This is a genomic window from Rhodococcus sp. H-CA8f (assembly GCF_002501585.1).
Lineage (GTDB): Bacteria > Actinomycetota > Actinomycetes > Mycobacteriales > Mycobacteriaceae > Rhodococcus_F > Rhodococcus_F erythropolis.
Window position 1 is genome coordinate 1 of the sequence record NZ_CP023720.1, and the last position, 57,671, is coordinate 57,671.

Here is a 57,671-nt window from a genome sequence, read left to right on the forward strand (position 1 = left end):
CCAGCGATTATCTGATTCGGCTCGGATCGTGACCGTCTCTCAATTACATGGGTGTCATTCATCCCCATTGTGGATAACTCCTGTGGACAACCTAGGAAGTTATCCACATGCTCGAGGATGAATTTCATCCACAGCCTCGTGACAACGCCACCGAGGTCGTCTCGTGGGCCACTCCGCTGGGTGTTGTCTACGCGATGTTCGGCGGCGGAATTGCCCTCGCGATCGCCTCGATAATCGCGCCCACGGAGCCTGCCGGACGCTTCCTGCTCGCCCTCGCGGTGATCGGGCTGTTCGTGATGGGCGGCCTCGCCCTGCGTCAGCGCCCCCGCCTGGCGGTGATCGACAACGCAGGAACCAAGTCGATCGCGGTGCAGCGATTGCGCGCCCGCCACACGTTCACCCGCGAACAGATCGACCGCGTGCGTCTCGTCCGCTACCCGCGTCTGGGTCGACGCGTGCCGATGCTCGAGATCGACATCGTCGACCGGCCCACCGACACGGACAAGCTGTTGATCTTCGGACGCTGGGATCTCGGTACGACGCCGGAGGACGTCCTGGACGTGCTTACCGTCCACGGTTTGGTACCGCCCGAGAAGTAAGCCGGGTTACATGGCCAGTGCCGCGAGGTCCGGCTGCACGATGTCGAGTGCCTGCTGCGGCACCGCGACGGCGTCGCTCGACCATCCCCAGATCGAGTACAGCTCGCGGCCGGGGTCGGTGTACCCGTCGCGGCCGTGAAGCACCCGGTAGTTGTCGATGCAGATCATCTCGCCGGCTTCGGCACGGAACATCGGCCCGCTGTCGCGCACGTGAATCACGGCCTCACTCCACTGCTTCACCAGCGGCCACTGCGCTTCTTCCGATTCACCGGCGATCGGCGCGAGGTACGGGTGATAGCGAACCTGGTTGCGTCCACTCGGCACCGTCCGGCCGATCGGCGCAAATGTGTTCTGCGAGAAGTTCGGTTCCGAATGGTCGATGTCTGTGCTCCAACAGAATTCGGCCAGCTCCGCTGTTGCGGGATCGAAGGCGAGCAATCGCGTCAGTTTGACCGCGTCGATGAGAAACGAGTCGCCGCCACTCGGGTACGCCGGGCGCTTGCACCACAGAAACAGGTAATCGGGAGCGTAATCGCCGAAAGCAAAACCGTCGTTGTGGGCAGTCATCCGCTCGCCGGAGATACCGAACGAGCGCTTGCGGCCGCGTTCGTCCACCGGTTGGGTGTCGACGACAGCGGCTTCGGCATCCTGACTTCTGGCGCTCGCCTCGAACTGGCGGCCGACGCGAATGCACTTCTCACCGAGCAACTTCGACGCGAAAGCAATGGCATCTTCCTCGGTGTGCAGCCCACCGAAGACCGCGGCGCCGTCCAGAGCGATTGCCGCCCGGACGGCCTCGAACGTGTCCACGCGCCGCGGAACAACACTTGCCAGCGTCAAATCGGAAGAGAACATTCATCACTCCATACGTCGAGTTCGCCAAACGGTTCAACTCGAGCGTAGGAACTCGTCATTTCGACGGCGTAACTCCGGAAACCGATTCGGTTACGGAGCCAGCCTTAAGATCACCCGGCATTTCAAATCACCTTGCCCGGGTTCATGATTCCGTGAGGGTCGAGTGCGCCCTTGATTGCATGATGCATCGCGACGACGGCCGGTGACAGTTCCTGTGCCAGGCCACCCATCTTCAGTAGGCCGACGCCGTGTTCACCGGTGACGGTTCCGCCCAACTCGAGGGCGTTGTCGATGATCTCGGAAAAAGCTGCCTGAGCACGCCTCCGCGCCGCTTCGTCGTCGTGTGGCGTGATCAGCAGCGGATGCAGGTTGCCGTCACCCGCGTGCGCGATGTTCGCGATGTGCGTGTCGTGACGGGCCGAAATGGCCTCGATCCGTGCCAACATCTCCGGGACCGCTGCCTTGGGGACACAGATGTCCTCGGTGAGCACCGGGCCGAGCCGCTCGAGGGCGGGGTACGCCAGACGCCGGGCGGAGAACAGGGCGTCGGCTTCCTCCTGGTCGGTGGATCTGGCACTCCAGGTTGCCCCGGAACGGTTGAAACAGGCCAACATTCGCTCGGCTTCGGCGTCGCCGATCTCACCAGGTGTGTCGATGCGGCCGAGCAGGACCACCTCGGCGTCGGCCGAGAGGCCCATGTTCTTCCAGGCGTCGACGGCAAGCAGGCACTGTCGATCGATCAACTCGAGGGCCGACGGTGTGAGACCGTCCGCGGCGACGGCTTCGACTGCCTTGCCCGCAGCAACGATGGAGTCGAAGTATCCGACGATGGTGCGCTCGGGATCGCGCTGAGGACGAAGCTTGACCGTCACCTCGGTGATCACCCCGAGAGTGCCTTCGGAGCCGACCATGAGCGCCGAGAGATCAAACCCAGCCACTCCCTTGGCAGTTCGACGCCCGAGCCGAACCAGCTCACCGGTTCCGGTAACCACCTGCATGCCCAGCACGTAGTCCTTGGTGACGCCGTACTTGACGCAACACAGGCCCCCGGCATTGGTCGCGACGTTGCCACCGATCGTCGACCAGGGTGCGCTCGCCGGATCGGGTGGATACCAGAGGCCGTGCTCGGCGCACGCGTCGCGGAGGTGATCGTTGACCACTCCGGGTTCGACCACGGCCAAACGCTCGAGGGTGTTGATCTCCTTGATGGCGTTCATCGCGTCGAAGGCGATCACGACGCCGCCGGCGACTGCGTTGGCTCCACCCGACAGACCGGTGCCTGCGCCGCGCGTGACGACGGGCGCACCGTGGGCGATGCACGCCTGCACAACTGTCTGTACCTGCTCGGCTGTGCGCGGACGGACCACGGCGACGGGCATCTCGTAGGGAGCCCACTCGGCGTCGTCGTGGATGTAGCTCGCCATGATGTCGGGGTCGGTGATCAGTCGATCCGCATCGATCTGCGAGCCGAGCGCCTCGAGGAGTGTCATGCCTCCACGATAGTGACGGCGGCTACACCACCCCATGTAGATTTACTCCGAGAAACCGGAAACCGTATGGACATTCTCTCCATACTCATCGTTGGCCTGACAAGTTGGCCTGACAAGGGAGTGCGGATGCACGAGAACTGGCTACAGCTTCTCCTGGCCGAGGCATCCACCGAGGAACTGATCGAACACCGCGATCAGTTGGCCGCCGGGTCAGGCCCCGAGGTCGCAGCCGAGATCGAGCGAGAAGCCCGATCCGCACTCCAACTGCGTAGTCTCCTGGCTCAGCGCCGACAACGCGCCACCGAGCTGGGCGCACTCAACGACATCGCGTCGCTGCTGACCACGATGCACGATCATCACGCCCTTCTGCAGGAGATCGTGGATCAGGCCAAACGGCTACTCGGCGTAGACCTTTCGTACCTTGCTCTCATTCACGACGACATCTTGATCATCGAAGTCACGAGCGGGGCGTATACGTCGCAACTGCTCGGCCTGACGGTTCCGTTCCGAGAAGGCCTCATCGGTCGCGTGGTCGAGAACTCCTCTCCTGCTTGGTCTCCCGATTACCGCAACGATCCCTCGTTTGCACACATCGGGCCCGCCGACGACGCAGCACGAGCCGAGAACATGCGCGGCCTGTTGGCCGTTCCGCTGACTTTGAACGGCAAGATCCTGGGTGCCCTCTGCGCGTGCAAGCGCCAGGAGCGTCGATTCGGCAACGAGGAAGTTGCGTTGCTGTCCGCCCTCGCAGCTCATGCCTCGGTAGCCATCGAGAATGCCCGCTCTCTCGAACGCTATCGCGCGACGGTTGCAGAAGTGAATGCAGCGAACACCGAACTTGCCGAGCGCACAGCACTTCTCGAACAGACACTGACCTGGGACCGCTCGCTCACACAAGTTGTCCTGCGCGGCGGCGGTGTTCGCGAACTCGTGGAAGAAACCTCCGCGTCGACGGGTTCACCGGTGTTTTTCGTGACCGGAACGTCGGAGATCCCACCGGGACTGCAACGGGTGAGCGAGAGCGTGCATCGGGTCTTCGACATCTTTGCCGCTGACCGACGCGAGCAGGAGGTGACGCTCATCGTCGGTGAGCAGTTCCTGTTCGCCACCGAAGTACGCAGTGCCGGTGACCAACTCGGAGTTCTGTTCCTCCTCTCGCGTCATGAACCCACCGCCGCCATGAGGTTGGCACTCGAAAGGTCAGCCCCGGCCATTGCGCTTGCCCTGGTAGGCGAACGGGCGGCCAGGGAAGCCACTCGCCGAGCACGCGACGCATTTCTGGTCGATCTGATCACCAGGCCAGCGCCGACGCCGGCCGAAGTCACCGGTCAGTTCCGCCTTGCTGGACTCAACCCCGACCGCTCCTACACGGTCGTGGTGGCCCGCCCGGCCGACGCCGTAGACCGTACACGCCGCAGTATCGAGGAAATTGCATTCCCCTCGGGAACTGTTGTTGCCGAACATGGTTCACGGGTCATCGCTTTGATTCCGGGAATGTCACCGGCAGAGGTCGCGGCGGCGTGGGTGCAGCCGGCGGAGAACCCGACAGTGGGAATCGCCGATCCTGCGGTGGGAGCGGAAGGTCTGGCGCGAGCCTATGTCGAGGCACAACACACCGTCGACGTCCTCGAGACTCTCGGGCGGGCCTCCCACGTGGAACCGGCAAGTTCCCTCGGCATTTACCGAATTCTCCTCAGCCGCACCGGCCGCGAAGAACTCGAAGCGCTGACGCTGCGGTCCCTCGGTCCTCTCCTCGAGGAGGAGCAACGACGCGGCGTTCCGCTCTTGGACACCCTCGCGTCGTACCTGTCACACAATTGCAAGCATTCTGCGACCGCCGCCGCGCTCGCGATTCACGCCAACACTCTGTATCAACGCCTCGAATCGATCGACCGGTTGATCGGCACCCAGTGGCGTCAGCCGGACCAGGCGCTCGATCTTGCGCTCCTGATCCGGCTGCGTGCCAGTGCGGGGAAACTCGGTCAGATCTGAGCGGGCTTGCTCGATCGCTTGGCCAGTGCCACCACAAGAACTGCGGCACAGAGCATCACGGCGCCCACCACCCACAGGCCTGCCTTGGCATTTCCGGTCACATCGGTGAGCCAGCCGGTGATGTACGGAGCACCGAAGCCCGACGCATTGCCGATCGAGTTGATCATGGCGATACCCGCGGCCGCGCTGGCACCCGTCAGGAACGTGGTGGGCAGGTACCAGAAGACGGGGAGCGCACAGAGGACACCGACAGCGGTGAGCGAGACCGCGATCATGACGGTGAACGGCGAATCCAGATACAGCGCAATCGGAATGGATACCGCACCCAGGAGCGTCGGGGCAGCAACGTGCCACATTCGTTCACCGGTCTTGTCGGAATGGCGGCTCCACAGCACCATCGCGACAGCGCCGATCGCGTAGGGGACGGCCACGATCAGGCCGGTCTCGACGAGCGAGAAATCGGTGTTGAACGTCTGCTTGAATCCTGCGACGATGCTGGGCAGGAAGAAGCTCAAAGCGTAAAGGCCGTACGTGATTCCGAAGTAGACCAGACCGAAACCGATGACGCGGGGATCGCGCAGGGTCTTGCCGGCGGACTGGTGACCGGCGTCGCCGAGTTCTTTCTCCTCGTCGGCCATGGACTTCATCAGCCAGGTGCGCTCCTCGAGGGTCAACCACTTCGCGTCGGCGGGACGGTCGGTGAGGTAGAACCAGACGACAAACGCCAAGATCACGGCGGGCAGACCCTCGATCAGGTACATCACGCGCCATCCGGCCAACCCGAACAGGCCGTCGCCGTACTGGATGATGGCAGCCGAGAGCGGGGCACCGAGCGCCGACGAGAGCGGAAGTGTCAGCAGGAACAAGCCCATCAGGCGTACGCGGTACTTCTTCGGGAACCAGAAGGTCAGGTAGAGAAGAACTCCGGGGAAGAAGCCTGCCTCGGCGATGCCCAGCAGAATGCGGAGGAAATAGAGGCTGCCCACGTTGGGCACGAATGCCAGCGCAGCGGCGAGGATTCCCCAGGTGAGCATGATCCGCGCGATCCACAGCCGGGCGCCGAAGCGGTGCAGGGCCAGGTTGCTCGGCACCTCGAACAGCAGATAGCCGACGAAGAAGAGACCGGATGCGAGCCCGAACATCGTCTCGGTCATCCCGAGGTCGGCGCTCATGGTGAGCTTCGCGAAGGCGATGTTCGTACGATCCAGATAGTTCACGAAATAGAGCAGGATCAGGAAGGGAATCAGCCGGCGCGCTACCTTCTTCACCACGCGAGATTCGATCTCGCTCGGCGCAACCCCACCGTCAGTGGTGGTGCTATCGGTGGAGGTCATGGCAGGGGTACTCCTCGGAAAAGGTCAGCGTTGCTATCTACGAAGTGACTCAAGCCACAGTAGAAGTACCGATGTCCTCAACCTATGTGGACAATCTCTACAGAAGCCGTCCCTGCATGTGCATTTACTCCCAACGATCCGGTAAATGACCCTCGGCAGCCTGACAAACGTCCCTGAACAGTCGAAGGCGACAAACCCGCCTGAGCTGGGGATTTAGAGCGACGAACACCGAGTCACTGGTTAGTGTTGTCGGCGAAACAGCCAGAGCAAGTGCGGATGCACCGCGTGACTTGAAGGACAGAACATGACGAAGATGGTTCGGACCACGATGACCCGCCGGTCCTCCACCGCAGTCGCTGCCACCATCGCTGCGGTCGCACTATTCGCCTCCGCCTGCGGCAGCGACTCCGACAAGACCGACTCCGACAAGAGCGCTGCCGGCGCCTCGTCCGCTACATCCTCGGCCACCGTCGGCGGGAAGACGCTAGACGCCAAATTCGAGACGAAGTGCGCAAAGGACGGCGGCACGACAGTTATGACACTGCTCGACGCGGAAAATGCCACCTACGGCATGTTGACCGTCACAGCCATCATCGATGAATCCGGCACGGTTCAGACTGCTGGAATCGCCGGAAGCGAGGGTGGATCGAACGGTCTGCCGTACACCGCCGGATTCGCACCGGGACTGCCTGGCGGATCTGCCAGTGCCAAGCAGGACGGCAATACCTTCGTGGTGACGGGCGAGGGAATCGGCGCCCGGGACAAGGGCAACCCGACGGAGACGTCGAGCTTCGAGATCACGTTCGCCTGCGAGTCCATCATCGGCGGCTGATCCAACGGCTGGGCCCTAGGATTCTTGCTAGCTGATTCCCAGCTGTTCGCGCAGTTGGACGACGCGGAGCACGATGACTCCGATTGTCACCACAGTGACGGCACCAAAAGCGATCCAGCCGATCCGCACCGCCTTCACGCGGTTCTCACCGGCGCCCAACCACTGTGGGGCGTACAGGAAGGCAGCGGCCGTTGCGGCACCTGCCACCAGACCTCCCGCGTGACCCCAGAACGAGATCCCGGGCAGCGAAATGCTGATGATCACATTGATCGCGATCACCGAGATGATCGGGACCGGGCTTCGACGCAAACGCAGTAGAAGGACGGCCTGTGCGCCCATGATGCCGAAGATTGCACCCGACGCTCCAGCGGTCCAGGACAGGGCCGTGAGCGAGGAGAACACCGGCTGGAACGCCATCACCGAGGCGGAACCGCCGAGGAGCGAAACCAGGTAGATGCCGATGTACCGGGAGCGGCCCATCACGATTTCGGTGTCGCGCCCCAGGATGTAGAGGGCGTACATGTTGACCGCGAGGTGCAAGATGCCGAAGTGCAAGAACCCGGAGCCGATGAGCCGGAACCAGTCACCGCTGGCGACCAGACCTGGATTGAGTGCCCAGTTCGCGAAGATCGACGAACCGACCTGATTGTTCATGATGCTTCGCGACTGCGCGAAGGTGGCGAGGAACGCCAGGACGTTGAGCCCCATCAAGATGTACGTCACGACCGGGACCGCGCGGGTGGGGCTCACGGTGTTTCCGGCGACGCCCCGAACGGGGCGGACATCGCGTTGGCCGGCAGCTACACAGTCAACACATTGGTATCCCACCGCCGCCTCGCGGAGGCAGTCCGGGCACGCCGGACGTCCACAACGATTGCAGGAAAGTGCGGTGGGTCGATCTGGATGGCGGACGCACCGCGGTTGGGGCGGGATGCCCTCACTCGCACCGCCGCCCCAACCGGGGTTCGTCATCTGCTTGTTTTACCTGTTCAGGAGATGGTGATGCTGTTGATCACGACGGGCTCGACCGGACGATCGCCACGATCGACGGCGGTGGAGGAGATAGCGTCGACAACCTTCTTGGAATCGTCGTCGAGAACCTCACCGAAGATGGTGTGGCGACGGTTCAGGTGCGGCGTCGGGCCGGTGGTGATGAAGAACTGCGAGCCGTTGGTTCCCGGGCCTGCGTTGGCCATGGCCAGCAGGTAGGAGCGGTCGAACTGCAGTTCCGGGTGGAACTCGTCACCGAACTTGTAGCCCGGGCCGCCGGTGCCGGTTCCGGTGGGGTCGCCACCCTGGATCATGAAGCCGTCGATGACGCGGTGGAAGATGGCACCGTCGTAGAACGGGCCGGTCTTGGTGCCGGCGGCGTTTGCGGTGGTGTACTCCTTCGAGCCGTCGGCGAGGCCGACGAAGTTCTCGACGGTCTTCGGCGCATGGTTGCCGAACAGAGCGATCTTGATGTCGCCGCGGTTCGTGTGCAGCGTTGCGGTTGCGGTCTGATGAGTTGAAGTCACACCACCATCGTGCCATTGCCGGCGTTCTCGCGGATGTCGCCCCGCAAAACTCTCCCTGTCCCCGCCTCACTGTTATGGCACAGTGAAGTCATGACACGAGTGACCGAGTCCCTCAGCACGCAGTTGCCCGACACCTTCGATCACGCGCGCGCCCGCGTCGAGGACACCTTCGACGAGACTGCCGCCTACCTCGAAGAGACAGCGGCTCGTATCAAGGAGTCCGAGGCAGCCGACAACGCTCGCCGCATCGCCGCGGTGGTCGCGACGTCGGTCGCTCGCGGTGCCGGGCAGGTCGGGTTGTTCCTGGGTCGTCAGGGCAAGGTCCTCGCCAAGAAGGGCGTCGAGCGCGCAAAGGCTATCCCCACGAAGTCCGCGGAACGCACCGAGAAGCCTCGCGGCCGCAAGCGCGTCGCCGTGTTCGTCATCGCCGGTGTTGCGGTGATCGGTGGCGCGGTGTTCTTCAAGAGCCGCCGACGCGAGCATCCGCCGGTCGCTTCCGCACCCCCTCGGCTCGAAGAGAACTCGGCCGAGAAGACCGCTTAGTCGACACACGAAAAGCCCCGGAACAGATTGTGTTCCGGGGCTTTTCGATGTTCACGTTCAGCAGTTGGACGGTGCCGGGACGTTGTTGAAGCGATCGATCATGTACCCGACGGATTCGGGTGTACCCACCAGGTACGGCGTCGCATGATTGATTGCCATGCCCGGAATGATCGGGGGCAGTTCGTTGACGGAGAACTGCACCGTCGCGCCCTTGCCGCACCAGTCACGGGCCAGTTGCTGTCCCTGACCGAACGGAACGATGTCATCGGAGCGGCCATGCTGAATGAGCACGGGCGACTCCGGCGTCAGCTTGCCGATCTTCTGCTCGTCGAGGATCGCCTGCGCCATGGGTAGACGCGCCAGAACTGCGGAGAGTGATTCACCGGAATTGGTGAAGCTCGACGACTGCTGGAAGCCGAACTGCAATCCACTTTCGGCGACGCACTGGTTCTTGGTGGCGGCCAACATCTGTCGGCCGCGATCGTTGATCTCGGCGTCGAGCAGCGGCTGAACCTCGGGGTACTGCGCAAGGATCCCGTTGAGCGCGTAGCCGATCACTCCGGTGAGGAACGTGCCGTCGACCTGCTGCAGCGTCGCCGCCAGATCGGCGGGCGGAGCGCCTGCATACGTGCCCTTGAGATCAAGCTCGGGAGCATACGACGGCTTCAATTCCGTTGCGGCAGCGGCAGCTCCACCACCTTGCGAGTAACCCCACAGTCCGACGGGGCCGTCGGCGGGAATGCCCGTGTTCGGGAGCTGCTGAGCGGCACGCACCGAGTCCAGAACCGCATGCGCTTCGGCTTCGCGGTTGACGTAGGTGTGATCGCCAGGAGTTCCGAGGCCTTCGTAATCGGTGACTACGACGGCGATGCCGTTGAGCAGCAACGTGTTCACCCAGATGGACTCGTAGCCGACCATGACGTCCGTCGGGAACTGGTACTCGATACCGGTGTTGAACAGTTTGGACGGAGCGCATTGATCGCCCTGCCCATGCGTTCCTACCGCTGCGGCAACCAGTGGACGCGCCCCCTGCCCGGTCCACGGGTTCGACGGTTCGAGGTAGGTCCCCGTCACGGCAACGGGAGCACCCTTGGCGTCCTCGCTTCGGTACATGATCTTGGTGGCGGTTGCCGGCCACGCACCGTTCGATCCGGGCACGCTCAGCAGCAGTGGTGACGGCTCACTCTTGATGAGATCTCCGTTGGCACCTGCCGGAAGCTCCGACGGCGGCGTGTAGAAATCCGCCGGGTCCGCCATTGCGGCAGGGGCCGTCACAGCACCCATGACCAGTGCCGCGACGGAAACCCCGGCCGCCCACCATGCTCTGCTCTTCACGTTTCGATCTCCCCACGCTCGCCTGCGCTGTGGCTTGGCACACAGCGAACGCAGAGTAACACATACCTCACGTAACACTTTTTCGTGAGGTTTTCGCCTTAACAGGCTGACTTACAACCGTTTACGACTACTTCGTGGGCTCCAGATTGGAGGTCAGCAGCGAACGAAGCTTGTCGGTATCAGCCGAGGTCCACGCCTCGGGGTGCAGGATCTTGGCCCACATGTCCGCTGCATCCTCGCCGTAATTGTGACCGTGCCCGGACGGGACGTCAGCCGAGAAGACCATGTCGAGGGTTACCTGCCAGAAGGTCACGAGAGGTACCCACGTCATTCCCGGATCCACGTCGCGACCCAGCGGTTCCTTGAGCCAATCCGGCTTGTTGAGCAGCAGGTCGAAGGACCACCATGTGATCGGGTCGCTGGCGTGCTGCCAGTACACGATGCGATCGTCGTCCCAGTCGGACTTCAGCTCCAGATCTTCCGGATCGCCGGCAAACCGAATTGCCTGGCCACCATCGATCACCGGCAGGATCTCCGGTGAGCCCGAGTCGCGGCTGTCCGTGATTTCCTGCCACTGAGCAGTGAAGTTGGGGGTTCCGACCCACAGCGCGCCGTCGACGCGCGTCATCATGTCCTGAGCGCCGGCAAATGCGGCCTGGCCACCGTAGGAGCCGAGGCTCTCACCGAAGACAACCAGTTCGGGTCGCGTCTCCACGGGCAGGTCGATCCACTTGGCGTACACCGCGTTGAACAGTGCGCGACCCGCAATCATCGGCGTCTCACGATCGGCGATGAAGGCCAACGGACTCGGAAGGAACGAGTACTGCATCGACGCGATCGCCGTGTCCCCGCCCTCGACGTACTCGAACGCCGACGCGACGTCCTCGTTCACCCAACCGCGGCCGGTGGTCGTGACAACTGCGAGGGTTCCGCGGTCGAATCCGCCGGTGCGCTCCAACTCGTCGACGACCCGCTGTGCGACACCGTTGATCGAGTCCGAGGATTCACGTCCGGCGTACACCCGGATCGGTTGCTTCGCTTCACGTCCGGTCAATGCGGTGATCTCGGCCGCGGTGGGACCGCTGCCCATGAAGGTGCGCCCCTCCTGGCCGAGCGAATCCCAGGCTTCGGCGGACATCGGTGAACCACTGCGCTCAGCGATCAAGGGTTGTTCGATGCCGTCCGGTGTTTCGTGATCCGCACCGGAGAAACTCCAGTTCGCGAAGGCAATCAACCCGTTGTACAGCGCACCGTTCACGATGAAGATGCCGAGGGCGAAGATGACGATCAAGCTGCCGACCTTCGCCGCTTCGAGGGGAACGAACCGAAGTGCGACGGCGGTGAGCTTGTTGGTGGTGAAACGAAGACCACGGCCCGCCTCGAGCAGGATGAACCAGATTCCGAGCGAAATGAGCAGCACCAGAAGGTAATTCGCCTGATTGGTGCGAGGAGCTTCGACAAGGTCACGCACGATCTGCTGCCACCACGAACCGAGGACCAAGAACGTCGGAACCAGAATGACGGCCGCGACCAACAGGATTCGCCAGCCGATCTTCTTGGTGCGATCCGACCACTGCGGTTCGACGCCGCACTTGCGGATCATCCAGGCAACCGTCACGCCGACGCCGTATCCCATCGCGAGCGAGATGCCCGTCGCAACGCCTTGCAAGTACCACGCGCGCGGCAACAGGGAAGGACTCATCGACCAGGTGAAGAAGACCAGAGCAAAGGCAAGCCCGACCGGGTGCAGCGTCTTGCAGTAGAGGCGCAGCCGTTCCCACACACGTTTCATGCCGGAATCGTATGCGCCCCGTGCCCGAATCAGGTCACGAAGCGCACACGCGTCCAGTCTGTTTACGGGGCGAAGCGCAAAATCGCGGCAACTGCGCCGCCGCCCGGAATGTCCTCGGCGCGAACAGCGAGGACCCGAGCACCCGTCAGGAGCGCACGACGAGCGATCTCGTCGACGACCCCGTATGTACTTCCGTTGGTCGACTCACCGGTCGTGAGAGCGCCCGTCTGGGGATCGAGACTTCCAGGTACGACGGAATCGATGTCGATGAAAACGGTGTCGACCTGTCCGTACGTCGCGGCCGTTGCCACGTCGGCGACGTCGGTTTGAGTACGTCCCTGTTCGGTGCGCACATTGAAGGTGTCCCGTACCGCCGCCAACTGCTCGGCGTGGAAATCGTCGAGCGCCGGTCGCGAACCGTCCGCCACCTCCTGCGTCGACAAGGCTTCCGGATTTCCCTCGACGGTTTTGTCGACCAGGTGGCGGTACGAATTCACGGAGCGATACACCGACGCGATGGGTTCCGCGGCAGCCAGGATCAAGGGGACGTCGCGGCCGGCGAGGACACCACGGACCTCGTGATCGACTGCGCGGGCGTACTGATTGACGCGCAACTTTCGGCTGTCCGAACCCGAGAGCCGACCGGCCTCGGTGCGACTGTTGATCGACGACTTGCCAGCGTGATCGGCAGCGTTCTTCGGCATTCCCTGAACACGAACCTCGTCGGCCGGCTGATCGGCGGCGATCTCGATCAATCGCACCGAACCTTCGGCGAGAGCGAGAACAAACGCCGTCTGGGGGAAGGTCACCGAACGGAGCAGTGGCTTGAGATGAAACCGATCGCTGACCGTTTCGAGCGCCTGCAGACGGTTGGGGAGGCGGAAGGTCACCAGACGCTCCGGCGTCGCGTACGTGACCAATGAGCGCGACTGGAAGCGCCAGAAATCGTCGTCGTCGTCGAGCTCTGCGTATTCGGCCTCGAACAGCTTGCGCTCGGCCGGATCCTCCACCGATGCGAGTGCCGAGCGGACCTGGTCCTTGAAGGCGATGCGCGCTTTGTCATGATCCTGCGGCGCATCTTCAGTCGGAGTCACGATGGTGATGCAGGTGGGCCCTTCCACCTCCGCGAGTGCGGCAATTTCACCGTGGCTGGGAATGTCGTTGTGAAGCACTACGAACCTCCTGAAATTGGGTTCTCCTCACGCTACGCCCGGCTGGTTATGACCACTAGACTTTCCGGAGAATTCGGGACGAACGGTCCATAGTGGGCGCTGTTCTGGCCACCCCACTCCGAGCGAACGGCATGTTCATCGCCTTCAGTGCGCCGAAAGTACCGTTCGCTCAAAAGGGGAGGGCCACGAGTCGGGCACCGGCCGGCCGGACATCGGCATACAAAAACACCCTCCCGGATCCCGGGAGGGTGTTTTCTTACTGTGGAGCCTAGGAGATTCGAACTCCTGACATCTGCCTTGCAAAGGCAGCGCTCTACCAACTGAGCTAAGGCCCCGTTCGGTTTTCTGACCGGAGTCAGAGTACCTAGGTTCTATCCTGTTTCCAAATCGTGCCAAACCTTGTCTCCGCGCTGACTTTTGATCAGCTTGGTGACCCCGAGAGCTACCAGAATTCCGGCCCCGACAAGCAGGAAAACCTTCATTCCAGCAACCCTTCTTCGGCACATGGGAGTGGGCCTAGGAGGACTTGAACCTCCGACCTCTTCATTATCAGTAAAGCGCTCTAACCACCTGAGCTATAGGCCCCTGAACCGATTCCAAAGATTACCCCACCGGGCCGCTGACACCAAAACGGGCCCGGCGGAGCAATGTTTTCGCAGGTCAGTCGCGGTCGGCGAGAGTTACCTCGACGCCACCAACCAGGTCGCTGCAGAGGTTGTAGATGAACGATCCGATCGTGACGAGTGCCGTGAAAAGCACCATGTTCGCGATACCGATCAGCGCGGCGTAGCCGAACACCTGGCCGGCCGTCACCAGACCGTCGGAGCCGCCGTCGGCAACGATGTCGGTGAACGCGTTGTTCAGGCGATCCCAGACGCCCATGCCGTCGAGAACGACGTAGAGCAGTCCGACGGCCACCATCCACACGAAGAACAGCGATACCGAGATCACGGACGTGATCTTGAGCGTGGACCACGGGTCGATACGACGGATCTGGACCGTTGCGCGCAGTGGCGCACCGTCCACGACCGAGGCCGATACGGCGTGAGTTTTCTCACCCTTCACCGCAGCAGGCAACGGATGCTTGGCCTCGGAGAGGTCAGGCATGTCCTTCGGCAGATCCTTGCGATCGATGTGCCGAGTCGGCCCGTCGATCGCGGCGGCTTTTGCTTTCGGATTAGCGACGGTGGGATTGGCGACCGTGGCATTTGCAGCCTTGGGATTTGCGCCCGAGGGTGCAACAGCCTTGGCTGCCGCTGCGCCGGCGACGCCACCGGTAGCTGCGGCAGCCGCCGTGCCCGTCACGACAGGTCGCGCCGACGGGTTGCCGGCAGGACGACCTGTCTGTGCACCGGCAGCGGGGCGACCCGCCTGCGGCTGCCCCTTCGGCGCACCACCCTGCGCGGGGTTTTTGGCCGGACCACCCTGTGCCGGACCACCCTGTGCCGGGCCGGCCGCAGCAGGACGCTGCGGACCCGCAGGCGGCTTACCCCCAGCAGGAGCTGCCTGTCGACCTGCAGGAGCACCAGCGCCGGCCGGGCGCGTGATGTTGGTCTGCGGCTGACTTTGCGGAGCCTGATTCTGCGGTGCCGGAGCCTTGCCCGGGTTCTGAACAGCGGGGTTCTGAGCACTCGGGTTCTGAGCAGGAGCCTTCGGCGCCTGAGATGTCTGCCCCTGAGGCTGGCCTGACGGCTGGGGTCCCCGCTGCCACGGCGGTGCCTGGCTGCCACGAGCCTGATTGGCGACCGGTTGCGGCGGAGCCTGACCATCACCCTTCGCCGGGGTTACCGGCGCAGCCGGAGCCACAGAAGGAACGGAAGGAGCCTGACCCTTGGCCGCACCCGCGGCGTCGGGAGCCGCAGCCGCCGGTTTCTGGGCCGAATCCGACGGGCCGCGAGGCGGCTCCGGTGCCTTGGGCGCCGGAGCTGCCTCGGAAGCTTTGGGTCCGCCGTCCGCTGGAGCTGCAGGTTTCGAGGTCTGCGGCCCCGCCGGAGCAGTTGCCTGCTCCGGCTTCGGTGGCGTCGAACCTGAAGTGCTTTCACTCTTCTGGTCACTGCCCGGCTGGTTGGGAGTGCTCACTAGGACTCCTTAGCTCCATCGGCATTGTCTGCGTTGTCGGTGGTCTCTGCAGCGAGCTCTTCGGGCTCGTCGGCGTTGCGCGCAATCGCGAGCAGTGTGTCGCCTTCGCCGAGGTTCATCAGACGCACGCCCTTGGTCTGGCGTCCCGCCTTACGAACCTGCTTGGCAGCCGTCCTGATGACGCCGCCGCCCGAGGTGATCGCGTACAGCTCGTCGTCGTCGTCGACGATGAGCGCACCGACCAGAGTGCCACGTTTCTTGTCGTACTGAATCGTGAGCACGCCCTTGCCGCCGCGACCCTGCACCGGGTAATCCTCCATGCCGGTTCGCTTGGAGTATCCGCCCGACGTGGCGACCAGGAGGAACGTTCCTTCACGAACGACGTTGAGCGAGAGCAGCTCGTCGTCCCCGTTGAAACGCATGCCCTGGACACCGGACGTGGCGCGGCCCATCGGACGCAGTGCCTCGTCGGTGGCCGAGAAGCGGATCGACTGGCCCTGTGCCGAGACCAGGAGCAGGTCGTCGTCGGCGGAGCAGAGAACAGCGCCGACCAGTTCGTCTTCACCGCGCAGGTTGATGGCGACGATGCCACCGCTGCGGTTGGAGTCGAAGTCGGTGAGCTTGGACTTCTTGACCAGACCGTTGCGTGTGGCGAGCACCAGGTATGGCGCGTCTTCGTACGTCTTGATCTGGATGACGGACTGGATGCGCTCGTCCGGCTGGAAGGCCAGGAGGTTGGCAACGTGCTGACCGCGAGCGGTACGGCTCGCCTCGGGCAGCTCGTAAGCCTTCGCGCGGTAGACGCGGCCCTTCGTGGTGAAGAACAGCAGCCAGTCGTGCGTCGAGGTGACGAAGAAGTGCGAGACGATGTCGTCCTGCTTGAGGCCGGCACCCTGAACACCCTTGCCGCCGCGCTTCTGCGATCGGTAGAGATCAGTCTTGGTGCGCTTGGCGTAACCGGTCTCGGTGATCGTGACGACGACGTCTTCACGGGCGATCAGATCCTCGTCGTTGACGTCTCCGTCGGCGGCGATGATGCGGGTACGACGGTCGTCGCCGTACTTGTCGACGATTTCCTTGAGCTCGTCACGAACGATCGCGCGCTGACGCTCCGGGCGAGCCAGAATGTCTTCGAGGTCCGCGATTTCGAGTTCGATCTCGGCCAACTCGTCGACGATCTTCTGACGCTCGAGGGCGGCCAGACGACGCAGCTGCATGCCGAGGATGGCGTCGGCCTGGATCTCGTCGACGTCGAGGAGTTCCATCAATCCGGCGCGAGCGATGTCGACGGTCTGCGACGCACGGATCAAGGCGATGACCTCGTCCAGAGCGTCGAGGGCCTTGACCAGACCGCGCAGGATGTGGGCGCGCTCCTGTGCCTTGCGAAGCAGGTACCTGGTACGACGAACGATGACCTCGAGCTGATGCGTCGTGTACAGACGGATCATCTGGTCGAGGCGCAGCGTGCGCGGCACTCCGTCGACGATGGAGAGCATGTTGCAGCCGAAGCTGGTCTGCAGCTGGGTGTGCTTGTAGAGGTTGTTCAGCACGACCTTGGCAACGGCGTCACGCTTGACGGTGACGACGATGCGCATGCCGACGCGGTCCGAGGACTCGTCGTGGATGTCGGAGATGCCACCGATCTTGGCGTCACGAACCTGCTCCGCGATGGAAGTGATCAGGTTGTCCGGGTTGACCTGGTAGGGCAGCTCGGTGATGACGATCGTGGTGCGGCCCTTGGCATCTTCTTCGATCTCGACGACGCCGCGCATACGAACTGAGCCACGGCCGGTGGTGTAGGCATCCTGGATGCCCTGTCCACCGACGATGAGCCCGTGCGTCGGGAAGTCGGGTCCCTTGATGCGCTCCATGACGGCCGCGAGGGTGGCTTCCTCGTCCGCCTCGAAGTTCTCGAGCGCCCAGTAGATCGCCTCGGCAACTTCACGCAGGTTGTGCGGCGGAATGTTGGTGGCCATACCGACGGCGATGCCGTTGGAACCGTTGATCAGAAGGTTCGGGATACGGCTGGGCAGAACCGTCGGTTCCTGCGTCTTGCCGTCGTAGTTCGGGGTGAAATCGACTGTCTCGTGGTCGATTTCGCGCAGCATTTCCATCGCGAGCGGCGTGAGCCTGCACTCGGTGTAACGCATGGCGGCTGCGCCGTCGTTGCCGCGGGATCCGAAGTTTCCCTGACCGTCGACGAGCGGGTAACGCAGCGACCACGGCTGGGCCATACGGACCAACGTGTCGTAGATCGAGGAGTCGCCGTGGGGGTGGTAGTTACCCATGGTCTCGGCGACCGGTCGGGCAGACTTCACGTATCCGCGGTCTGGGCGATATCCGTTGTCGTACATCGCGTAGAGCACGCGGCGGTGCACCGGCTTGAGTCCGTCGCGGACATCCGGCAGAGCGCGACCGACGATGACGCTCATGGCGTAGTCGATGTAGCTGTTCTGCATTTCCTGCTGGATGTCGACCGGTTCGATCCGGTCGTGTTGCGGACCGTCCGGTGGCAACGTGGTGTCGGTCATGAGCTCACTTTCTTAAAAGAGGGGGCAAGCCCCTGTGCGCGGAAAAGGAGTCCGGGGACTCCGCAACCGCTCACAGGGCCGCAGGCCTACACGTCGAGGAAACGAACGTCCCGGGCATTGCGGGTGATGAAGCTGCGTCGTGCTTCGACGTCTTCGCCCATCAGCACGCTGAACAGCTCGTCGGCAGCAGCCGCGTCGTCGAGCGTGACGAGACGCAGAACGCGCACCGTCGGGTCCATCGTGGTTTCCCACAGCTCCTTGGCGTTCATCTCGCCGAGGCCTTTGTAGCGCTGGATGCCGTCGTCCTTGTTGATCTTCTTGCCGGACTCGAGGCCTGCCTTGACCATCGCGTCGCGCTCGCGGTCGGAGTACGCGAATTCCGGCTGCGCACCCTTCTGCCACTTGAGCTTGTACAGCGGCGGCTGCGCGAGGTAGACCTTGCCGTGCTCGACGAGCGGCCGCATGAAGCGGAACAGCAGCGTGAGCAGCAGCGTTGCGATGTGCTGACCGTCGACGTCGGCGTCGGCCATGAGCACGATCTTGTGATAGCGCAGCTTGGCGATGTCGAACTCGTCGTGGATGCCCGTGCCGAACGCGGTGATGATCGACTGGACTTCGGTGTTCTTGAGGACGCGATCGATACGCGCCTTCTCGACGTTGATGATCTTTCCGCGAAGCGGGAGGATCGCCTGGTACATCGAGTCTCGGCCGGACTTGGCCGAGCCGCCTGCGGAGTCGCCCTCCACGATGTAGATCTCGGACTTCTCCGGATCGTTGGAGCGGCAATCGGCGAGCTTGCCTGGCAGGCCACCGAGGTCGGTCGCACTCTTGCGACGGACCAGCTCACGCGCCTTACGTGCGGCGACGCGGGCCTGCGCCGACGAAACAGCCTTGTTCACAATGGTTTTCGCGTCGGCGGGGTTCGCCTCGAACCAGTGCGCGAGGTGCTCGTTGCACGCCTTCTGTACGAAGGACTTGACCTCGGTGTTGCCGAGCTTGGTCTTGGTCTGACCCTCGAACTGGGGTTCACCGACCTTCACCGAGATGATGGCCGCAAGTCCTTCACGGATGTCGTCACCGGTGAGCTTGGGATCCTTGTCCTTGAGCAGCTTCTTTTCGAGCGCGTACTTGTTGACCGTTGCGGTCAGTGCGGCGCGGAAGCCCTCTTCGTGGGTACCACCCTCGTGGGTGTTGATCGTGTTGGCGAAGGTGTGCACGGACTCCGAGTAGCCGGAGTTCCACTGCATTGCGACCTCGAGCTCGTGGCCGGTGCCCTTGGCGGTGAATCCCACGACCGAGTTGTGGATCGGGGTCTTGCTCTTGTTGATGTGCCGGACGTAGTCCTCGAGTCCACCGGGGTAGTGGTAGATACGGGTCTTGGACTTACGCGGCGCTGCCTGAGCAGCTTCTTCGGCTTCTTCGGCAGCAGACTTGGGAGCCTCGGCTACCTCGGCGGCTTCGTCGTCGATGACCTCGGCGCGCTCGTCGGTCAGCGTGATGGTCAGGCCCTTGTTGAGGAAGGCCATTTCCTGCAGACGACGCGCAACGGTCTCGAAGTTGTAGCGGGTGGTCTCGAAGATCTCGGGATCAGCCCAGAAACTGACGGTGGTGCCGGTCTCCTTCGTCGGGTCGCCCTGTACGAGCTCTCCCGGCTTGGAATCGGTGTACGTCTGCTGCCACCGGTAGCCGTCGACCTTGATGTCGACGTCGAGCCGGGTGGAGAGCGCGTTGACCACCGAGATACCGACGCCGTGCAGACCACCGGAGACGGCGTAGGAGTCGGAGTCGAACTTGCCGCCGGCGTGCAGCTGGGTCAGCACGACCTCGACGGTGGGAACTCCGGAGGCGTGCATGCCGACCGGGATGCCACGGCCGTCGTCGATGACGCGGATTCCGCCGTCTTCGAGGAGGGTGACCTCGACCTTGGTGGCGTGTCCGGCCATCGCCTCGTCGACCGAGTTGTCGACGACCTCCCAAATGAGGTGGTGCAAGCCGCGTTCACCGGTGGAACCGATGTACATGCCTGGACGCTTACGTACCGCCTCGAGTCCTTCGAGGACGGTGATGGACGACGCGTTGTAGTCCTTGCTGGAAGTGCTTGTATCTGACTTCTGGGCAGCCACGGGTGGGTAGCTCTCCTTCTCCGTCAATACTCGAGCGCAGCCGTCAGCAAGCCCTTGCGGGTGTCGTCGGAGCGGGTTCGAGAATGTTGCCGCTAGTTACCGTTGACCATCTTACTGGTAAGCACCGACTAGAAGCGGCCAATGACACCCCTGGCTGCGCCGCAGACGAATTTTTACGATCCCCGGAAGGTGAAACGCTAGGAACTTTGCTTCTCCGAGCGACGCTCTCTCAGGCTCGCGATAAATGCCCGCGCATGTTCGGCAACCTCGCCCGGATGTGAAAACGGCGACCAGTGTCCCGCGGCAATTTCACGTCGCTGCAGGTCGGAGACCCATTTTTCGGTGTCCTCGTATCCCACCGGACGAACGGCTTTGTCGTACTTGTTCAGAATGAGCTGAACAGGCACGTCCGTGTACCGATCCCGCGGCTTGCCGAGAGACGGCCGGATGTTCGCGCGATAAAGCTTGAGTCCGTTCACCATGTCGTCGGCGATGGTGGGCGCGGTGTTGACCACACGGGGGTCCAGACCGTCGAAGAAGCCCAGAAATGCCGGCCAATGCTTGGAGAACCACAGACGCAACGGGAGGGTGCACAGCCCGGGAATCTGGAACAGAACGGTGTAGGCCGACGCAATTCCCTGCGCCGCTGGGCCGAGGAAACGACGCTTGGACACGCTCGCCCGGATCCACTTGCCGAGATGATCGAGATTGGGGCCCGAGATGGACGAGAACGACGCTATCTTCTCTTCGGCACCCGGCTCGCAGACCGCTTCCCACGTTTCCACGGATCCCCAGTCATGTGCCAGGACGTGCACCGGCTTGCCCGGGCTGACCGCGTCGATGACGGCAAAAAGATCGCCGGCCAGTGCGCTCAGTTGGTAGTCCTGCACCCTCGAGGGGATCGTGCTCTCACCGGCCCCGCGGCTGTCGTAGCTGACGACGCGGAAGTCGTCTGCCAGCAAAGGCACGATGCGGTTCCACAATTCATGGGTGTCGGGCCAACCATGCACCAGGACGATGGTCTCGCCGTCTGCCTTGCCCTGCTCGAACACTGCCAGGCTGACGGAACCGTTGGTCACGCGACGCGCGGTCACGGCGTGGACAGGAGAGTGCTTCGACATTGTCGAACCCTTCGGAGTCGGGAATATCTAGAGATCGAGAACGAGACGTCCACCGTCGGAACGGGATACGCAGATGAGCATCTCCGTTTCCTGTTCGGTGTCGGTCAGACGCCTTTCGCGGTGATCGGGCTTGCCCGCGAGCACCTTCACACGACAGGTTCCGCAGAAACCCTGCTGACACGAGTACCCGACACCGGGCAATGTCTTCTTGATGACGTCGAGCGCGGACTCGTCGGCGGGCACGGTGAGCACCTGACCCGAATTGACCAGCTGCACTTCGAATTCCTTGCCGTCGATCACCGGCGGAGCCCCGAACCGCTCGAAATGCAAAGCGGTGGAGGGTGTATCGCGGAATCCGCGGCGGACGGCGTCGAGCATCGGCGTCGGGCCGCAGCAGTACACGGCACCGCCGGCCGGCGCTCGTCCGAGAAGGTCTGCGGTGGTGGGTAATCCGAACTCGTCGTCCGGGCGCACGAAGACACGCTCGGGTTCCCAGCTCGCGATCTCGTCGAGGAACGGCATGGATTCACGAGAGCGGCCCGAGTACACGAAGTACCAATCCATTCCCAATTCTCTTGCCGCACGGACCATTGCGATGATCGGCGTGATACCGATGCCGCCGGCAACAAACAGTGCACTGCCTTCACCCACAAAGGGAAATCCGTTGCGAGGGCCGCGTACCGTGACGTGCTCACCCGGCTGGAGAGCGTGCATCTCGATGGAACCGCCACCGCCGTCGGGGATCCGACGAACCGCGACGCTGTATCCCGTGCGATCGGCAGGGTCGCCGCACAGCGAATACTGACGCCGCAGACCCGAAGGTAGATGGAAGTCCAGGTGCGAACCCGGATGCCACGGCGGAATCGGTGAACCGTCGGCGGATTCGAAGCGCAGGCGAACGACGTTCTCGTCGGTCGCCACCACCTCACGCGTACTGACCACCATGTTCATGGCCGTGTCGGGGTTGTGGCCAGCGATCTCGGGGTTGTAGTCGTAGGCCGTCAACACCCGAAGGTACTTGTCCGCCAATAACTCCGTGATGCGCATGGCACGGTCGGGACGGTTCTTTCCGGACAAATCGGGTGGCGCCGGAAAACGCGGCAACCCGTCGTGCCCGGAGATGACGTCCTTGACCCTCGAGAGTGAAATCACCGTGCAGCCGCCTGAGCTGCGGGTGACGACGCCAGGTACTGCACCGCCTGGGCGGTCGAGCCCTCGTTACTGGGGTGATAGGACTTGCTGAAGTACGTCGACATCCGCTTGACCAGCTCGAACGACGTGGGAACTGTGCCACGCTTTCCGGCCGCGATGAAATCGGACAGGTGGGGCCGTCGACGGCTGGGAGCCTGAGCGGCAAGCTCGGGATCGTTGCGCATCAAGAACCGGGTTCCACGAATCCACAGCCACACGATTGCGGGCGTGACGAGGATCTGGGTACGGATCCGGCGGGTCTCACGCTTGTCGAAGTAGCGCATCACGTCGTACGCGACGGCGCGGTGTTCGACTTCTTCTGCGCCGTGCCAGCGAAGAAGATCAAGCATGGTCGGGTGCATGCCGGCTTTGTCGAGCCCCTTGGCGTTGAGCACCCAGTCGCCGAGGAAAGCAGTGATGTGTTCGATGGCCGCGATGATCGCCAAGCGCTCCACCAGGTGATTCTCGGCGCGCAGACCTGTCATCGGGCGCGGTCCGAGCAGTTTCGAGAATGCCCACTCCATCTGCTGGGTGTACGGCGTCGGATCGAGGCCGTTTTCCTTGAGATGGACGAGGACACCCGAGTGCGCGTTGGAGTGCATCGCCTCTTGGCCGATGAATCCGACGACGTCTTCACGGAGTTTCTCGTCCTCGATCAGAGGAAGAGCTTCCTTGAAAGTCTCGACAAACCATTCCTCACCGGCGGGGAGGAGAAGGTGAAGCACGTTGAGAACGTGTGTGCTGAACGGATCGCCCGGAATCCAGTGCATGGGCAGATCGGACCAGTCGAACTCGACATTGCGAGCCTGCAACAGGATGTGATCCGGCTCGGCGAACGACGAAGCGGGTGTCGATATCTTCTGCGACATCTAGCTACTCCTTCATGCCTGCCGATCGGTAGGGAACGACAGCCTTGTGACACAGTTCACTCACTAGCGAGTTTTAACTGTAACACGAAGTAATAGGTAGAACCAGGTCCTGGTTGAGTTTTCCTCAGCCGTACGTATCGCGAGGTCCGCGGCCTTTCACATGCCTTTCACCCTTGCGCCAGCTAGGCGCACTCGGACCGGTGATGCGCAGTGTCTTCACGACGCCGTCACCGACGGCAGCAGCGATCTTGGCCAGAATCTGGGACTGCATCATGCGCAACTGGGTAGCCCACGCCGTCGACTCGGCGGAGATGCTGAGAACACCTTCTTTCAGAGAGATCGGCTCGGCGTGCGCGGAGATGTCTTCACCGACGACCTGCGGCCACCGACCGAGGACCGTGCCCTCGGACACCTTGGGGGACCACCCACGCGATTTGGAGATAGCGCTGGTGAGAGCGCCGAACCGCTGAGGGTCCCGCGCATCCGGGCCGGGGCCGGACCAACCGCTGCGTCGACGCGGGCGGCCACTTCCGTATTTGGGCGACGAGCGCCCCTGCCCGACGGCCTTGCCGTTGGCTTTGGCTGTCGCGCGTGCCTCCTCGAGGGCACGGCGCGCCAGATCGATCCCCTTGAGCTCGGGCTCCGGGGCCGCGCTGCTGTCTTCAGTCATCGAACTCGACCTCCTGATCCGTCGAGCCTACGGGCACTATCCGGGATATCCGACCGTCTCCGGTATCGGAGGCTTCGACGCCGAACTTGGCCGCCTCGAGTTCGTCCGGTACGTCCTCGGGAACGGCGGCCGTGATCAGCACCTGTTCTGCGGTAGCCGCAACGGTGGCGAGCGCACGACGCCGACGACGGTCCAATTCCGCGAATACGTCGTCGAGCATCAGGACCGGGTCGCTGCCGTCCGCACGCAACAGGGCAAAACCTGCCAGTCTCAGCGAAAGCGCGAACGACCACGATTCACCATGACTGGCAAAACCTTTCGCCGGACTGTCGCCGAGAACCAGCTCCAGGTCGTCCCGATGCGGACCGACCAGACACACTCCGCGATCGATTTCCTTCGACCTCATCTGTGCCAACTCGAGATGGAATCTCTCCTCGAGGTATGCAACGTCGTCGATACCGGAAATCCTTGCAGGATCGGTGAATTCGGGATCCAACGACGAACCCAGGCTGCTCTTGTATCGAATCGACGCCGGCCGGGATTCGGGTGCGATGGAACGATACGACTCCGCCAGGTGGGGTGCCAGATCATGGACCAACTCGAGGCGCCCGGCCAACAATTGTGCGCCGTGAGCGGCCAGATGCCCGTCCCACACCTCGAGGGTGGAGAGGACGTTGTCGGACTCGCCACCACGAGAACCGCGACGCAAAGCCGCACCAGCAGTTTTGAGTAGGGCTGAGCGCTGACGCAGCACTTTGTCGTAATCCGCACGGACGGCAGCCATTCGGGGAATCCGCGACGTCAACAACTCGTCGAGATAGCGTCGACGATCGCCAGGATCTCCGCGAACCAACGACAGGTCTTCCGGCGCGAACATCACCGACTGCAGAATTCCCAGTACTTCCCGCGGACGACGCGTCGGCGACTGATTTATCCTGGCGCGGTTGGACTTTCCCTCGATCAGTTCGACGTCGATGGTCAGTTCGCGCCCATTGTTGACCACAGTTGCACCCGCAAAAGCACTGGCGGAACCGCTGCGGATCATCGGTGCATCCGTGGACACTCGATGAGAGGACAGCGTGGACAGATACCCCAGTGACTCGAGGACGTTGGTTTTACCGTGCCCGTTGGAACCGAGGAAGACAGTTGTTCCCGGCGTGAGGTCCAGCGTCAGCGAATCCCAGGATCGGAAGTCCCGCAGCGAAAATCTACGAACGAACACTTAGCTTCCAGAAGCCGAATTCTTGGGCGAAGCGCTCTTGACCGCGTGACCACCGAACTGATTACGCAAGGCCGACACCGCCTTCATGGCCGGTGAATCATCCTGTCGTGAAGCAAATCTCGCGAACAGAGCAGCGGAGATGACGGGAGCAGGGACAGCGTGCTTGATAGCTTCCTCTACCGTCCAGCGGCCCTCACCGGAATCCTCGGTATAGCCCGTGATCTGCGCAAGCTCCGGATCCTCCTCGAGAGCGTCGACAAGCAGATCGAGCAACCACGAACGTACGACGGTCCCCTTCGACCAGGCTCGAAGCACACCGGGAACGTCCGCGATCAGGCTTTCCGCCTCGAGGAGCTCGTACCCCTCGGCATACGCCTGCATCAGGCCGTATTCGATGCCGTTGTGCACCATCTTCGCGTAATGACCAGCACCGACGGGGCCGGCGTGGACAAAACCGTCTGCAGCGTCGCCGTCGGGGCGAAGGGCGTCGAAGATCGGCATTGCCTTCGCCACGTCGGGCTCGGATCCGCCCACCATCAGGCCGTATCCGTTCTCACGGCCCCAGATGCCACCGGAGACACCGCAGTCGAGGAAACCGATCCCATGGGCGCCCAGAAGCTCGGCATGGACAGCATCGTCGGTGTAACGCGAGTTCCCACCGTCGATGACCAGATCGCCACCCTCGAGGGCATCCGCCAGCTCGGCAATGGTGCTCTGGGTGATTTCACCGGCCGGAACCATCACCCAGACGACTCGAGGTCCCTCGAGGGAAGCAGCGAGTTCGGCAAGTGACCCGACATCGGTGACTTCCGGTCGAGGGTCGTATCCGATCACCTCGAGGCCATGCGCGCGTAAGCGCTCACGCATGTTGAAACCCATCTTGCCGAGACCTACGAGTCCGATCTTCATACTGTTCTCCCTGGTCAGGCGCGAACTGAAGTGCGGGGTACCACTCAGCCCGGGAGGCGAACCGGCATCAGCAGGTACGTGTACTCGCTCGAGGGCGCAGCGAAGTTACCGGACTCGTCTGCCGTGGGCTCTTCCTCGGCCGCGGGGCGAAGAACAGCCGGACGGCTGGGAGTGGTGAAGCCGAACAGAACGTTTTCGCTGTGAAGCGAGTTCAACCCGTCGATCAGGTAACCGGGGTTGAACGCAATGGTGAGTGCTTCGCCCTGGAACGACGCGTTGAGTGTCTCTTCTGCGCGGCCGGCGTCGTCGCCACCCGCAGAGAGGAGCAGGCCGTCAGCGGAGAACTGCATGCGAACCTGTGCGCCGCGCTCGGCGACGAGTGCTACACGCTTGATGGCCTCGATGAGAGGCGTGACCTCGACCGTTGCCATCGCGGTGTGCTGAGCAGGCAGCAACTGACGGAACTTCGGGAACTCGGCGTCGAGGAGGCGCGTCGTGGTGCGGCGTCCGTCGTTGACGATGCCGAGGAGTCCGTCGTTTCCGATGGTCGTACCGGAACCGAGAGCCAACTCGACCGGCGAATTTGCATTGCCGGCAAGCGTTTTCGCGGACTCGGACAGAGTCTTGGCAGGGATGAGAACAGCAGCCTGGACGTCGGGGTTTGCCGGAGTCCACTCGAGTTCACGAACGGCGAGACGGAAGCGGTCGGTAGCGGCGAGGACGATCGAATTCTGTTCGATCTCGACACGGATACCCGTGAGCATCGGAAGGGTGTCGTCCTTGCCGGCTGCTACGGCTACCTGGCTGATGGCTTCGGAGAACAGGTCGACGGGAATGGACCCGGACTGCTGCGGAAGCGTCGGAAGCTGGGGGTAGTCCTCGACCGGCATCGTGGGCAGGGAGAACTTGGCGCTTCCACAGGAGATGAGCACGCGAGTGCCCTCGAGGGTCACATCGACCGGCTTGTTGGGAAGCGACTTGGTGATATCGGCAAGGAGGCGTCCGGAGACGAGTGCCTGACCTGCAGTCGTGACATCTGCCGAGACGCGGACCTGCGCAGATACCTCGTAGTCGAACCCGGAAACGGTGAGGCCGGCTTCGGTTGCGTCGAGAAGAACTCCGCCGAGAACCGGCACAGGCGGCCTCGAGGGCAGGCTACGAGCAACCCACGCTACTGAATCAGCGAACTCTTCCCGGGAAACGCGAAACTTCAGGCTTCCAAGCTCCATCGCCGGGTTATTCCTCTCGGTAGGCATGTTCGTCTGCTGCGGATCTGCATCAGCTCACTTGAAGTCTGACACAGACCAAGCGATGCCCACCGTATGCCCTCGAGGGCGCAAGTGGAAAGCCGAAGCCGGGACGAGCGCAGCCTGAGGCGAGGTTCTCAACAGGAGTTGTCCCCAGAACTATTTTCAAAGAGCTTTTCCTAGGAAATTCTCAGTAGTAGTAATAAGTCCTGTGCAATCTGTGGAGCAACGGTTGTCGACGCTGGTAGGTCCCCTCGAGGGCCTGTGCACTTCTCGAGGACAGACTCGAGGACCAATCGACCCCCTCTGTGCACTCTCTGAAAGTTTTCGGATTCCTCCTCGAGAACTCCACAGACTTTCGGAGTTATCAACACAGTTATCCACAGATGTGAATACTTTTCACAAGAAACGAAGAGTTTGTTCTTATCGGCGTGTCCGACTCCGGCGTGTCGTCCCTCGAGGTGGACAACCGCCCTCGAGGGGACCGCACGTGGAACCCTTCGAAGACACCGATGCCGCTCGAGGGAACCTCTGCCTCGAGCGGCATCGATCGAAATAAGTGCAGGTCAGCGCTTGGAGCGCTGCTTGATCCTTGCGGTCAACTCCTGAACCTGGTCGTACACCTTGCGGCGTTCCGTCATTTCCTTACGGATCTTCTTGTCGGCGTACATGACCGTCGTGTGGTCACGGCCGAACGTCTGACCGATCTTCGGCAATGACAAATCAGTGAGCTCACGGCACAAATACATCGAGATCTGGCGGGCCTGAGCGAGTGGCCGGGCCTTACCCGGCCCACACAGGTCGTCGATCGACATGTTGAAGTATTCGGCCGTCACCGCCATGATCGTCGCCGCGTTGATCTCGAGGCTCGACGAATCGGGCATCAGATCGCGCAGGACCACCTCGGCCAACGTCAGATCCAACGGCTGGCGGTTGAGCGAGGCAAAAGCGGTGACGCGGATCAACGCGCCCTCGAGTTCACGAATGTTGCGCTCGATACGGCTGGCGATCAACTCGAGGACGTCGTGCGGGACCTCGAGGCGATCCATCCTCGCCTTCTTGCTCAGAATCGCGATACGCGTCTCGAGCTCAGGCGGCTGAACGTCGGTGATCAGGCCCCATTCGAAGCGCGTCCGCAGACGCTCCTCGAGGGTTGCCAACTGCTTGGGCGGACGGTCCGAGGAGACGACGATCTGCTTGTTCGCGTTGTGCAAGGTGTTGAAGGTATGGAAGAACTCCTCCTGGATACCTTCCTTGCCTTCGATGAACTGGATGTCGTCGACCAGCAGGACGTCCGTTTCCCGGTATCGACGCTTGAACGCGACCTTGCGGTCGTCACGAAGACTGTTGATGAAGTCGTTGGTGAATTCTTCGGTCGAGACGTACTTGACCCGCATGCCGGGGAACAGTCGCTGTGCGTAGTGGCCGGCGGCGTGAAGAAGGTGCGTCTTGCCCAGGCCCGAAGCTCCCCAGATGAACAAGGGGTTGTACGCACGCGCCGGCGCCTCCGCGATCGCGACGGCAGCGGCATGAGCGAATCGGTTGGACGATCCGATCACAAAAGTGTCGAAGGTGTACTTCGCGTTGAGACTGTTCGCGCCGGACCCAGAAGCAGAAGGAGTAGCGGGCGGCTTCGTGAAGTACGACGGCCACGATTCGTGAACGCTCGCGAGTGCTTCGCGGTCGTCGTCGACTTCTTCGGTCTCGGCAGTCTCGGAGTCCGAAGGTTCTCCGTCGCCTTCGGTGAATCTGCGCCGACGGTATGCGCCCGATGAGTTGACCGACTCGAACTGACGGCTGCCCGTGCGCTCCTCGACCGGTTCGGCGGGTGCGTCGGCATCGTCTTCGAGTGCGATGCGGACACCGAGTCCCTCGACCTGGCCGCCGAGGTGGCGTCCGAGTGCCTGCAGGATCGGCTCGCGTAGATCGCGCTCGATCGTCTCTTGAGCAAATGGCGATGGAACCGAGAGGAGTGCAAAACCCTGAGCAAGTGTGAGAGGCCTCACCAGACGGACAAATGCCTTCTGCTTGCTGCTCAAAGCCGGAAGATTACTTCCGGGGTCATCACTCGTGAGTTCTGCAACCACGTCGACCCAGACCCGTGCGAGCGCGTTGGGATCGTCGTTCACGTGGTTCCTTCCCGTGTTTCGCCGACAGTGGGTGTGCTGCAGCTGCCGAGCGTATGGCTGCGGCGTCGAATGATTCGGTGGATTACCACCAGGGGTGAGAACCCCGTAACAGGCTACGAATATGCCACCTGGGCTGTGTTTCCACACAATTATCCACAGATGTGGACAAACCTGCACTGAGTCGGTTTTTTCGTCAACCAAATTCGTCAAAGTGATCGAGAAATTGATCTACCTGCAACTTTGTCGGAACTCGAGGCGTTCGCCACTTGGTGTCGGGGATGCGTCAACACTCACAGCCCTGTGGATGAATGTGGAAACTCGGGATTCGGGGTCGCGTCCGGCGCTCGTGCCCGTATGTGCTGATGAGGCCTTGTCGAGAGCATGCGCCGGTGGAACTGTCCGGGTTGCCTTCGGGTCACCTGCAGTCCGTAGCGGAACTGTTGCCAAGGTCACACTTGCTGCCGCGCTCGAGGTCACGGCCGTATGCACACCGCGAATGGAATCTGCGGAATTATGGAAGTATCGGCGTGTCGCCGTGGTTGCCGCGGGAGGGCTCCGAATCGGGCTGGTTTGACCTTGGCAACGGTGGTAAGTAACCTCGAACGGTCACCCGCTGGTGGTGATCGCTTCGTGCTGGCTACATATGTCAGGTCGGATCGGTCTTCCAAGCCACAACGAGTGAAGTTGATTGTTCTGTACCTGTTGGATCCAAAGGCGCCGTAAGGCGTCGATCACTGAATGACGCCGGGAGGCGTCAATGAACTTCGAGGAGTGTTGACCGTGGCCAAGGGCAAGCGGACGTTCCAGCCGAATAATCGCCGCCGCGCGCGTGTTCACGGCTTCCGTCTTCGTATGCGTACCCGTGCGGGTCGTGCAATCGTTTCGGCGCGTCGCCGTAAGGGCCGCGATTCCCTCACCGCCTGATCTGATTTCGAGTTCAGGAGCTCGGGGTGTTGCCTGAGCCGTCTCGGTTGCGTCGCCACGCGGATTTCTCCGTGGCGGTGCGACGCGGGCGTCGTATGGGAAGACGCGACCTTGTCGTGCACGCGTTCGATCGCGAGCAAGTAGAGGCGCTGGTAGTAACAAATCACGGTCCCCGTTTCGGGCTGATCGTGAGCAAGGCTGTCGGGCCGGCGGTGATTCGACATCGAGTCGCACGCCGGCTTCGTCATATCTGTGCAGATTTCGTCGGGCAGGTTTCGCCGGAGACGGACGTGGTTATCCGCGCACTTCCGGGCGCAGCTACCGCCAGTTCAGCCGAACTGGCCAAGCAGTTGCGTGGGGGCCTGACCAAAATGAACCTATTGGTGTCGGTAAGTGAAGAGCCATGAGTACTCCGCTCTCTGAGCAGATCGAGACTCCCAGAGCCTCCCGTGTCATCACGGTGTTGAAGGCTGTGCGTCGCGCTCCCGCCACTGTTCTCATCTTCTGTATCGAGTTGTACCGGACGTATGTGTCGCCCTTGAGGATGCCGACCTGCCGGTTCACCCCCACCTGCAGTGAATACGCGGTCGAAGCGCTGCGCACTCACGGGGCGATCAAAGGCCTTTTCTTGACTGTGGTGCGGTTGGCGAAGTGTGCCCCCTGGCATTCTGGAGGGTGGGACCCTGTCCCTGCCCGTCGTGACCGTGATGCGGGTAGCCGCCATAGCTGTCCGGAAGCACGCGCAGCGTGTCACAGTCCGACGGACGAACAGAGGAGTACTTAGAGCCGTGCTCAATTTCATTTACTATCCGGTATCCGCGATTCTGTGGGTCTGGCACAAGGTCTTCGGGTTCATTCTCGGCCCGGACAACGGAATAGCCTGGGCGCTCTCCGTGGTGTTCCTGGTGTTCACCTTGCGTGCGGTTCTGTACAAGCCGTTCGTGAAGCAGGTCCGCACGACCCGCCAGATGCAGGAACTGCAGCCGCAGATCAAGGCATTGCAGAAGAAGTATTCGGGCGACCGTCAGCGCCAGGCCGTCGAGATGCAGAAGCTCCAGAAGGAGCACGGATTCAACCCGATCATGGGCTGTCTCCCGGTCTTGGCTCAGGCTCCGGTGTTCATCGGTCTGTTCCACGTCCTGCGCTCGTTCAACCGCACCGGCACCGGCATGGGCCAGCTGGGCATGAGCGCCGAGGACAACCTCAACACCCCGAACTACGTCTTCTCGGCCACTGACGTCCAGTCGTTCCTGGATGCTCGTCTGTTCGGCGCGCCCATCTCGGCCGCGATCACGACGCCGGTTGCGCAGCTTCAGGCTTATGTCACCGAGAACGTTCCCGAGCTTCCGTCACGCCTGAACATCATTCTCGTGGCCGCTCCGTTGATGATCATCGCCAGCATCGCGACCCACTTCAACTCACGCGCTTCCGTTGCCCGTCAGAGCGAAGCAGCTGCCGCGAACCCGCAGTCCGCGATCATGAACAAGCTCGCGCTGTACGTCTTCCCGCTCGGTGTTCTGGTCGGTGGACCGTTCCTTCCGATCGCGATCCTCCTGTACTGGGTGTCGAACAACATCTGGACCTACGGTCAGCAGCACCTCGTCTTCCGCAAGATCGATGCCGAAGAAGAAGCGAAGAAGCAGGAAGCGATCACTCGCCGCAACGACAATGCGCCCAAGCCCGGTGCCCGTCCCGATCCCGGTAAGAAGAAGGGATCCCCGGCTGCGCTGAAGACCGCGGATTCAGCCGACGACGACGGTGACGCCCCGGAAGTTTCGCTCAAGAAGCCTCAGCCGAAGCCCTCGGGTTCCAGTGGTGGTTCTACGTCGAAACCGAAACAGAACCGGCCACAGAGCAACCGCGGCAACTCCCCCAAGCGCAATAAACGGCGCTGATCCAGGAAAGAGAACGACCAATGTCCAGTGAAGCTGACATCGTTGTGGATGGAGAGAACGCAGACGTGAGCACCGAGACCACTGCGCCGGTTACCGATGTGGATGTAGACATCGACGATTCCGATGACGATTTGATCGAAGAGGGCGAGATCGCCGGCGACTACCTCGAGCAGTTGCTCGACGTGCTCGATTTCGACGGAGACATCGACCTTGACGTCGAGGGCGATCGGGCGATCGTCAGCATCGACGGCGGCGACGACCTGACCAAGCTTGTGGGACGCAAGGGTGAGGTTCTGGATGCTCTCCAGGAGCTGACTCGTCTGGCTGTTCAGCAGTCGACCGGAGAGCGCAGCCGCTTGATGCTCGACATCGCCGGGTGGCGTGCAGGCCGGCGCGAGGCACTCAGTGCTCTCGGTGCGGAAGCTGCACAGCGTGTTCTCGAGACCGGCGAACGCGAAGAGCTTGCTCCGATGACGCCGTTCGAACGCAAGATCGTGCACGACGCCGTCGCCAAGGTCGCCGGTGTTTCCAGCGAGAGCGAAGGCGCTGAACCGTCTCGCCGAGTCGTTGTCCTCAAGGACTGACACTCCCCCTGATCGAATGCGGGCCCCGGATTTTCCGGGGCCCGCTTTTGTGTCCGAGAGGTGTTTCACGTGAAACCGAATCCGGCAGCACGGTGAAGGTCAGGTGCCTATCGTTGTCGACATGTCCAACGAGCGCTCCGGATTCCCTCTCGGATTGATGACCCTTGGGGCCTTGATAGGGATGCTCGTGTGCGGCCTGAGCTATTGGCCCGTGGTCTTCGAACTACAGCAGAAAATGGAAGTCCAGTCCTTTCCGCCGGGCGGTCTGAAGTATTGGCTCTGCTGGTTGTTGCCGCTGGGAGTAGTCGCCGTCGTATTCATTCCACTTGCACTGGCATGGCGATCCGGGAGACCGGTCATGCTCAGCTTCGCGATTGCCTTCTTGTTCGTCGGGGGTGCACTGTGCATGTTCGGATATTCGATCGACAACATGCCGTACTACATGTGAGCCCCTCCCCTCCCCCAGGAGGAATAGTCGGCCTTCGTTTCACGTGAAACCGGATCGATGGTTGTTGCCCCGAGCCCTCGAACTCCGCCCCAGATTGCCGCCACAATGGATCACCGACCTGATGTCGTCAGGCCTGCTGGCAAGGTCGTCACCTTCGGCGCTGGCATCCGATGACCGACAACCCGCCAGCCCTCACTTCGACGGCCCCCGGATTGGGGCGTCATCAACAACGATCAACAAGGAATTAGCATCCACACATGCACGTCGACATCGAAGGCGCCACCCGGATCGCCCGCCTCGCCGCAGAATTCGACTGGACCTGGGCCGTCGACGACCTCGAACCCTTCTGCGCACAAGCTGGATGGGAACTCGTCGAACTCAGGCAAGGTGGCGGCTCGATACGAACGAACCTTCATGTCTGCCGGCCGAAGGCGAACATGTTCAGGCGGAACCGTTCGATGCACTACATCTCAATCTTCGTCTCGGACCTGGCAGATCTAGGTATTCCCAAGGCAGAAGTTCGCCCGTTGCTGGTCGAGGGGTTCACGAACCTCGATGTGGCATTTACCGCACTCCTGGGGACAGCCACGAGCGCCGAACCCGGACCTGAGGCAACTATCCGGTGGGATCTGCCGAAAGCGGTCATCACACTGCACCGGGGTTTCAGTGCAATCCACCTCGCTCTGAAGAGTCCGAAGTATCAGGCATGGATGGATGAGCCCGAACCGGAGGACGAGGACTAGCGATCGAGGTCGGCGAGATCGCATCCGGTGTGGGAACAGGTTTGCGCACTCCTCACACGAATCGGACCACTCACATCGAATGGGCTTCGTCGCCACGCAAAGTCGATGATGCAGGCTTCGGGGTGAGATCGGCGGCGACTACTTTGCCAAGCAAACCGGAATCGACCTCATCTTCACGGGCTCCGGTTCATAGACTGCGGACCGCGTCGGGGTAATCACGGGACCGCATTGAGTTCGGTTGACTCGCGGGGTGTGCGCGATCGGCGTCGCGCCCACACCTGCTGCTGGTGTCGGCACGAGAGCGGGTCCGGGCTGTTTGAGGTGGAATGGCTTGGCGGTGCCCGGATCGAACTCGTGAGCGGTGATCTTGTTGGTTCCGGGTTCGGTATGCACCAACAGGTAGTCGTAGTCCTTGCCGTCCAACAACTCCTGCACCAAGCGCGGATCTTAATCGCGCACAGCGTGCAGCGCTTTCGAGTCCAGGCGCAGGAATTCATCCTGCGCATCGGGCAGGTCCCCTGCTCGACTTTGATCTTCCCGCCGACACCGGTATCCACATCGAAGGCGAACTCGCCATGCGCATCCTGTGATGCGAAGCTCCTTGGATTCGCGGTTTGTGATGCCAAGTCTCCGGTGTCCCGCAACAGGAGTGTCAAGCCGCCGGATGTATGGCTCGCAACAACCGGCGGTGAGATAACGATGCTGTCCGGGACTTGGACTCGAAGCTCATCCGCGTCGAACAACAGATTGCGTCAGACCGACCGAGTCCGTTCGGCTGTCCGACGGCAGCAATTCTCTACAACCACTTTTCGTAAAAAATTGCCCATTTTGGGCCCGAATTCCATCCATGTAACTACCTACGGCAGTTTCGTCACTGTGATGATATTGATAATCGACCTCCTATCTGCGTTCGATCGCCCGGCTATGTTTCACGTGAAACGGGTCAGAACTCGGAGAATTATCAGCGCAATGTTTCACGTGGAACGTGAACCCCTCCCTCCCCCACTTGAATTTTGGGCGGAATACTTCCCAAAGAATGAACGAGTCGGCAGACTCACAGCGAGTCGGTGTGCAGAAGCGAACACATGTCGGCTTCGGAGCGGATAATGATTTCGGTCTTGATTGTTGATTTCGCGGTTTACGCGGGAGGATGTTTCACGTGGAACAGAATGGTGCGGCGTCGGTTGACTGGGACGAACAAGAGACTGCGCGCGCAGTGTTCGGTGACAGATATGAGATCGCGGAACGGTACTACCAATCCCTGGCAACGGATGGTGTCGAGCGCGGGCTGATTGGTCCCCGTGAGGTTCCCCGACTGTGGGAGCGTCACCTTCTCAATTGCGCAGTGATCGGTGAACTGATCGCCGAAGGTGAGTCGGTTGTGGACGTAGGAAGCGGTGCCGGCCTACCCGGAATCCCTCTCGCGATCGCCCGCCCGGACTTGAAGGTGACTCTCGTCGAACCGTTGCTTCGACGCTCTGTGTACCTCGCGGAGTTCATCGAGTCCAACGGATTGGACGTATTGGTTGTCCGAGGCCGAGCCGAGGAATCGGGTGTTGTGAAGGAAGCGGGCGGTGCGGACGTGGTCACTTCGCGGGCCGTGGCGCCTCTGGAGAAGCTCGCACGTTGGTCCCTCCCACTCATTCACGAGCACGGCCGGATGTTGGCACTCAAAGGTTCGAGCGCCGCCGAGGAGATCGAGCGGGACCGTACGGCGCTCACCAAATTGGGCGCAGGTAAGTTGGAAATACTCGAATGTGGAGCCAAGATTCTCCGCACCCCCACCGTGGTGGTGAAGGCCGAACGTCTCCCGAAGCGTCGCCAGCGTTGATGATTTACACGCATGCAATCGAGAGCAATGTACAGATGATGAGAGCACCTAGTGATCGATTCCCAATCGAAGGAGCAGTCAATGTCGGGTCGATCTGAATCCGCCGTTTCACGTGAAACACCGAAGCAGCACACGGGCGCGGGTGCGGATCAGATCGTCAACGACGACGACGACAATTTCACCGCCCCCTACGCGGCGATCTCCTCGGAGGAGACTCCCATCGGGGCGGCCGCGCATCGAGCGAGCCAGGTGCTTCACCCCCATTCGGTGACGCTGCCGAAGCCGGCGTTCCGCCGCGTGATCACCATCGCGAACCAGAAGGGCGGCGTCGGGAAGACGACGACCACGGTGAACCTTGCGTCGGCGCTCGCTCTTCAAGGACTCACTGTCCTCGTGGTCGATTTGGACCCTCAGGGCAACGCCAGCACGGCTCTGGGCGTCGTCCATACCTCGGGCACCCCCTCCAGTTACGAGTTGCTCATAGGCGAAGTGAAGGCCCCGGAGGCGATCCAGACCAGCCCGCACAGTGAGCGCCTTCTCTGCATCCCGGCAACGATCGATTTGGCGGGCGCCGAGATCGAATTGGTCTCCATGGTTGCCCGCGAGAATCGACTCAAAGGCGCGCTCAACGACAAGGTGCTCGCAGAGCTCGACGTCGACTTCGTCCTCATCGACTGCCCGCCCTCGCTGGGGCTGCTGACCGTCAACGCGATGGTTGCTGCCAAGGAAGTCCTGATCCCGATCCAGTGCGAGTACTACGCCCTCGAGGGGGTCGGTCAGTTGCTCCGCAACATCGAACTCGTCCAGGCTCATCTGAACCCGGATCTGCATGTCTCCACGGTCCTTCTGACGATGTACGACGGGCGCACCAAGCTGGCCGACCAGGTCGCCGAAGAAGTACGCAAGCACTTCGGCGAGGCCGTACTGCGCGCTGTGATTCCCCGCAGTGTGAAGGTTTCCGAGGCTCCCGGATACGGAATGACAGTTCTCGATTACGACCCCGGTTCACGCGGCGCCATGAGTTACCTCGACGCCGGACGCGAACTTGCCGCCCGCTCTGCCACCACGACGACCCAGGAGCAGTGAGATGAGTCAAGCACGCAAAGGTGGATTGGGCCGCGGCTTGGCTGCTCTCATCCCCACTGGGCCGGCCACGGCACCGGGTTTGGGATCGGCTGCAGCGGACGTCGTAATCGGCGTCGACAAGCGCAACCCCTCCCCTCCCCCACCGACGAAGGCAGCTCCGAAAACGCCGAAAGCCACCAAGGCGACGGCTGCGAAGGCTCCGGTGGAAGCTGAGCCGGAGACCGAACTCGAGCCGACCGGCGCGGTCTATCTCGAGATCGAACCGAGCCTGATCGAGACGAACCCGAAGCAGCCTCGCAGCGTTTTCGACGAGGAAGCGCTCGCGGAGTTGGTTCACTCGATCCGCGAATTCGGTTTGATGCAGCCGATCGTGGTCCGTCGTCACGGTGACAAGTACCAACTTGTCATGGGTGAGCGTCGCTGGCGCGCGAGCCAGGAAGCCGGGCTGGAGAAGATTCCGGCGATCATTCGTGAAACCGATGACGACTCGATGTTGCGCGACGCACTCCTCGAGAACATCCATCGAGTGCAGTTGAACCCCCTCGAGGAGGCAGCGGCGTATCAGCAGTTGCTCGAGGAGTTCGAAGTAACTCACGAAGAATTGGCCAATCGGATCGGACGTTCGCGTCCCGTCGTGACCAACATGATTCGTCTGCTGAAGCTGCCGGTGGCGGTTCAGCGCCGCGTTGCGGCTGGAGTACTTTCGGCCGGCCATGCTCGCGCACTGCTGTCCCTCGAGGCGGGTGCCGACGCTCAGGAAGTCATGGCGGCACGCATCGTCGCCGAAGGAATGTCGGTTCGCGCGACGGAGGAAGCCGTCACTCTTGCCAACCGGGCGGACAACGAGATCGCTCCCCAGCAGAAGCGCAAGCCCATCGTGATGCCGGGTCTGCAGGATGTGGCCGAGCGGTTGTCGGACTCGTTCGACACCCGGGTGACTGTCAGTCTGGGCAAGCGGAAGGGAAAGATTGTGGTCGAATTCGGCTCGGTCGACGACCTACAACGCATCGTCGGAATGATGGAAGCGCAGAAATCGACGTAGTGAACTCGGATGCCCGTTTGGTGACGTAATGACGATGACCGGGCACACCACCTATTTTCGTCACTGTGACGAAGTTAGGTGGTCCGAGCTTCTCGAAATCTTGAACCGGGACGAAAGATGTTGAACAGCAATGCATTAGAGCGATCCACTCTCGCGCCACTGCCGACTTGGTACAGCTGGCCTATCCTGGAGAAGAAAAAAGCGGCGGGCGAACATCAAAACCGCTTCGGGGACCTACGGAGAGTGAGTTAGTCAGTGTCGACTCACGTCATCACCTCTCTCACGCTCGACAGCCTCGATCAGCTTTCCGCCCATGCGCGTCGATGCGTGTTCTGGGAGATGGACCCGGGCGCGCTTCACGACGCCCGAGGATTCTGCGATCAGGAATTCGAGAAGGAAGCCTGGCTGTCGATGGTCATGCTCGAGTGGGGTTCGTGCGGACAGGTCGCCGTCCGCGACGGAAAGCCGCTTGGAAGTGCGTTGTACGCCCCTCCCCGCATGATCCCGCGCGCGCAACTGTTTCCGACAAGCCCGGTCAGCTCGGACGCAGTGCTTCTGACAAGCCTTCGCCTCGAGCCCTCGGGCATAGAGGAAGAACTAGGGCCAAGCCTGATGGCCGCTGTCGTGACAGATCTGGTTCGACGCGGAGTTCGTGCGCTCGAGGCATTCGGTATCCGCAGCGACGACTTGGGACCTGCTTCCGACGTGGCCAGCGCAACTGCCGCTCTGGAATGCTCACCCGCAGAATGCATGATCAGTGCCGAGTTCCTCGAGGATTACGGTTTCGAGGTCGTGGCACCGCACCATCGCTATCCGCGGCTTCGTCTCGAACTCAATCGAGATCACGAATGGAAGGTCGACGTCGAAGAAGCCCTCGACCGTCTACTGAAGGCCGCAGCTCTCGAAATGGTGGAGATCAGCGAGCTCGCCAGAGTGTGAGCAGGTGCCGACCGCAGGACCTACGAAATGCGGTCGGCTACCGAAAGTTCTTCTGCGAGAAGCTCGGCGAAGGTGAAGGTGCCGGTCGGCTGATCGTCTTGACCCAGCAGGTACAGCCGCTTGACCGAGATCAAGATGGCTTCGGCAATGGTGTCCCTCATTCGCGGATTCGTCAGTACCGCAACGTCGGACGCGTTGGACAGGTAGCCCAGATCGATCTGCACCGTAGGCATGTTGGTGAGGCGCAACAACTCCCACGTCCGACCGTGAGTTCTGCAGTCCCGCAACGGAGTTCGCGCAACGATCTCGCGCTGAACGAAACCGGTCAACACCTGCCCGATCATCGAGACCGAACCGTGCGAATTTCCGAAGTGGAAGCTCGCGACGCCGTTTGCCGACGGGCTCGAGTTGCTGTCGCAACGCAGGGAGATCATCAGATCCGCGTCGAACGCATTGGATGTCAGTGCGCGCTCGGCCTCGGTGGGATCGGCGTTGTGCGGGCGGGAGAGGAAAGTTTCCATCCCGGTTGCAGCCATCCGCCCCTCGAGGCGCATGGCCAGATCCCAGAGGATGTCAGCTTCGGAGATGCCGTTGACGATGTTGCCCGTCGACGGCCCGCCGAGGCCGGGATCGATGACGATGCGCTTACCGCCAAGCTGCGGGCCCTTACGCCGCACCAGCTCCTCTTCGCTGATCGCATGTGGGGAACCACCGGTGACGCGGGTTCCCAGAAGTTCCAGCGAACGGAGTGTCTGTGGTCCGCAGATACCGTCGGCAGCGATCCCGATTTCGCGCTGGAAAGACGAGAGAGATTCGTGGGTCTGCGGACCGAAGAAACCGTCGACCCGGCCTGCGTAGAAGCCCAGATCTTGCAGTTTTGCCTGCAGCGCTGCGACGTCGTCGCCGTACAGCGGCGCGGACAACTGGTAGATCAACGTACGGGCACCCAGGCGGTACGAGGCCTCACGAAGTGACCGATAGGTTGCCGGGCCCACAATGCCGTCGACAAGAAGCCCACGCTGCTGCTGGAAGGCACGAACGGCGCTGTCGAGTTGATGATCGAAGATGGCGTCGGGTGCAACCCAGTGGGCACCGTCGGCGCTTTCACGTCGAATGCCGGAAGTTCCGTGATGGAGGTATCCCAGCTTCGTCAATGTGCCCCGAATCTCGGCGACGGCCGGGCCGTGATCGCCGTGTCGGAGTCTGTGCATGCGTGAAAGCCTCTCGGATCGGTTAACGAATTCGATCGATGTGCCTGGTCGTAGACCCGATCAGGCACATCGATCGATTATCTCAGAAATTCTGTGGATTGCGAGAATCCACGATGCTCACCCAGCCGTCAGAGAACGTCTGCGAGGTCCTTGAGCAGCGCGGCCTTGCCCTTGGCGCCGACGATCGTCTTGATCGGCTTGCCGTCCTTGAACAGGATCATCGTCGGGATCGACATGACCTGGAAATCGCGCGCCGCCGCGGGGTTGGCATCGATGTCGAGCTTGGCGACGGTCAGCTTCTCGCTGTTCTCGCCGGCGATCTCCTCGAGGACCGGGGCGACCATCTTGCACGGGCCGCACCAGGTTGCCCAGAAATCGACCAGAACGGGCTTGTCGCTGCCCAGGACGTCCTGCTTGAAGGAATCGTCGGTGATGGTGACGGTATTCGACACTGTTACTCCTCGAGGGTTGGGTACGACAGCTTGGTGAATCAGGGAGCGCCGACGACGTCGACCGTGTGGCCGGCTGCGTCGAGCGTGTTGGCGGTGATGTCGCCGCGGTCGGCCAGCCAGCGTTCGGCGTCGATTGCTGCGGAGCATCCGGTGCCGGCAGCGGTGATCGCCTGACGGTACGTGTGATCGACCAGGTCACCGGCAGCGAAGACGCCGTCGACGGAGGTCGCGGTGGAACCGGGAGCGACGCGCACGTATCCGGCGTCGTCGAGATCGACCTGGCCCTTGACGAGTTCACTGCGCGGGTCGTGGCCGATGGCGACGAACATGCCGGTGATCTCGAGTGTGGAAGTTTCACCGGTGACGGTGTCGCGCACGACGAGGCCGGTGACGCTGTTCTCACCGAGCACCTCGACGGGCTCTGCGTTGGTCAGGAAGCGGATCTTCTCGTTGGCCTTGGCGCGCTCGAGCATGATCCGTGAGGCGCGGAACTCCTCGCGGCGGTGCACCAGGGTGACCGAGCGAGCGAAGCGGGTGAGGAAGGTTGCTTCTTCCATCGCGGAGTCGCCGCCGCCGACCACGACGATGTCCTGGTCACGGAAGAAGAAGCCGTCGCATGTGGCGCAGGCGCTGACGCCGCGGCCGAGGAGGCGTTCTTCACCGGGAATGCCCAGGTAGCGGGCTGCTGCGCCCATGGCGAGGATGATCGCGTGCGCGGCGTAGGTTTCGCCGTTCGCGACGACCGTCTTGATCGGGCCGCTGAGATCGATCTCCTCGACGTCCTCGGTGCGGATGTCGGTGTCGAAGCGCAGTGCCTGCTCGCGCATCTGTTCCATCAGATCGGGGCCCATGATTCCTTCGCGGAATCCGGGGAAGTTCTCGACCTCGGTGGTGGTCATGAGGGCGCCACCGAACTGGGTTCCCTCGAAGAGCAGGGGCTGGAGCTCAGCGCGCGCGGTGTAGACACCAGCGGTGTAGCCGGCCGGTCCGGAACCGACAATGATGACGTCATGGACCGCGGGCGTGTTTTCCAGCTGGGTGGTCATGCGAGCCTTCCAATAGTGAGTGCAGACCCTCCGCTTCTTGGAGAGCCGTACCGATCAACACCAGGATAAGGGGTGTTGTTCCCGCACTCCGCTGGAAAGTGGCTCACAGCCGGCAGCTCACAGCGCGGGACTCACTGGGCGGGGCGCGGTGCCTCCCGAACCACCAGCGCGTCCCGAACCACACAGCGCGTGCCGGTGTAGATGGTGGGCATGCACTTGTTGCAGTGGATACACAGACCCTCGTCGACGCTCTCGGCCTGAAATTTGTTGATCAGTTGTGGGTCCCTGAGCAGTGCGCGCGCCATGGCGACGAACTCGAATCCTTCATCCAGTGCGTGCTCGATGGTGTCGACGCGGTTGATGCCGCCGAGCAGGATCAGTGGCATCCTCAGCGCCTGTCGGAACTGACGGGCGAAGGGCAGGAAGAAACCCTCCTCGAACGGGTACGTCGGAAAGAGTTTGGGACCGTAGAACTTCAGCCCGTACCCGACGAGTTTGGGTTGGGAGGCGACAAACTCAGCCAGTGGGACCTCGCCGCGGAAGAAGTACATTCCGTTGAGAAGTGAACTGCCACCGGTCAATTGCATCGCGTCCAGGTGGCCGTCGGCTTCGAGGATCTGGGCGATCGGCAGGCTCTGGTCGAGCCACAGACCTTTCGGCACCCCATCGGACATGTTGAATTTCGCGGTGACCGCCACGCTGGATCCAGCGGCCACTCGCACCGCTTCGATGACTCGACGCGGATACTCGGCGCGCTTGGCGACGCTGCCACCGTATCGGTCGTGGCGCTTGTTCAGATTGGGGCTCATGAACGAGCTGAGTAGATAGTTGTGACCGAGATGGACCTCGATGGCGTCGAATCCTGCGTCCACTGCGACGCGGGCGGTCCGTTCGAAGTCGGAGACGACACCGTCGAGTTCGGCGAGTGTCGCGCCTTTGACGAGGCCCATCGCGGGCGGACTCAGCCGGGTCGACGGCGCCAGGGTCTTCGTCTTGTTGGAAAGCGTGTTGGCAACCAGTCCCGCGTGGCCGATCTGCGCCGCGGCAAGCGCGCCTTCTGAGTGGACGGCGTCGGTCAGTCTGCGTAGTCCCGGCAGCGCGCGCTCGTCCATGACAAGGGTGTCGCGGTGGACTCGTCCACCTGGTGAGACCGCGCAGTAGGCGACGGTGGTCATCGCGGCCCCGCCCCGAGCCACTTCGGCGTGGAAGTTGATCAGATCGTCCGAGACCTCTCCCCGGGGCATGACGCCCTCGAACGTTGCAGCTTTGACGATGCGGTTGCGCAAGGTCAGAGGGCCGAGACGTGCGGGTTCGAATATCGACGGTGTGGGCGCTGTGGTCATTTTCAACTTCCTGCGACGGCCTGATCTTTACGATGCCAGTGGACTCGTAACTACGACGATATAGCGCCTACTCCCAATCTGTCCGACAATTCGACACGATGAACGCCACAGGATCAGGTCGCCCACGAGACCCACGCATCGACGACACAGTCCTCGAGGTCACCCGAGCGATGCTCCTCGAGGTCGGATGGGAGCAACTCAGCCTCCGGGCGATCGCGGCACGGGCAGGGGTCAGCCGAGCCTCGATGTCACGACGATGGCCGTCGAAGGCACATCTAGTTCTCGGATCGATCCTGGGTGCAACACCTGACCTGACACCGTTCGAGGGCACCGATCGCGACGGCTGGATCCGATGGGTGGTGGAGGGAAGTGCTCAGCTCTTCTCGCGGCCCGAGGTTCGTGCTGCGTCGCCGGGACTGCTGGCTGCGCTGCGCGACCATGACGACCTACGCAACGAATTGTGGCGCGGTTTCAGTGGGCCGAGCACGCAACTCTTCCTTCAGAATGCCGAAGATCCCGAATCGGCACTGCTCGATGCCAAGGCCGTGCTGGTATTGGCGGCCGGGGCAGCGATGTTTTCGAGTCTGATAGCGGTCGAGGATGATACGGATGCATTGCGTGGGAGGATTCTCGAGCTCCTGCTACCCGCGGCAACACCGCGCTGACCGTCGACGTCAGCCGATGTTCTTGACCGACAACGTATTCGGATTCCCGTCGCTGCAGTTGATCCCAACGGTGAGTGCAGTGATCTGACGCGGCTGCGATCCCGCGAAGAGTAGGACTATCGCCGGTGCACCGTCGATGCGAACCTCACCCGAGCCGAGCACCGGCCTGCCCTCGTCGATGCCATTGGCGCTCAGGCAGCCGGCAAGCTTGGACGGATCATCCAGCGGTCCAAGGTTTTTGGATCCGATGAGTGAAAGCAGAGACGCCGAATCCGGATCGTCGACAGCAGATGTCACCGGTATGCTTGGTTGAGCAACAACGCTTTCGGCAGGTTCGGAATCTCGGGTTCCGACCACAACGATCACGAAGGCCACCAACACGGCTGCTGCGGCACCGAGCAGCCACGCTTGTGGGCGTCGCCGGAACGGCACGACGGTTGTCTCTGCTGACAGCTCGTCCTGACCGGACTGTAAATCCAGTGCCGAATTGATTCGCTCGGCAAGCGAATTCGGAATCCGTTCGTGAGAGGCCTCGCGCGAGTTCAGTGTCGCGAGTGATGCTGTGACGCTGTCGAGAGTAGTGACAAATGCCTGGGCGTCGGCGTCTGCGTGTACCAGCGGCCACAGAGCTGCGCTGGTTTCGGGATCGAGAACCCCGGCGTGAAGATCCGCCAAGAGGTCCTCCGAAAACGGAGGCGACGGAACGCGAACAGACGGATCTGTCATGAACCCTCCCTCGGCAGTCGGTGTGGACGCTTACAAGATAGGACGCGGCCGGTTCACGAATGGTTCCCGCCTTCGCGAAAGTCCTCCAACTGGGCGGCGAGGCGCTTGCGCGCGCGGGCGCAGCGACTCTTCACGGTCCCTACGGGCACGCCCAACCTCTCGGCGGCCTCGGCCACCGGATACCCCTCGACATCGACGGCGACGACGGCAGCGCGCTGCTCAGGGGGCAGCGATGCCAGCGCTTGTTCGACGGTCAGGCTCATGTCCACTCCCGCCGCGTAATCGCGGTGATCACGGGGTTCCTCCGCATTCTCGGAAGACAGAGAGAACGCGGCCCGCGATTTGTTGCGTCGGATCCGGTCAAGGCAGGCATTGACCACGATGGTGTGGAGCCAACTACGCACCGCCGCATCGCCGCGGAACTTCGCCGCCTTGCGGTGCGCGGAGAGCAGACCCTCCTGGAGTGCGTCTGCCGCGTCCTCGTCCGAGTAACTCGTACGCCGGGCAACGTGCCACAGATGATCCTGATGCCGGACCAGTAGTTCACGGAACGCGTGTCGATCGCCCGCGACATGAGCGGTCAACAATTCGAAATCCGTCGGCTCGAGATTCTTGTTCTCGAAACTTCTGGATTCGAAATTTCCGGCTCCGCCCCCGGTGCCCCCCCGATAACTGTACACGGGCGGATATTAGCCCAGTCGGTAGGTTTCAGAAGGGCCAAGGGCGATCACTTTGCGGCAGTGAATGCAATCTCCGAGATGGATGTCTGGTTTTGTCCGGATTCGGTGCTGAGCTGCGTAATCCAAACCAGGACATACTGACCCGAGCCGTCCGACGAGAGCGGAATGTCGGTCACACCGTTCTTCAGTACACCGGATCCGATTTCCTTGGTCTGATCCAGCGAAGTGTTCGCAGAAGGGGCAGAACGGATTTCAACGACGGTTCCGGGCGAATCGGACGTGATCGCAATGTTTTTCAGGTTGGCCGCATCGGCGAGCGTCACCATCAGGCCGACGCCGTTCTTCAGGGACGGGAAGGGCTGGAAGTACGAGTCCGACGACCATGCGGTGGCCGGATTGCCGTCGATGGCGTTCTTCGCCGTTGCCGGCTGATCCGGCGTGCCCTGGGGCGAGAACACCGTTACGGCCGAGGCGGCTACCGGCACGGTTGCGGCCGCCGGTGCGGGGGCAGGTGAATTGTTCTCGGGCGCAGTAGCTTCGGTGGTCAAGCCGAAACTCTGCTCGCTGAGCGGGGTGTCGTTACTGCCGCCCGAGAGGAAGCTCGCTACCCACACCACAAGGAGAATCAGGACGATCACGGTGAAGACACCGAGCGCCGTCAGTGCCGCGAGCATCCGCGTCGACTTCTTCTTCTCGGCCTCGATGGCTTCGGGGTCGTTCAGTGCGTGACCCGACGCTCCCTGTTCGCGGTGGCCGAGACGAAGTGCCGGAATCATTTCCGTCTTGTCGTTGACGACGGACGCCTGATCGAGGATGTGCTGCACGGTGGCAGCAGTGCGGATTCCACTCTCCGACTGCAACGCTCGAACTGCCACGGCCGAGATGTCGAACGGAACCTCCGGACGGACGACCCGAGGTTCGACGATGTTGCCGTCGGCGCCGCGGCCGGCGGGAAGCAAACCACCGACGGGACCGGCGGACGGATCGGCGAGCGGCCAGCGCGCCGTGATGAGCGAGTACAGCATGGCGCCGAGACCGCGGACGTCGCTGGTGGAATCGGCGTCGGCAAGCGTCGCCGGGAACGCCAGTACGGCGTCACCGTTGATGCTGATGCGAACGCGGTCCGGGTGATCGATGGACAGCGCACCGCCGGTGCGGTGGGCAGCTTCGGCAGCGGCCGCCAGGGCACGGATGGCGCGGGCTGCACCGATCGGTGACGGCGTGGTCTCGGCCATCTCACGCAGCGAGCGGCCGGGAGTCCATTCGGCGACGACGATGCCGCCCGAACTTCCGCGGACGACGTCGAGGACGCGAGCCAGACCGGGCGAGTTGATCCTTCCCAGGCGCAGCGTGCGCGAGAGAACTGCCTGCGGTCCGGACTGGCTGTCGTCGTCACCGCGTTGATCGGCGTCGACGAACGTCAGGGCTACTTCACGGTCGAGCTTGACGTCGAGAGCTTCCCAGAACTGCAGTCCGCGGGTTCCGCCGTGCGGCGCGAGCAGACGGTAGCGTCCGCCGGCGACAGAGGCGCCCGGGATGAGCTTGGGTCCACGGGGCATCGGTCGCTGGGCCGGTCGTGCTGCGGATCCGGCGGCAGGTGTGCGAGGCGCAGCGGGCGGCGGTGTCTGAGCTGCAGCCGTCTTCTGAGGTTCGGGTGCCTTCTTGTCCGGAGCAGGCGTCTTCGGCGCGGGTGTCTTCGACACAGGTGCTGAAGGTGTCTTCGACACAGGTGCTGAAGGTGTCTTCGACACACTGACCGGAGGCACCGGCGGTGCGGCCTTCTGCACCGGCGGCTGTGGCTTCTGGCCCTGCTGTGGCTTCTGGACCGGCCGCTGCGCGGGCTGCTGTGGCCTCTGACCCTGCTGTGGCTTCTGGCCGGCAGATGCGGAGGAACTCGTGGATGCAGGTGTGCCCGACGATGCCGTTGACTTCTGTTCGGACGCTTTCACGGCAGAAGTCCCGGCACTCTTGTTGCCGGAAACGTTGTCGTCGCTCACCCTCGCTCCTTCTCCATCGATAGCCCGTCCCCGAATACGCGCGGGTTGCGATCCTGTACGCCCATGACCAGGGTACGGGAGCGCACCCGGTCGTTCTTGCTCGTTTGATTCCGTTCTGATTGCAGGAATCAGCTCGGTGACGTCGTCGTCGGTGTTGTTACGTGTGTCCGGTTCGGCGCGACCTGTCAGTGAACGAATCTTGCGGGAGACCGCAACTGTTACCGACAGGACTTCCGGAACCTTCTTGAAGTAGAGAATCGTGAAGGTGATCGCGAGCATCAGGATGCCGCCGACGGCGACGCGAACCATCGAGCCGGGGCCGCCGAAACGCTCGGTGAGTTGATCGAATCCGAGGACGCGGTCGACCGCGAGCATGGTCAGCGAACCGGCCAGCGAGGCGAGTACGACGGACCAGACTGTCTTGCCCACGTTGGCCATCTGCAGGTTTCCGAGGCTGCGGTGCAGGAGGTATCCGCCGATGACGGCGCCGGTGATGTATCCGAGACCGTTGGCCGCACCGAGCAGGATCACGACCTGATCGCTGTTGGAGGCGAAGACCGGAGCGAGCGCCGAGAATGCAATTTTCACTGCAGTGATGCCGAGAACGATCCACGTCGGCGTCCAGGCTTGTTCGCGGGCGTAGAACACACGAAGTTGGATCAGGACCAGCGCGTACGGAATCAACGTGAATGCCGACCAGCTCACGGCAGTACCGAGACGTTCGGCCTGTTCGGGTCCGAAGCGGCCGTAACCGTAGAGTGCTTCACCGACCTGCGGACCCATGAAGGTCAGGAACATGATGATCGGAACCAGCGTGATCATGGTCAGACGTGTCGCGACCGACAGATCGTCCACGACGGCCGGGGTGTCGTCGGCCGCAGCGTTGCGGCTCAGGCGCGGCATGATCGCGGTCAGAACCGTCACTCCGAGCACGCCGTACGGGAGCTGCAGGAGCAACCAGGCCTGGCTGTAGATGGCAGGGCCGGCTTCGTCGGCATGTGAGGAAATCTTGGTCGCGAAGATCATGCCCATCTGGCTGATCAGGACGTACAAGACGATGGCGACGGCCATGCCGCCGAACTGGCGCAGGCGATCGTCGAGACCCCACAGCGGCTTGAGCGAGATCTTCTCGCGGCGAAGCGCGGGGATCAGGCTGGCTGCCTGCACGATGACGCCGATGGTGATGCCGATGCCGAGGGTGAGCAGCTTGGCGTCGCCCATCGAGACCGGATCAAGCGAGATCTCGCCCGGAGTCAGGCGGTAGACCACGAGCACCACGAGGACGACGACGTTGTTGAGTACAGGAGCCCAGGCTCCGGGCTTGAAGATCTGCCTGGTGTTCAGAAACGCTGTGAACAGTGCCGACAGCCCGTAGAACAGGATCGCCGGCAGAAGTAGATACGACAGCGCCGTGGTCAGGTCGGTGCTGACCTTGCCGTCTTCGGACAGGAAGACGTATTTGGTGAGTACGGGTGCTGCCAGGGTCGCGAGCAGCGCGGCCATGCCCAGTAGGACGAGCGACGCCGTGAAGAGGCGTCGGACAAACGCTTCGCCGTGATCGGCGTCCTCCCGCTCGGCGCGGACCAGCACGGGGACGACGATCGCGGTCAGAACGGCGCCCAAGACGAGTTCCGCGATCATGTTCGGGATCTGGCTGGCCACGGTGAACGAACTGGCGATGGCCGGGCCGAGGACCATCAGGATCATCAACTGCTTGGCGAATCCCGTGATGCGGCTCGTCAGCGTCGCGATCGCGATGGAACCCGTCGCCGCGAGGAGGCGGGAGTTCGTTTCCTTACGATCACCGACCAGGGCGTGCGCGTCGGTATCGAACTCGTCCGACTTGGTCGCCTGCCGATCGGCGAATTCCATCTCGGCTTCGCGATATCTGGGATAGTCGCGGATCACCGGGATGGTCATGGTGGGTGCGTCGTCGAAACGTGCGTCGGGGTTGACCGGCTGAATCGGGTAGCCGCGCTCCCACGGTGGCATCCGAGGATGCGAACGGGTCGTGGCACTCTTGCGGGTGATCGCCGAGCGGCGACCCTCCTCGGGTGGATTCCCGGTCATGAGCGTTCGTACCCTTCATCTGCTGGGTCCGGCTGACCCTTGAATCGATGCCACAGCCGTCGCCCTGCCAGGAACAGCAGCAACCCTCCCGCTGTCGCCGTCACGGCGGCCAGGGGACGACCGTACGCATTCGACCGTACGGTCACGCTGGTCGGCGTACCCAATTGGCGGCCATCTGTCGTGGTCAGCGAGAAGTTGACTTCCAGCTTGCGAGAATCGTTCATTTCCGCGGGCACAGTCAACTGTCGGCTACCTCGCGGCGGCAGCTGTTTGGGACCGATGTCACTGATCTGCATCTCGGGTGGGGCTTCCACACGCAGGTCGACGTTGATGGCGATGGGCAACTCGTTGCGCGCCACCAGCAGGAGCGGACTCTGCCCCGACGCGAGGGTGTAGACGCCGCCCGGCGACACCACACTGACGGCCCGGTACATCCCGTCGACGGCTTCGGTGACGTTGTCGGCGCGGATGGTCGCAGCGCGCTCCGCCCGATTGACCGATGCGGAGGCGACGTTGCGGCGATCCGCCAAGGTCATCGAGCGAAGTAGATCTTCGCGGAGCGGTGCCGTGAATCCCCGGGGGGTGAGCGAAGCCGCCGGATCGTCCACGAGCGATGCTTCGAGCCCGTCGATACGCGGAAGTTGGGTGGTTGCGGTCTCGACGACGGACGTCTGCGGACCGTCCTGGGTGGCTCGGTCCGGGTAGTCGAGCGTGGCGGCGTCAGTGGCCCCCGGTTGTCTGCCGAGTAGTGCGGGCAGGGCCTGAGGTGAGGCGAGGCCGGAGCGAATGAGGGTCGCGAGCATCGAGAGCACGGCGGTGGCGTCGTTGCTGTCCGCGGTCCACAGTTGCGGCGGCGCGAAGATCTGATTGCGCGGCAATGACGTGGGCGTCAGCGCGGCCCACGCCATCGCTCCCAGCGCGTCCTGGCGCCGGGCGCTGCGCGATTCGATGTCGATGGTCGGCGCGGTGTCGTCGGGGATGTACGACGGGACCTGCGGCTCCGAGCCGGTGGCGGCCAAGGCTGCGGCTGCCGAAGTGTCGAACGCAAGGGCGTCGAGTGAGCCGGTTATCCGCGACGACAGTTGCGGGGCTGCCGAGTCGACGGAGGTGTCAGCCACCATCGCTGTGGTGGGATTCACGCTCAGCACCTCTGCGGTGGCCGAGTCGAGGACACCCGAATCCGGCCAGACGAAATCTCGCAGTGACGTCACGCCGAGGATGTTGTCGACGATGTCTGCCGGGCGTGCGAGCGCGGTAGCCGTCAACTCCGGATTGGCCACCGAGGTGACCGCGGCGAGATCGGCCTGGGCGAACGGAACCGCCGTAGTGCACATCGAGGACGCGAGGGTCTTCACCCGGCCGAGCCATTGGTTGGCGGCGTCGCTGCCACGGCCTTCGTGCGACGGTCCGGTGGGATCTGACGAGTTGTCGGCCACGAGGTATCCGCGAGTCATGTTCTCGACGGTGATCAGAAGGTCAGGGTCGATTGCCAGGCAGAGCGCATCCGTGACGCGGCGATCGGTATCGCTCTCGGGCTTGGTGGCGTTCTCCACCGCATCGACCAACGCGTCCAGGCGCCCGCCGTCGGAAAGTTCGGTGGCGAGTTCGTCGTCGATCAGGCGCACGGGCTCGTTGACCGCGCCCGGGATTCCGCCGACGAGTCGTGGCGCGTCGGCCAGCGGCCACATGAGCGTGACGCCGATCGGGGCGGACGTGTCGGGGGGAACGACGGCCGTCGCCGACGAACTGGGTGTTCCGGATGTGGCGTTCGATTCGGCCGCGGCCGGCACACCGAGCACTGGGAGCAGGAAGCGTGCGTCGTCGAGTCGGGCGGCCCCGCCGTATTCCGGGGTGCCGTTCACGTTGACGAGCATCGGGTAGACGCCCGGTTCGGTGATGTCGAGAGACAACCCGGTTGTGCTCCGGAGCGGCAAGGTGAGTGTGAACTGCTTGGACTGGCCGGTGTCGAGGGTGGTGGCAACGGTGTCGAATTCGCCGACCGTGTCGAAAACAGCCTGGTCGAAATCGAGTGCTGCGCGCACGTCCGAACTGGAGTCGATCGCGGGAGCGCGTTGCAGCCTCACTCCGACGTCCTCGACGGGACGGTCACCGACGTTCTTCACCGTGCCCTTGACCACGACGTTGCGGTCGCTGGTTGTCGTCACGGTGGTCGGTGCGGTGGAGTCGATGGTCAGCTGCAGAAATTTGGCATCGTTGGTGTTTCGCGCCGGGGCGCGCTCACTGGGCTGGCTGGACGGAGCGGCCCAGGAGACGGCCGTCGTCGCGGGCCCGAAACCGACAGCGGCCATCACCAAAGCGGCCACACCGGCCCGCCGCAGAGCCATTCTCATCCGGCGTCCGGTTCCTTCGGGTGCTGTACTCGCGGGATTTCAGGTCGGTGCATTTCAGGTCGCGGCATTTCGGCGATCATCTGCGATGCAAGTTCGGCCAGCTTGCGCTCGTCGGCGTATGCGAGTCGCTTGTGCAGTTCCGTCAGCGGCACCCAGGCGACTTCGGTGACCTCGATGTCCTCGTCGGAGAGTTCACCGCCGAGAAAGCGGAGGAGATAGTGGTGCACGGTCTTGTGGACGCGCCGACCTTCGGTCACGAACCAGTAGTCGATGCTGCCCAGCGGTGCCAGGACGGTTCCCTGGATACCGGTTTCTTCTTCGACCTCACGCATTGCGGTCTGTTCGGCCGTCTCACCCTGCTCGATATGGCCCTTGGGTAGCGACCAGAGCAGGCGTCCGCGGCGGTCGGTTCGGCCGATCAGTGCAGCGCAGAGGCGTTCGGGAGGTCCGCCCCAGCCGTCGACGACCAAGCCGCCCGCAGAAGTTTCACGGACGGTTCGCATCAAAGGTTTATCGGGGTTGCCGACGGCAGGTCGACGCCGCGGGTTGCGGCGACTCCTGTTTGTTCGTTCGGCACCAGACACCTCATCGATACTAGTTGGCCTTGCAGCGTTGCCCGGTAACCCGCGCAAAGCGGTCTATCGCGTTCGTATGCGCGTTCTGCTATTTGCGCACCTTAAGTAAGCTCCTTTCACGTGACTGTCCCTACCTCCGACGCTGATCGCCGCCTACGACTGCTTGCCGACGCCACTGCAACGCTCGGCACGTTGTCCGACGTGTTGAACCCGCTCGGTGAGCGTTTTGCCGAGGCCGGTCACGAGCTGTTCCTGGTGGGTGGCAGTGTTCGCGACGCGATCCTCGGCCGCTTCAGTGGCGATCTGGACTTCACGACGGACGCCAGGCCGGAGAAGGTTCAGGCTCTGCTCAAGGGCTGGGTGGACAAGCAGTGGGACACCGGCATCGAGTTCGGGACCATCAGCGCCATCAAGCACGGCCAGGAGATCGAGATCACGACCTTCCGGGCCGACGCTTACGACCGTGTCTCGCGTAATCCGATAGTCGAGTACGGAACGACGTTGGCCGACGATCTGGTGCGCCGCGATTTCACCGTCAACGCGATGGCGATGAAGATCGGCGCGGACGGTTCCTACACGTTTGTCGATCCGCTGAACGGCATGGACGCCCTGCTGGCCGGGGAACTCGATACGCCGTCGGCGCCGGAGAACTCGTTCAACGACGATCCGCTGCGGATGCTGCGCGCAGCCAGGTTCGTCTCGCAGCTTGGTTTCACGTTGAACAATCGCGTTTTCGAGGCCATCAAAGAGATGGCGTCGCAGATCGAAAGGATCACCGCCGAGCGTGTGCAGGTGGAGCTGAACAAAATGATGCTGGGCATGTACCCGGTGGACGGCATCAACATGATGGTCGACTCCGGACTGGCTGCATACGTGCTGCCCGAGGTTCCGCAGATGAAGCTCGAGATCGACGAGCATCACCAGCACAAGGACGTCTACCAGCACTCTCTCACCGTGCTCCAGCAGGCGATCGATCTCGAAGAAGGCGATCCCGACCTCGTATTGCGTTGGGCTGCACTGCTTCACGACATCGGCAAGCCGGATACCAAGCGTAACGAGCCAGGCGGTGGCGTCAGCTTCCACCACCACGAGGTGGTTGGCGCCAAGCTGGTGCGCAAGCGCATGCGTGCCTTGAAATTCTCGAAGCAGATGGTCGACGACGTTTCGCAGCTCGTGTTCCTGCACTTGCGTTTTCACGGCTACGGCAAGGGACAGTGGACCGATTCGGCAGTGCGGCGGTACGTCACCGACGCGGGCGAGCTGCTCCCCCGGCTGCACAAGCTCGTCCGGGCCGACTGCACCACGCGTAACAAGCGCCGCGCCGCGCAGTTGCAGGCCACGTACGACGACATCGAAGAGCGGATTGCGCGCATCGCGGAGCAGGAAGACCTCGCTCGCGTGCGTCCGGACCTCGACGGCAACGCCATCATGGAACTGCTCAACATCCCGGCCGGCCCGCAGGTGGGCAAGGCATGGACGTTCCTCAAGGAACTACGTCTGGATCGCGGCCCGCTCGAGCGTGACGAGGCCGAAGCCGAACTGCTGAAGTGGTGGGCTACCCAGCAGGGCTAGTTTCTCGTTTCTTGCGGTTGAGCAGCACCGCTGACAATCCGGCGGCATAGACACCCGCGCCGGCAAGGGCCAGGCCGACGCTCTTGCCGTCGGGTGCGATCACCGTCGACGCTGCCGCGATCGCACCGATGAACGCGACGTTGAACACGGTGTCCTGCAAGGCGAATACCTGGCCACGACGGTCGTCGTCGATATCGATCTGCATGGCCGCGTCGCCGCTGAGTTTCACGGACTGCCCGGCGATGCCGAGCAGGAAGGCGGCGATCAGCAGCGATCCCTGCGTCAGGGTGGTCACGAAGACGAGCTGGACGGCCACCGCGCACACCAGGGCGTACGTGATCGTCCGTGAGCGACCGATCCGCGGGATGAGGAACGGTGTGATCAATGCCGCGATCAGCATTCCGATGGCCGTTGCACCGACGGCGACGCCGAATCCGGCCATCCCTCCAGGTAATTGGGAGCCGTTCGAGGTGTCGCGTAGGACCAGCACCATGATGAGGGTGTTGATGCCGAAGCAGATGCGGTGCGCTCCGATCCCGATCATTGCCGTGGTGACGCCAGGCGCCTCCCAGACAGCGGTTGCCCCGGTGCGCAGTCCGGCCGTTACCGAACGGACGGCGCTGGCACGAATCACTTCGTCGGCCACTGGACCAAGTGAGCGGGCGGTGAACCTGGCCGCGGCGAGGGCTGCGATCACCGATCCCAGTGCTGCGATGGCCACGGCGGCGCCTGACGCTCGATCCCCCGCGCCGATCACGCCGATGATCGCCACCGCTGCCGAAGCACCAAGAGCGGCTACCACCGAACCAGCCGTTGTGAGAACGGAATTGGTTGCCACCAGCCACGATTGTCGAACGACCTTCGGCAGGGCTGCGGATACGCCTGCCCCGACAAAGCGGCTGACCCCGATCGCAGCAAGCGCACACGTCAACAACAGAGTGTCACCGCCGCCGGCGACCAGCAGCACCGCGGTGGTCAGGATGAAGAGGCCGCGGAGCACGCTCGCCCACAGGAGCACCAGGCGGCGGTCCCAACGATCCAGCAGAGCGCCGGCAAAGGGGCCGATCACCGAATAGGGAAGGAGCAGTACGGCAAAGCCGGCCGCTATCGCCACCGGATCGGTTTCACGTTCCGGGTTGAAGAGGATTGCGCCGCCGAGCGCGGCCTGGAACATTCCGTCGCCGAACTGGCTGGAAAAGCGGACGAGCGCCAGCCTTCCCAGGCCGGGTGATTCACGCAGGGTGTGCAGTACCCGCTGCCAGGCCTCGCGGCGGTTCGAGGCTCGGTTCATAAGCGGAAACTGTAGTGGGTGGGTCAGGCGCCGATCTTGACGGTGGCCCGCTCGAGGATCGGCGCGATGTCGATCCCCCTCGGCAGGGTCCCGAACACGCTCCCCCAGCTATCTCCGAGCCGACTCGCGCAGAATGCGTCGGCCACCGCGGGGTGCCCGTAGCGGAGCAGCAGCGAGGCTTGCAGTGCGAGTGCCATGTCACCGACGATCTTTCGTGCCCGGTATTCGATGTCGTCGAAATCGCCGAATGCCACCTCGAGATCCCGCACGGTCTGATCGAAGCGGGCGTCCACGCCACTCGCTTGTTTCAGTTCGTCGAAGAACACCTGCAGCGTTTCGGGTTGCTTCGCCATCGCCCGCAGAGTGTCGAGCGCCGCGACGTTGCCCGACCCTTCCCACACCGAGAGCAGCGGAGCCTCGCGATAGAGGCGCGGCATCCGGGATTCCTCCACGTATCCGTTTCCGCCCAGACACTCGAGTGCCTCGGCAGCGTGGATCGGTCCGCGCTTGCAGACGAAGTACTTGCTCACGGCCAATGAAATGCGTCGTAGGGCGCTCGCGTGGGCATCGCCCGACGTTGCGCGGTCGGTCAGAGCGGCCAGCCACATCGCGACGGTAGTCGACGCTTCCGATTCCACCGCCAGATCTGCGAGAACATTGCGCATCAAAGGTTGGTCGATCAGGTTGGCGCCGAACGCACTTCGATGATTCGCATGGTGAACTGCCTGCAGCGTGCCGACGCGCATGCCGGTGGCCGTGCCGATCGTGCAGTCCAACCTGGTCATGTTGACCATCTCGATGATGGTGCGCACGCCCCGGCCTTCGTCGCCGACCATCCACGCGAGAGCGTCGCGGTACTCGACCTCGCTGCTCGCGTTGGAATGATTTCCCAACTTGTCCTTCAGGCGCTGCAGGTACATGTTGTTGAGCGAGCCGTCCGGCAGGACCCGAGGAAGGAAGAAGCACGACAGACCGCCCGGCGCCTGGGCGAGGACGAGGAACACGTCCGACATCGGTGCGGAGGTGAACCACTTGTGGCCTGTCAGGAGATAGCTACCGTCGGATTGTGGCACTGCCCTTGTGGTTCCGGCACGCACGTCCGAACCGCCCTGTTTTTCCGTCATCGACATTCCGGCGATCAATCCGGGTTTGGTGAGGGGAGCTTTCAGCGCCGAATCGTAGTGGCGGGTGGTCAGGAGGGGTTCGTACTGAGCGGCAAGATCCGCGTTGTGCCGCAGCGCTGGGATCACGGCGTACGTCATGGAGATGGGGCAGCCGTGGCCGGCGTCGGTTTGACCCCACACGGCCATCTTCGCGGCGCGGACGAGGTGTGCGTGTGGATTCGGGTCAACCCACGGAGCGCCGTGCAGTCCCAATTCCACTGCGGTGCTCATGAGTTGGTGATAGGCGGGGTCGTAGCGGACCTCGTCGATGCGGTTGCCGTAGCGGTCGTGGGTTCTCAGGACAGGTGGGTGCTCCTCGGCCAGGTCGCCCCACTCCTGAGCTTGCGCGCTGCCGGCGCGGACCCCGACGCGATGAACCTCTTCGGCTGCGTCCGAAGCTCCCTCGCGGTGTAGTGCCTCGAGGATCGGCGCGTATTCGGCTGCGTCGTAATCGATCAGGGGCGGTACCTGATTGGTGACTTCATGCGTGGGTGTCATCGAAACTCCCTAACGATCGAAGGGTGAAGGCGAGGATGGCATCGATCGCAGCGGGATCCGTGGTGCCGCCGCGCAGCGGAAGGATCAGGGCCTCGCCGATTGCCCCGACGATGCACGCTGACGTCAGAGTGGCGTCCTGCGACGGTATCTCACCGGTGTCGACTGCCGAGCGAATTGCGGTGGCCAGGCAATCGCGGAACGATTCGCGAAACATGAGTCGCTGTTCGTCGACGAGTGGATCCACCGGCTCCACCAGCAGTGCATAGGCGAGAACCGGTGCACACATGGCACGTTCGGCGAAGGTGCGAACCGACGCCGATACCGCGGAGCGGTGGTTGCCTTCCAGACTTCGGGCATTGTCTCCGGCGTCCCGGGCCGCGGATACCTCACGGCTGCAGACTGATTGGAACACCTCGGCGAACAATTCACCCTTGCCGTCGAAATGTCGATACAGCGTCCCGGTGGCGACGCCGGCGTTCTTGGCCACCGCGGCGATGGAACAGCCCGCATAACCGTGGGTTGCCACTGCCGTCGTGGCCGCGTCGAGCAGTCGGGCGCGTTGGGCGTCCAGTCTTTCTTGTATTGCCGGAGTGCGGCGATAGGCCATGTGAAGAAGTGAACACCCGTTCTGTTCTTGCGTCAAGAGCCCCCACCTCCAGATTCAGGCAGCAGCGGTGCGAGCCTGTTCCGCGCGCCACCACGCGACGGTCTCTTCGGCGGCCTGATCGAGCGGCGTCGGCGAGAGTCCGAGCAGCACTTCGCTGGCGCTCGAGTCCATGACAAACGGCTTGGTGAACTGGTAGTTCATTTCCGCGAGTTCGCGGCTGTCGGTGTTGATCTTGCCGACGGCGTCGAGCACCCAGGCGGGCAGGACACCCACCTTGGCGGGGGACGCCCCGGCGGCTCGAGCGAAGGCCTCGGCGATCTTGCGCTGAGTGAGCGCGGGGCCGGTGGGTGCGTGGATGACGGAGTTCCAGAGTTCGGGGT

The 57,671-nt window shown here is 62.7% G+C and carries 50 protein-coding genes and 2 tRNA genes (1 of these 52 running past the window's edge); 17 read left to right on the plus strand and 35 right to left on the minus strand.

Going from position 1 to position 57,671, the window contains the following annotated elements:
* Positions 1-107 precede the first annotated feature (107 nt).
* Complete coding sequence (locus CPI83_RS00005; RefSeq protein WP_097386583.1) at positions 108-599, plus strand: PH domain-containing protein; 492 nt, start codon at positions 108-110, stop codon at positions 597-599.
* Between the two features lie 6 nt (positions 600-605).
* Here CPI83_RS00005 and CPI83_RS00010 read toward each other — a convergent pair whose 3' ends face one another.
* Both CPI83_RS00010 and CPI83_RS00015 read right to left on the minus strand, forming a co-directional pair.
* On the minus strand, positions 606-1,454 hold the full coding sequence (locus CPI83_RS00010; protein WP_097386584.1) for a TauD/TfdA family dioxygenase: 849 nt from the start codon (positions 1,452-1,454) through the stop codon (positions 606-608).
* A 122-nt stretch (positions 1,455-1,576) separates the two neighbouring features.
* Positions 1,577-2,944, minus strand: coding sequence for an FAD-linked oxidase C-terminal domain-containing protein (locus CPI83_RS00015; RefSeq protein ID WP_041814395.1), 1,368 nt, complete (start codon positions 2,942-2,944; stop codon positions 1,577-1,579).
* Between the two features lie 126 nt (positions 2,945-3,070).
* Here CPI83_RS00015 and CPI83_RS00020 point away from each other — a divergent pair, with 126 nt between their 5' ends.
* Entirely contained in the window at positions 3,071-4,936 is a 1,866-nt protein-coding gene (locus tag CPI83_RS00020) for a GAF domain-containing protein (protein ID WP_097388097.1), read from the plus strand.
* Here CPI83_RS00020 and CPI83_RS00025 read toward each other — a convergent pair.
* Entirely contained in the window at positions 4,927-6,270 is a 1,344-nt protein-coding gene (locus tag CPI83_RS00025) for an MFS transporter (RefSeq protein ID WP_029256822.1), read from the minus strand. The two genes, CPI83_RS00020 and CPI83_RS00025, sit on opposite strands and share 10 nt — an antisense overlap.
* 304 nt (positions 6,271-6,574) lie before the next feature.
* Between CPI83_RS00025 and CPI83_RS00030 the strand changes: the two genes are divergently transcribed.
* Entirely contained in the window at positions 6,575-7,102 is a 528-nt protein-coding gene (locus CPI83_RS00030; protein WP_042950201.1) for a lipoprotein LpqH, read from the plus strand.
* Between the two features lie 27 nt (positions 7,103-7,129).
* Here CPI83_RS00030 and CPI83_RS00035 read toward each other — a convergent pair whose 3' ends face one another.
* Positions 7,130-8,074: a rhomboid family intramembrane serine protease gene (locus tag CPI83_RS00035; protein ID WP_117435000.1), complete on the minus strand. Its 945-nt coding sequence runs from the start codon at positions 8,072-8,074 to the stop codon at positions 7,130-7,132.
* Positions 8,075-8,091: 17 nt separating this feature from the next.
* On the minus strand, positions 8,092-8,619 hold the full coding sequence (locus tag CPI83_RS00040) for a peptidylprolyl isomerase (protein ID WP_007729190.1): 528 nt from the start codon (positions 8,617-8,619) through the stop codon (positions 8,092-8,094).
* Between the two features lie 90 nt (positions 8,620-8,709).
* Here CPI83_RS00040 and CPI83_RS00045 point away from each other — a divergent pair, with 90 nt between their 5' ends.
* Complete coding sequence (locus CPI83_RS00045) at positions 8,710-9,162, plus strand: hypothetical protein (RefSeq protein WP_019746221.1); 453 nt, start codon at positions 8,710-8,712, stop codon at positions 9,160-9,162.
* Between the two features lie 57 nt (positions 9,163-9,219).
* Here CPI83_RS00045 and CPI83_RS00050 read toward each other — a convergent pair whose 3' ends face one another.
* From CPI83_RS00050 to dnaA, 16 genes are all read right to left on the minus strand, one after another.
* Positions 9,220-10,497 carry a lipase family protein gene (locus tag CPI83_RS00050; RefSeq protein WP_019746220.1) on the minus strand — a complete coding sequence of 426 codons (1,278 nt, stop codon included), beginning with the start codon at positions 10,495-10,497 and terminating at the stop codon, positions 9,220-9,222.
* A 127-nt stretch (positions 10,498-10,624) separates the two neighbouring features.
* Complete coding sequence (locus CPI83_RS00055) at positions 10,625-12,289, minus strand: alpha/beta-hydrolase family protein (RefSeq protein WP_019746219.1); 1,665 nt, start codon at positions 12,287-12,289, stop codon at positions 10,625-10,627.
* A gap of 62 nt (positions 12,290-12,351) precedes the next feature.
* On the minus strand, positions 12,352-13,461 hold the full coding sequence (locus CPI83_RS00060) for a hypothetical protein (RefSeq protein WP_003942559.1): 1,110 nt from the start codon (positions 13,459-13,461) through the stop codon (positions 12,352-12,354).
* 262 nt (positions 13,462-13,723) lie between these two features.
* Positions 13,724-13,796, minus strand: a tRNA-Ala gene (locus CPI83_RS00065).
* Between the two features lie 176 nt (positions 13,797-13,972).
* Positions 13,973-14,046: transfer RNA gene (locus CPI83_RS00070), tRNA-Ile, on the minus strand.
* Positions 14,047-14,121: 75 nt separating this feature from the next.
* Complete coding sequence (locus CPI83_RS00075; RefSeq protein ID WP_097386586.1) at positions 14,122-15,540, minus strand: DUF3566 domain-containing protein; 1,419 nt, start codon at positions 15,538-15,540, stop codon at positions 14,122-14,124.
* Positions 15,540-18,071 carry a DNA gyrase subunit A gene (gyrA, locus tag CPI83_RS00080; protein ID WP_019746215.1) on the minus strand — a complete coding sequence of 844 codons (2,532 nt, stop codon included), beginning with the start codon at positions 18,069-18,071 and terminating at the stop codon, positions 15,540-15,542. The genes CPI83_RS00075 and gyrA overlap by 1 nt, the downstream gene beginning before the upstream one ends.
* Positions 18,072-18,157: 86 nt before the next feature.
* The gene (gene gyrB, locus CPI83_RS00085; protein ID WP_003942515.1) at positions 18,158-20,194 is read right to left on the minus strand and encodes a DNA topoisomerase (ATP-hydrolyzing) subunit B; all 2,037 of its coding nucleotides are present in this window, start codon (positions 20,192-20,194) and stop codon (positions 18,158-18,160) included.
* Positions 20,195-20,391: 197 nt separating this feature from the next.
* Positions 20,392-21,315 carry an alpha/beta fold hydrolase gene (locus CPI83_RS00090; protein WP_003942581.1) on the minus strand — a complete coding sequence of 308 codons (924 nt, stop codon included), beginning with the start codon at positions 21,313-21,315 and terminating at the stop codon, positions 20,392-20,394.
* A gap of 27 nt (positions 21,316-21,342) precedes the next feature.
* Positions 21,343-22,464 (minus strand): PDR/VanB family oxidoreductase, encoded by a 1,122-nt coding sequence (locus tag CPI83_RS00095; protein ID WP_097388098.1) that lies wholly within the window; start codon positions 22,462-22,464, stop codon positions 21,343-21,345.
* A complete protein-coding gene (locus CPI83_RS00100) occupies positions 22,464-23,375 on the minus strand; it encodes a metal-dependent hydrolase (RefSeq protein ID WP_007729174.1) in 912 nt (303 codons plus the stop codon). The genes CPI83_RS00095 and CPI83_RS00100 overlap by 1 nt, the downstream gene beginning before the upstream one ends.
* Before the next feature lie 124 nt (positions 23,376-23,499).
* Positions 23,500-24,045 carry a DUF721 family protein gene (locus CPI83_RS00105; protein WP_097386587.1) on the minus strand — a complete coding sequence of 182 codons (546 nt, stop codon included), beginning with the start codon at positions 24,043-24,045 and terminating at the stop codon, positions 23,500-23,502.
* Positions 24,038-25,267: a DNA replication/repair protein RecF gene (gene recF / locus CPI83_RS00110; protein WP_020905610.1), complete on the minus strand. Its 1,230-nt coding sequence runs from the start codon at positions 25,265-25,267 to the stop codon at positions 24,038-24,040. Before recF ends, CPI83_RS00105 begins: the two co-directional genes overlap by 8 nt.
* Positions 25,268-26,176 carry a phosphogluconate dehydrogenase (NAD(+)-dependent, decarboxylating) gene (gene gnd / locus CPI83_RS00115; protein ID WP_097386588.1) on the minus strand — a complete coding sequence of 303 codons (909 nt, stop codon included), beginning with the start codon at positions 26,174-26,176 and terminating at the stop codon, positions 25,268-25,270. It lies immediately after the preceding gene.
* Between the two features lie 44 nt (positions 26,177-26,220).
* Positions 26,221-27,405 carry a DNA polymerase III subunit beta gene (dnaN, locus tag CPI83_RS00120; protein ID WP_007729165.1) on the minus strand — a complete coding sequence of 395 codons (1,185 nt, stop codon included), beginning with the start codon at positions 27,403-27,405 and terminating at the stop codon, positions 26,221-26,223.
* A gap of 584 nt (positions 27,406-27,989) precedes the next feature.
* Entirely contained in the window at positions 27,990-29,552 is a 1,563-nt protein-coding gene (gene dnaA / locus CPI83_RS00125) for a chromosomal replication initiator protein DnaA (protein WP_003942491.1), read from the minus strand.
* A gap of 780 nt (positions 29,553-30,332) precedes the next feature.
* On the opposite strand from dnaA, the gene rpmH reads away from it, so the two are divergent.
* From rpmH to CPI83_RS00160, 7 genes are all read left to right on the plus strand, one after another.
* Positions 30,333-30,476 (plus strand): 50S ribosomal protein L34, encoded by a 144-nt coding sequence (gene rpmH / locus CPI83_RS00130; protein WP_003942540.1) that lies wholly within the window; start codon positions 30,333-30,335, stop codon positions 30,474-30,476.
* A gap of 26 nt (positions 30,477-30,502) precedes the next feature.
* Positions 30,503-30,883 (plus strand): ribonuclease P protein component, encoded by a 381-nt coding sequence (gene rnpA, locus CPI83_RS00135; protein ID WP_019746209.1) that lies wholly within the window; start codon positions 30,503-30,505, stop codon positions 30,881-30,883.
* Entirely contained in the window at positions 30,880-31,260 is a 381-nt protein-coding gene (gene yidD, locus CPI83_RS00140; RefSeq protein ID WP_007729147.1) for a membrane protein insertion efficiency factor YidD, read from the plus strand. The genes rnpA and yidD overlap by 4 nt, the downstream gene beginning before the upstream one ends.
* Positions 31,261-31,264: 4 nt before the next feature.
* Positions 31,265-32,371: a membrane protein insertase YidC gene (gene yidC, locus CPI83_RS00145; protein WP_019746208.1), complete on the plus strand. Its 1,107-nt coding sequence runs from the start codon at positions 31,265-31,267 to the stop codon at positions 32,369-32,371.
* Positions 32,372-32,391: 20 nt separating this feature from the next.
* Positions 32,392-32,955, plus strand: coding sequence for a protein jag (locus CPI83_RS00150; protein ID WP_003942504.1), 564 nt, complete (start codon positions 32,392-32,394; stop codon positions 32,953-32,955).
* Between the two features lie 121 nt (positions 32,956-33,076).
* Positions 33,077-33,403, plus strand: coding sequence for a hypothetical protein (locus CPI83_RS00155; protein WP_020971491.1), 327 nt, complete (start codon positions 33,077-33,079; stop codon positions 33,401-33,403).
* A gap of 257 nt (positions 33,404-33,660) precedes the next feature.
* Positions 33,661-34,146: a DUF6301 family protein gene (locus CPI83_RS00160; protein ID WP_060938752.1), complete on the plus strand. Its 486-nt coding sequence runs from the start codon at positions 33,661-33,663 to the stop codon at positions 34,144-34,146.
* Positions 34,147-34,284: 138 nt separating this feature from the next.
* Here CPI83_RS00160 and CPI83_RS00165 read toward each other — a convergent pair whose 3' ends face one another.
* Positions 34,285-34,584, minus strand: coding sequence for a hypothetical protein (locus CPI83_RS00165; protein ID WP_097386589.1), 300 nt, complete (start codon positions 34,582-34,584; stop codon positions 34,285-34,287).
* 712 nt (positions 34,585-35,296) lie between these two features.
* Between CPI83_RS00165 and rsmG the strand changes: the two genes are divergently transcribed.
* From rsmG to CPI83_RS00185, 4 genes are all read left to right on the plus strand, one after another.
* On the plus strand, positions 35,297-35,977 hold the full coding sequence (gene rsmG, locus CPI83_RS00170; protein WP_019746204.1) for a 16S rRNA (guanine(527)-N(7))-methyltransferase RsmG: 681 nt from the start codon (positions 35,297-35,299) through the stop codon (positions 35,975-35,977).
* An 81-nt stretch (positions 35,978-36,058) separates the two neighbouring features.
* The gene (locus CPI83_RS00175; protein ID WP_020909862.1) at positions 36,059-37,063 is read left to right on the plus strand and encodes a ParA family protein; all 1,005 of its coding nucleotides are present in this window, start codon (positions 36,059-36,061) and stop codon (positions 37,061-37,063) included.
* 1 nt (position 37,064) lies between these two features.
* Positions 37,065-38,105, plus strand: coding sequence for a ParB/RepB/Spo0J family partition protein (locus tag CPI83_RS00180; RefSeq protein WP_097386590.1), 1,041 nt, complete (start codon positions 37,065-37,067; stop codon positions 38,103-38,105).
* Between the two features lie 255 nt (positions 38,106-38,360).
* Positions 38,361-39,044: a hypothetical protein gene (locus CPI83_RS00185; protein ID WP_019746201.1), complete on the plus strand. Its 684-nt coding sequence runs from the start codon at positions 38,361-38,363 to the stop codon at positions 39,042-39,044.
* Positions 39,045-39,064: 20 nt separating this feature from the next.
* Here the strand turns inward: CPI83_RS00185 and CPI83_RS00190 are convergent, their stop codons facing one another.
* From CPI83_RS00190 to nox, 4 genes are all read right to left on the minus strand, one after another.
* Entirely contained in the window at positions 39,065-40,255 is a 1,191-nt protein-coding gene (locus CPI83_RS00190; RefSeq protein WP_020909860.1) for an N-acetylmuramoyl-L-alanine amidase, read from the minus strand.
* A 128-nt stretch (positions 40,256-40,383) separates the two neighbouring features.
* Positions 40,384-40,707 (minus strand): thioredoxin, encoded by a 324-nt coding sequence (gene trxA, locus CPI83_RS00195; RefSeq protein WP_003942530.1) that lies wholly within the window; start codon positions 40,705-40,707, stop codon positions 40,384-40,386.
* A 38-nt stretch (positions 40,708-40,745) separates the two neighbouring features.
* The gene (gene trxB, locus CPI83_RS00200; RefSeq protein ID WP_003942521.1) at positions 40,746-41,753 is read right to left on the minus strand and encodes a thioredoxin-disulfide reductase; all 1,008 of its coding nucleotides are present in this window, start codon (positions 41,751-41,753) and stop codon (positions 40,746-40,748) included.
* Between the two features lie 131 nt (positions 41,754-41,884).
* Positions 41,885-43,096, minus strand: coding sequence for a 4,4'-dithiodibutanoate disulfide reductase (gene nox, locus CPI83_RS00205; RefSeq protein WP_060938754.1), 1,212 nt, complete (start codon positions 43,094-43,096; stop codon positions 41,885-41,887).
* Positions 43,097-43,194: 98 nt separating this feature from the next.
* On the opposite strand from nox, the gene CPI83_RS00210 reads away from it, so the two are divergent.
* Entirely contained in the window at positions 43,195-43,761 is a 567-nt protein-coding gene (locus CPI83_RS00210) for a TetR/AcrR family transcriptional regulator (protein WP_020909857.1), read from the plus strand.
* Between the two features lie 9 nt (positions 43,762-43,770).
* Here the strand turns inward: CPI83_RS00210 and CPI83_RS00215 are convergent, their stop codons facing one another.
* The 5 genes from CPI83_RS00215 to CPI83_RS00235 are packed head-to-tail and all read right to left on the minus strand — an operon-like array spanning position 43,771 to position 52,169.
* A complete protein-coding gene (locus CPI83_RS00215; protein ID WP_060938755.1) occupies positions 43,771-44,487 on the minus strand; it encodes a hypothetical protein in 717 nt (238 codons plus the stop codon).
* 53 nt (positions 44,488-44,540) lie between these two features.
* The gene (sigM, locus tag CPI83_RS00220; RefSeq protein WP_097386591.1) at positions 44,541-45,167 is read right to left on the minus strand and encodes an RNA polymerase sigma factor SigM; all 627 of its coding nucleotides are present in this window, start codon (positions 45,165-45,167) and stop codon (positions 44,541-44,543) included.
* 47 nt (positions 45,168-45,214) lie between these two features.
* Positions 45,215-49,234: a lipid II flippase MurJ gene (locus CPI83_RS00225; protein ID WP_097386592.1), complete on the minus strand. Its 4,020-nt coding sequence runs from the start codon at positions 49,232-49,234 to the stop codon at positions 45,215-45,217.
* The gene (locus tag CPI83_RS00230) at positions 49,231-51,585 is read right to left on the minus strand and encodes a DUF6049 family protein (protein WP_070384690.1); all 2,355 of its coding nucleotides are present in this window, start codon (positions 51,583-51,585) and stop codon (positions 49,231-49,233) included. The genes CPI83_RS00225 and CPI83_RS00230 overlap by 4 nt, the downstream gene beginning before the upstream one ends.
* Positions 51,582-52,169: an NUDIX hydrolase gene (locus tag CPI83_RS00235; protein WP_019746192.1), complete on the minus strand. Its 588-nt coding sequence runs from the start codon at positions 52,167-52,169 to the stop codon at positions 51,582-51,584. Before CPI83_RS00235 ends, CPI83_RS00230 begins: the two co-directional genes overlap by 4 nt.
* Before the next feature lie 111 nt (positions 52,170-52,280).
* Here CPI83_RS00235 and CPI83_RS00240 point away from each other — a divergent pair, with 111 nt between their 5' ends.
* Complete coding sequence (locus CPI83_RS00240; protein ID WP_019746191.1) at positions 52,281-53,732, plus strand: CCA tRNA nucleotidyltransferase; 1,452 nt, start codon at positions 52,281-52,283, stop codon at positions 53,730-53,732.
* Here CPI83_RS00240 and CPI83_RS00245 read toward each other — a convergent pair.
* The 4 genes in view from CPI83_RS00245 to CPI83_RS00260 are tightly spaced (at most 54 nt apart) and all read right to left on the minus strand, a layout consistent with a single transcriptional unit that may run on beyond the window.
* Complete coding sequence (locus CPI83_RS00245) at positions 53,716-55,023, minus strand: MFS transporter (RefSeq protein WP_021332609.1); 1,308 nt, start codon at positions 55,021-55,023, stop codon at positions 53,716-53,718. The two genes, CPI83_RS00240 and CPI83_RS00245, sit on opposite strands and share 17 nt — an antisense overlap.
* Positions 55,024-55,046: 23 nt before the next feature.
* Positions 55,047-56,684, minus strand: coding sequence for an acyl-CoA dehydrogenase family protein (locus CPI83_RS00250; RefSeq protein ID WP_097386593.1), 1,638 nt, complete (start codon positions 56,682-56,684; stop codon positions 55,047-55,049).
* Positions 56,668-57,291, minus strand: a complete 624-nt coding sequence (locus CPI83_RS00255; RefSeq protein ID WP_097386594.1) for a TetR/AcrR family transcriptional regulator — start codon at positions 57,289-57,291, stop codon at positions 56,668-56,670. Before CPI83_RS00255 ends, CPI83_RS00250 begins: the two co-directional genes overlap by 17 nt.
* A gap of 54 nt (positions 57,292-57,345) precedes the next feature.
* Positions 57,346-57,671: the 3' portion of an NAD-dependent epimerase/dehydratase family protein gene (locus CPI83_RS00260; protein ID WP_097386595.1), read on the minus strand. Its footprint extends 616 nt past the window's final position; the window shows 326 of its 942 coding nt (coding positions 617-942); its start codon lies beyond the right edge, outside the window; its stop codon occupies positions 57,346-57,348.

What these genes read in the sequence shown, in the direction of transcription:
- CPI83_RS00005 (WP_097386583.1), top strand. Translation starts at nt 108, where the DNA reads ATGCTCGAGGATGAATTTCATCCACAGCCTCGTGACAACGCCACCGAG.
- CPI83_RS00010 (WP_097386584.1), bottom strand. Translation starts at nt 1,454, where the DNA reads ATGTTCTCTTCCGATTTGACGCTGGCAAGTGTTGTTCCGCGGCGCGTG.
- CPI83_RS00015 (WP_041814395.1), bottom strand. Translation starts at nt 2,944, where the DNA reads ATGACACTCCTCGAGGCGCTCGGCTCGCAGATCGATGCGGATCGACTG.
- CPI83_RS00020 (WP_097388097.1), top strand. Translation starts at nt 3,071, where the DNA reads ATGCACGAGAACTGGCTACAGCTTCTCCTGGCCGAGGCATCCACCGAG.
- CPI83_RS00025 (WP_029256822.1), bottom strand. Translation starts at nt 6,270, where the DNA reads ATGACCTCCACCGATAGCACCACCACTGACGGTGGGGTTGCGCCGAGC.
- CPI83_RS00030 (WP_042950201.1), top strand. Translation starts at nt 6,575, where the DNA reads ATGACGAAGATGGTTCGGACCACGATGACCCGCCGGTCCTCCACCGCA.
- CPI83_RS00035 (WP_117435000.1), bottom strand. Translation starts at nt 8,074, where the DNA reads ATGACGAACCCCGGTTGGGGCGGCGGTGCGAGTGAGGGCATCCCGCCC.
- CPI83_RS00045 (WP_019746221.1), top strand. Translation starts at nt 8,710, where the DNA reads ATGACACGAGTGACCGAGTCCCTCAGCACGCAGTTGCCCGACACCTTC.
- CPI83_RS00055 (WP_019746219.1), bottom strand. Translation starts at nt 12,289, where the DNA reads ATGAAACGTGTGTGGGAACGGCTGCGCCTCTACTGCAAGACGCTGCAC.
- gyrA (WP_019746215.1), bottom strand. Translation starts at nt 18,071, where the DNA reads ATGACCGACACCACGTTGCCACCGGACGGTCCGCAACACGACCGGATC.
- CPI83_RS00090 (WP_003942581.1), bottom strand. Translation starts at nt 21,315, where the DNA reads ATGTCGAAGCACTCTCCTGTCCACGCCGTGACCGCGCGTCGCGTGACC.
- CPI83_RS00100 (WP_007729174.1), bottom strand. Translation starts at nt 23,375, where the DNA reads ATGTCGCAGAAGATATCGACACCCGCTTCGTCGTTCGCCGAGCCGGAT.
- CPI83_RS00105 (WP_097386587.1), bottom strand. Translation starts at nt 24,045, where the DNA reads ATGACTGAAGACAGCAGCGCGGCCCCGGAGCCCGAGCTCAAGGGGATC.
- gnd (WP_097386588.1), bottom strand. Translation starts at nt 26,176, where the DNA reads ATGAAGATCGGACTCGTAGGTCTCGGCAAGATGGGTTTCAACATGCGT.
- dnaN (WP_007729165.1), bottom strand. Translation starts at nt 27,405, where the DNA reads ATGGAGCTTGGAAGCCTGAAGTTTCGCGTTTCCCGGGAAGAGTTCGCT.
- yidD (WP_007729147.1), top strand. Translation starts at nt 30,880, where the DNA reads ATGAGTACTCCGCTCTCTGAGCAGATCGAGACTCCCAGAGCCTCCCGT.
- CPI83_RS00150 (WP_003942504.1), top strand. Translation starts at nt 32,392, where the DNA reads ATGTCCAGTGAAGCTGACATCGTTGTGGATGGAGAGAACGCAGACGTG.
- CPI83_RS00155 (WP_020971491.1), top strand. Translation starts at nt 33,077, where the DNA reads ATGTCCAACGAGCGCTCCGGATTCCCTCTCGGATTGATGACCCTTGGG.
- CPI83_RS00160 (WP_060938752.1), top strand. Translation starts at nt 33,661, where the DNA reads ATGCACGTCGACATCGAAGGCGCCACCCGGATCGCCCGCCTCGCCGCA.
- rsmG (WP_019746204.1), top strand. Translation starts at nt 35,297, where the DNA reads ATGTTTCACGTGGAACAGAATGGTGCGGCGTCGGTTGACTGGGACGAA.
- CPI83_RS00175 (WP_020909862.1), top strand. Translation starts at nt 36,059, where the DNA reads ATGTCGGGTCGATCTGAATCCGCCGTTTCACGTGAAACACCGAAGCAG.
- CPI83_RS00180 (WP_097386590.1), top strand. Translation starts at nt 37,065, where the DNA reads ATGAGTCAAGCACGCAAAGGTGGATTGGGCCGCGGCTTGGCTGCTCTC.
- CPI83_RS00190 (WP_020909860.1), bottom strand. Translation starts at nt 40,255, where the DNA reads ATGCACAGACTCCGACACGGCGATCACGGCCCGGCCGTCGCCGAGATT.
- trxB (WP_003942521.1), bottom strand. Translation starts at nt 41,753, where the DNA reads ATGACCACCCAGCTGGAAAACACGCCCGCGGTCCATGACGTCATCATT.
- nox (WP_060938754.1), bottom strand. Translation starts at nt 43,096, where the DNA reads ATGACCACAGCGCCCACACCGTCGATATTCGAACCCGCACGTCTCGGC.
- CPI83_RS00210 (WP_020909857.1), top strand. Translation starts at nt 43,195, where the DNA reads ATGAACGCCACAGGATCAGGTCGCCCACGAGACCCACGCATCGACGAC.
- CPI83_RS00215 (WP_060938755.1), bottom strand. Translation starts at nt 44,487, where the DNA reads ATGACAGATCCGTCTGTTCGCGTTCCGTCGCCTCCGTTTTCGGAGGAC.
- CPI83_RS00225 (WP_097386592.1), bottom strand. Translation starts at nt 49,234, where the DNA reads ATGACCGGGAATCCACCCGAGGAGGGTCGCCGCTCGGCGATCACCCGC.
- CPI83_RS00230 (WP_070384690.1), bottom strand. Translation starts at nt 51,585, where the DNA reads ATGAGAATGGCTCTGCGGCGGGCCGGTGTGGCCGCTTTGGTGATGGCC.
- CPI83_RS00245 (WP_021332609.1), bottom strand. Translation starts at nt 55,023, where the DNA reads ATGAACCGAGCCTCGAACCGCCGCGAGGCCTGGCAGCGGGTACTGCAC.
- CPI83_RS00250 (WP_097386593.1), bottom strand. Translation starts at nt 56,684, where the DNA reads ATGACACCCACGCATGAAGTCACCAATCAGGTACCGCCCCTGATCGAT.
- CPI83_RS00255 (WP_097386594.1), bottom strand. Translation starts at nt 57,291, where the DNA reads ATGGCCTATCGCCGCACTCCGGCAATACAAGAAAGACTGGACGCCCAA.